Raw genomic sequence first — 57,076 nt, 5'->3', positions numbered from 1 at the left:
GAGGGTTCGTGCGCCCTGGGAACCTCGCACGGCACGAGGATCTCGTATACGTCACCGACGAACCGATCATCGGTGAGACTACGCCGAAGCCGCGCCCGTTGTCGCCGGGCCTGTGCGACTGCGTGCCGGTCCGATGAGTGCAGCTTCCGCCCTAGTCGGTAAAGCTTGTGAACGAACTCCCGGTGGGGGAACTCCGGTTTCTGGTTCTCCACGACTCCGTCTTTCACCCGATGTACTGGTCGATCTCGTGCTTGTACACGCCGGACGCCTTTTTGAGGTTCGAGCGCGCGATCATCTCTACCTTGGCCACGGTGCGGATCTGACGGGGAACGTCTCCCGGGTAGCGGTCGAGCCACGTGTGAAGAGCATCGTCGGCCGTGCGCCGCACATTCTCCCCCCACTCGACGAACAGTCGGCGGAGTTCGTCTTGGGCGCCGGGATCGTCCGGCTCTCGGTGCGCGACCAAATCCCCGACGTCATGCAGGAGGCGCGCGAACCCGGTCTCAAGGAACGGCCAGTACCGCTCCGCAAGGAAACTCCAGTGCTTGTGAGGCTCGAACTTGGCGCGAAATTCTTCCCGGTAGGTGCGCAGCATCTGCTGGAGCCCTGTACCCACCTCATCGGCGAGCTTCACCGCCTGGCCGAAGAGCGGTTTCACCCCCCAGCCGCGGTCCTGCGCCACCAGGAGGGCCAGCTTGATGGGAAGGGCCTCCTCCGACCAGTACTCGACCGCGCCGGGGTTGGACATGAGCTTCTGGCCGAACACTCGCAGGGTGACCTCTTTAGTCATGCTCAGCCTGTCGTGCTCGACATGCGTGGCCACGTCTTCCACGGTCACGGGCCTCCCGTGCTCGTTCTGGCCGGGGTTGAGGAGGTCGTCGGCATGGCGCCACGCTCCGCGCAGCATCTCCAGCTGCACCGGGACGGTGGTCGCCTGCCGCGCGCCGCTCTTGCGGAAGGCCGCCATGGCCTCCGAGGTCAGGTGCTCCTTGTCGAGCTGTTCGCCCGGAGATATCACGACGCCGTCCACATGCGGGACGCCGTCCTTTTCCACCCCGTGTAGAAGGACGTTGCGCGAAGGCAGGGTGAGCAACCGTGTCCATCCGCGCGGTCGCGCGTTCTCGTCGGGTTCGAGACCAGGAGGACCTTCCCGCTCCCAGACCGCGCAGTCACCGGGGTCGCCCAAGCCGAGCGGCAGTCCCTTGCCGGGATCATAGATGACCGCGTTCAGCATCAAGGTCTCCCACAGGGTCCCCCCCTCAAGGAGGACAGTGCCGAAGAAGTTGCCGTGGGCGGGTTTGGCGCTCTTGCGGCCCGGCGCCTTGTAGAAGGTCTTGATGCCCCCGGTGTCGAAGGCCTGGACCGCCACCAGCCAGCGTGCGGCGACATCCGCAGGCAGCACCGGCCGGTCGGTGTCCACAGTGTGGTCGAAGAGGGTGGTGTTGTTCCCCGTGGCCCGATGAAGGATCAGTTGGCTGGCCGGTTTGGGCTGCACCTCGGACAGACCGGGGCATTGGAAGAAGGGACGCTCCCCTCCGAGGAGCCAAAAAGCGTTCCGGTGCTTCACTTCGTACTGCGTCAGAGAGGTGATACACGGCCCTTTATTCCAGAGTGCGGCCCAATGTTCACCGTCGGCCGGGCCCCGGTGGACCCGGTGCAGGAACGCGAGCAGCAACCGGTGAAGGGCGGCCGTCACCACGGGCGACTCACCCCGGACGCACCGCAGTTCGCGCGCCTCACGGAACACATCACTGATACCGAGCCGTGCCGACTCGCCCGACTTCGTGACCACAGGGATCCAGGGCTCGTCGAGCAGGCTGTAATACCCAGGGGACACAGACCACTCCGAGAGGTAGGGAGACCCCGACCCTAGCCGTTCGAGGTGACAAGAAGTGGCGACAACGCAGAGGCGTTGTCGCCACTCTCCATCCCCGCCTGTGCGGGGCGTTCACTATCCGAGCGCAAGCGTACGGACCACCCCAGGACTGCCCGGGACAGACGCGAGCCTACCTCAGAGGTGAGGCCCGATGGGCAACTAACCGCGCGCATGCGTACTTGGTGATAGTGTCGCCCTCGACTCTGACGCCAAAGTGGAGAGGCCCCCCACGAGATGATCACGTTCTCTAGCAGCGTCCTGTTCCCTCCGTGGCTCACGCTGAGCCTCGCCGTCACTCTCTGCATCGCCATCGTGTGCGTCCTGGTCCTGGTCATCGTACTCCCGGTCTAGGCAGCCTCAGTCGTAGGTGGGTCTCCCCCGGAGACCCACCGTCACCGCCCTCTGCTCTCGGTGAAACGGTCCGGTCCGGACGACCGACGGGTCCGGCCCGCCGGGGCCCGCCGCATCGTCAGGCGGTCGATCATCGCCGCTTCGCCGAGCATCGGCACGAGGACTTCGCGGCCGTCGGCCTCCTCCCTCTCCAGTGCCTGCTCGTACCGCTGTTGCGCCACATGCCAGGCACACTCCCATCCCTCCTCGACGAGAGACTCCGAGCTCACATAGAGACGGTGGATCTGCTTACCGATCTCGGACATGGGGTCCCACTCGCCGACTCGAAGGACCTGCTGCAGAAGCATGCGCGTACGCCCGAGGATCCACGCTCCGTAGACCTTGGTGACGTGTGTCGTGAAGACCAGGCTCGTTCGTTTCGAAGGCGGCCTGGCCGCGCGCTCGGCGGGATCGACGTCGGCGACGTACAGGGTGGGCCTGGCCAGATGGGAGGGGCGACCACAACGGTCGTGACGGTGCAGCCGACCAGCCCGCTGGAACAGCAGGTCGATCGGACACAGGTCGGAGACCAGCACATCCGCATCAAGGTCTATTCCGTGCTCAAGCACAGGCGACCCCACCACCACCGCATGGCGGCTCTCGGGCGACGTCTTCCCGATGTGCACGTCGATGCGCCGCTTGATCTCCCTGCGCTCCGCCCCCTGGTGCTCACCGTCGAAGTGGACCACTGCAGGAGGATCCGCGGCGTCGGCGAGACGGGCCCTCAGCTCGTCGCGGACGCGTTTCGCCCGGTCCTTCGTGTTGAGCACGACCAGGGCCGTTCCGGCCTCCCCCACGAGGTCCGCCACCCGGGCCGCGATCTCCGAGGGAGCGTCCCCGAGGTGTTCGACCTGGACAGGGCCTCGGTCCCGAGCGAACGACGAAGGATCGACCTCGAAGGCGCCGGCCGAGTCCGGGCTCCATTGCACGTTCCACGTCCCCGGGGAGGTCACGGAAGCGGCCTCGGGGTCCACCGGACGCGAATCGGCACCCGCATGCCAATGCTCGATCAGCTCGGCTCGCTGGTCCGCGGGCAGAGTCGCCGACATCAGGACCACCGGGGCTCCCAACCGGCCGCAGAACCACAGGAGCTGCTTGATGATGCGGCCGGTGTAGGAGTCGTAGGCGTGCACCTCGTCGATCACCACGACCTTGTTGCTGAGCGCCGCCATACCGAGGAAGTTGTGGCCTCCCCGGATCACCGCCTTGACCGCCTGGTCGACGGTGCCCACACCGATGGGGAAGGCCAGCCCCTTCTTCCTGGTGAACCACTCCCAGGGGTCCTGAGCCCCTTCCTCCGTCCCCGCGTCGTCCTCGGCACCGACACCGCTCGGGGTGATCGTGCCGGCCGCCTCGTCCTTTCTGGCCTGCTTCTGCTCCTTCGCCGCGCCCGAGTAGACGAGGTTGACCTCGAGATCGGAGCCGGTCCCCTTGAGCAGGTCCTGTACATCGTCGTAGGCCTGCCTGCTGAGCTCTTTGGTCGGCGTCGAGTAGTAGAGTCCGCCCAGCCCCAGCCGGTGCACGAGTCGCGCCGCCGCCTGGAGTCCGGCCTTGGTCTTGCCCTCACCGGTGGGCGCCTCTATCACCAGCACGCCCGGCTCCTCGCAGGACTCGACCGCCTCCTCCACCCTCCGCTGCAGGGGGAAGGGCGGTGATCCGTCGCCGAAGATCTGCGTGAAACCGGTGCGTTCACCCGGGGTCCATGCCCGCCATCCGACCGAGCGCAGAGCCTCCTGTGCCCGCTCCGCGGCGCGGATGCGATAGGCCTCCAGCGACTCCGGTTCCTCCTCGTACGGGAAGAACCTCGTGTCGGAGGCCACCCAGTCGGAGATCGTCGTGAGGCCCGCCAGCCCGACCAGCCCCATCTGGGACGGCACTCGCACCTCGGGCCATCGGGCGTCTCCGAAGTCCAGCCCTCCGAGCGCAGCGACCCTGCGGACCATGGCGGACCGTCCCTGCCGCCACTGCCCGTCACCGATGTCCTTCTTGTGCCGGCCTCCCCTCGGCCGGCTCAGGTTCCTGATCTCGCCCGCCGAAGGGATGTACCCATGGTGTCCGGCCAGAACTTGACTGAGCACGATCCTGTCGGACGTGTGGACTCCGAGCTCGTGGAGCATTCCATCGAGGTGCACCCCCGTGGTCAGTCCATGCTTGGTGTCGAGGTTCGCCAGCTTTCGCGCGGGCGCACAGACCTCCAAGATCCGGTGCTCGCTCTCAGGAAAGCGCTTCTGAGCGACTTCCAGGACCAGGGACTGGAACGCAGGTGAATACTTTCCCAGGTCATGCAGGCCGCACAGCAGAGACACCCATTGCTCGGCGCTCCCGGCCAGCGGCGAGAACACGCGCTCCAGTTCCTCCCGCACCTTCGGACCGAGGAAGAGGCCGTAGAGGAGACGGGAGACCTCCATCGTGTCGATCAGATGGCAGATAAGCGGATGGACTCCCTCTTTGGAACTTTTCGCCCACGGCGTCAACAGCAGGTCGTCATCGGACGCGGCCACACACACTCACCTCTCCGCAATCGGTACAGAAGAGTGGCACGTATCAAAGCTCTCGGCACCGACAATCCCAGCACGGTTGCAGGCGGCCGGACCGGGCCTCGAACGAAAGCGCCGGTCTTCCTGAGGCGCGGATCGTCGCGCCCCTAGGGTCACCGCCAAGGGAGCGAGAGAGATGGAAGGTGGCAGGAGGCGCGGTGCTCTCCGGTCGGTCCTGCTTGACGGTGACCGCTCGGCGCAGGAGGGACGGACGTCGACCGCCGCGGAGCGCGCGGGGCCGCCGTCGGGCTTGACCGTTGCCTAGACTCGGTAGTGACGCGACATGTCGCGTCATGGAACGTGCCGACGAATGCTTGCATGTACGAGGTGAGCGCATTGGCCAACCTGCAGCGCCTGCTCCGCCAGGCCTTCAGCTTCATTCGGCGGAACCCCGACAAGGCGAACCGGCACCTGCGCACGGCCGGTGAGACCGTGAAGAAGCGCACCGGCGGCAAGTACGACCGGCACATCGACAAGGCCCTCGGCCAGGCGTCGAAGTTCCTCGGCAAGCAGGGCGGCCGTCCGGGAGGCGGCGCTCCGCAGGGCCGCGACCCGCGGTACGGGTCCGACGGCTCGGTGCCGAAGTACCGTCCCGACGACCCCGATCACCGGCGGGGCTACTGATCGCCTGACCGGCTCCTGAAGTCCGCTTCGTGAGTGCCGGGTCCACATCCCCCGGCACTCCAGCGCGCGGCCTCTCCCCTCGGGAGGGGCCGCTCGTCGCATGGCCGACGACGGTCGCCCGAACCTGGGCCGGATCTCCCGGTTCGGTGCAGCTTGGGCACAGCGTCTTACGGCAGCCCCGAGGGCAGCGCCCGTGACAAGCCCTTCGGGCCCTCGCGCGAGGGCCCGATGCGGCGGTGGTTGGTCCCGTCGAAACCGGATTCACCGGCCGCGACGCCGGAGAGGCGCCGGGGGCGGTCGGCCGGTCGCCCGTTGGGGCCCGGCTCCGAATCAGCGGGTGAGGGAGCGGAGTGAGTACTCCCGATGGCCCCCAGACTGGGTGGGGGCGATCCGATGCAGATGAGGTGACCATGGAACGCACTCCCTTCCGCGCTCTCGCCGCCGGGGCGGTGGCCGCCGTGGTCGCGCTGAGCGGGTGCGGGGCGCAGGGCGGGAACGGCGGTGGCGAGGGCCCGGACGGTTCCTCTCCTGCGGAGGAGTCCGGGGCCGGCGGCGGCGGTTCCGGCGAAGGCACCCCGGAAGCGCTGGACTTCACCGCGCCCACCGTCGACGGCGGCGAGATCGACGGCGCCGAACTGCACGGCAAGCCGGTCGTGCTGTGGTTCTGGGCGCCCTGGTGCACCATCTGCCGCGGCGAGGCCCCCTCGGTGATGGACGCCGCCGAGCGCTATGAGGGCGAGGTGGAGTTCATCGGCGTCGCGGGCAACGGCGCGACCGACGAGATGAAGGAGTTCGTGGACTCCACGGACACCGGCGGGATGCGGCACATCATCGACGAGGACGGTTCCATCTGGTCCGGCTTCGAGGTGACGATCCAGCCCTCCTTCTCCTTCCTGCGCGAGTCGGGCACCTTCCTGACCTACTCCGGGAAGATCAGCGAGGAGGACCTGGACCAGCGCATCTCCGAAGAGGTGCTCGGCTGAGCATGGACCAGGCCCCTTTCGCGATCGCGCTGGCCGCCGGAATGCTGGCGGTCCTCAACCCCTGCGGCTTCGCCCTGCTGCCCGGCTATGTGGCCATGCTGGTGGCCGAGGAGCCCGACGCGCCCGGTGGAACGGACGGGCCCGACTCTCCGGGCAGGAAGGCGCCCCTGAGCCGCGCCCTGGGGCGGGCGCTGGCCACCACAGTTGCCATGACCAGCGGCTTCATCGCGGTCTTCGGCCTGTTCGCCCTCATCGCCGTCCCGCTCGCGCTGTCACTGGAGCGCTACCTGCCCTGGGTGACCGTGGCCATCGGTCTGCTGCTGGCCGCCCTGGGGGTGTGGCTGCTGGCCGGGCGATCGCTGTCGGTGCCCGCCGTCCGGGCCCCCTCCCCCGGGCGCCCCGCCCGGTCGGTGCGCTGGGCCGCGGCCTACGGCACCGCCTACGCCACCGCATCCCTCTCCTGCACCGTGGCCCCCTTCCTCGCGGTCATGGCCAGCGCCACGACCACCGGGGGCGCAGCAGGGGCCGTCGGCGTCTTCGCCGCCTACGCCGCCGGCATGGCCCTGGTGGTCGCCGTGCTCACCATCGGCACCGCCCTGGCCAGACAGGGCATCGCCGCCCGAATGCGCCGCGCCCTGCCCTACATCAACCGCGCGAGCGGAGTCCTGCTGCTCCTGGCCGGCGCCTACGTCGCCTACTACGGCTGGTACGAGGTGCAGGTGCTCTCCGGCAAGGACGCCCAGAACCCGGTGATCGACGCCGCCACCACGGTGCAGGCCGAACTCGCCCGCGCCTTGCAAGCGCTCGGCCCCGGCCCCCTGCTCGCGGCCCTCGCGCTCCTCATCGCGGTCACCGGCGCCACCGCCCTCGTGCGTTCGCGGACCGAAGGGAAGGACGGGCGGTACCGGTAGAGGTTCTCCGAGGTCGACAAGGCCGCCGGGCCCCGTCGCCTGGCCGGGCTGACCGTCCCCGCACCGGATGCCGGCATGGCCTCCTCTTCCTTCGCTTCCTTGCGGAGGTCGCGCGCCGGACGAGGTGACGGACCGCCCCAGGCAGGACCGGGCAGGGCACCGTTCCTGCCACGATGGTCGGGTCGGCACGGGCCGACACAGACGACCGGCACGGGCCGCCACCGACCACGACAGGACCTCCATGAGTGCACGATTCCGAGTGCTGGACCTGATCCCGACGCCCATGGGCGACATCAGTCTGCGCCGCAGGCACGACCCGGCGCTCGGATACGAGGTGCACGAGATCAAGCTCGGTGACGAGTTCCTGATGTCCAGCGCCTTCACCGCGGCCGAAGAGGAGATGTCCCGCCTCGCACTGGCCGAACCCGCCCTGCCCGATGAGGGGGTCCGCGTCGCGGTCGGGGGGCTCGGGCTCGGGTTCACGGCGCAGACCGCCCTGGCCGACGAGCGCGTCGCCGAACTCGTGGTGGTCGAGACCCTCGGGCCGGTCATCGAGTGGCACCGCGAAGGGCTCATCCCCGCGGGCGCGACCTTGTCCGCCGATGACCGCTGCTCGTTCGCGCACGGCGACTTCTTCGCCATCGCGCGCGGAGACGAGGACCTGGCCGCGCTCAAACCGCCCGAAGGGGGCCCGTTCCACGCGGTCCTCCTGGACATCGACCACTCGCCGAGCCACGTGCTCAACCCGGCGCACGCCGCCTTCTACACGGCCGACGGCCTGCGCGCCTTCGCCGGGCGGATGCTCACCGGCGAAGGGGTGTTCGCCCTGTGGTCCAACGACGCCCCAGACGAAGAGTTCACCTCTCTGCTGTCCCAGGTCTTCGCCTCCGCGCGCGCTGAAGAGGTGCGCTTCCCCAACCCGCTCCAGGGTGGGGAGTCCTCCAACACCGTGTACGTGGCGACCGGGCCCATGAACACGGACGCATAGGCCGGGCGCCCCCGGGCGGCGGGCGGGTCCCCTGTCGCCCGTCGGCGTATTGGCACACAGGCCAAGTCACCCGAGCGGTCAACCCGCCGGCCGTGCAGGACGTCATCTGGATAAGAGCCAGCGGCTTCTCAGGAAGCCGCCGATCGGACCCCAGGAGACGCCATGCCGCTCCCGTCCTCGGCCCGGCCCCGCGCCGGGCGCGCCTTACTCACCGCCGCAGCCGTGCCGGCGCTGCTGCTCACCGCAACGGCCGCCGCAGGTGCGACGGCCGGATCGAATGAACAGGCCGGGCAGAGCGGGCCGGCCGCTCCGACCGCGGATTCCGCGTCCGGCCCCGCGACCCACCGCATCGCCACCACCACACTCGGCTCGGACCTGAAAATCGCCCTGACCGCGCACCGTTCCGGGGAGTACGAGGCGATCGTCGAACTCATCGCCTTCCGCCACGGGAAGGACGGTTGGAGGCCGGTCGACCGCTCCCCCGTCGGCGACACCTGGTTCTGGTACCCCCTCACCGGCAAGGGCGCCGTCTGCGAACTGACCGTCACCAACCGGCCGGAGGGCGACCCGAGCGCCACCGTCAGCCTCCTGCAGACTCCATCGCTGGGCTGCTCAGAGCCCTACACCGTCCCCATCGACGCTTAAGCCCCGGCGCCTCCGTGGCCGACGCGCACACTGCGGCCCCCTGCCGGGACCCGATGGTCCGGCAGGGGGCCGAATGGTCGCCGTCCCCGAGGGCGCCTCAGCGCCGGTCGGTGCTCACGGTCGTGCCCTCCTGATCGGCGGAGGGTTCCGCCTCTGGGGCGGAGCCGTCCCCGGCACCGCCCCCGGCATCACCGTCCGCGTGCCCGGCGGAGTGGCGCCGCTCCAGGGCGGACCCCTCCACGTCGATGTCGGGCAGCAGCCGTTCGAGCCACTTGGGCAGCCACCACGCCGCGTCCCCGGCCAGGTGCATGAGCGCGGGGATCAGCACCATCCGCACCACGAACGCGTCGAGCAGCACGCCGAACGCCAGGGCGAACCCGATCGAGCTGATCATCGCCGTCTCGGAGAAGATGAACCCGCCGAAGACCGAGATCATGATGATCGCCGCGGCGGTGACCACCGCGCGCCCGGCCCGCAGCCCCTGCACCACGGCGAACCGCGCCGGCGCCTTGTGCACGTAGGCCTCGCGCATGCCGGTGCCGATGAACAGCATGTAGTCCATGGCCAGGCCGAACAGGATGCCCACCAGCAGCGTCGGCAGGAAGTTCAGCACCGGCCCCTGGTTCTCCAGTCCGATCAGCCCGCCGAGCCATCCCCACTGGTAGGCCGCGACCACCCCGCCGAGCGCGGCGAAGAAGGAGAGGATGAAGCCCAGTGTCGCCACGACCGGCACGAACAGCGAGCGGAACACCAGCAGCAGGATGACCAGCGACAGGCCGATGACCACCGTGAGGTAGCCGGGCAGCGCCTCGCTCAGCGTCTCGGAGATGTCGATGTTCCCGCTGGCCATGCCCGCCACCCCGAGCGGCCCGGTGCCCCGGATCGGCTCCGTGTCGCGCAGCGTGTGCACCAGCTCCTCGGTGGAGGCGCTGCTGGGCCCCTCCTCCGGCACGACCTGGAAGATGGCCAGGGTGGAGTCGTCGTTGGTGTCGATGGGCGCGACCGCGGAGACGCCGTCGGTCGCGGAGATCTCCTCGGCGACCTGGAACTCGTAGTCGGAGGCCTTGTCCTCGGCGGCCTCGTCGTCCGGACCGCCCGGCAGGTCGGCCGCCACCAGGAGCGGGCCGTTCTGCCCCTCACCGAACTCCTCGGCGATGGCGGTGTAGGCGCGGTGCTGGGTCGACTCGGCCGGCTCGGAGGAGCCGTCCGGCATGCCCAGGCGCAGGTCGAGGGCGGGAAGGGCGATGACGCCGAGCACGGCCACGGCCGCCACGGCGCGCCCGGTGGCGCCCCAGGCCGACATCGGGCGCGGCGCGGCGGCGCGCTCGGCCCCCGCGGCACCGTCCCCGCTCTCGCCGGACGCCGCGCCGGCGCCGTCCGCACCGCCTCCGGCACGGGCGGCCCGCTCACGGCGGGACAGGACACGCTCGCCGATCAGCGACAGCAGCGCCGGGACCAGGGTGATCGCGACCAGCACCGCGACCACGATGGCGATGGCGCCCACGCTGCCCATGAGTCCGAGGAACCCGATGCCGGTCATGTTCAGGCCCAGCAGCGCGATCAGCACGGTGGCCCCGGCGAAGACCACCGCGTTGCCCGCGGTGCCGTTGGCCAGGCCGATGGACTCGGCGACGCCGACGCCCTGCTTGAGCTGGCGCCGGTGCCGGTTGACGATGAACAGCGCGTAGTCGATGCCCACGGCCAGGCCGAGCATCAGGCCCAGGATCGGGGTGATCGAGGCCATCTGGACCGCCCCGGACAGCGACATGGCGACCATGGTGGCGATGCCGACGCCGACCAGGGCGGTCAGGATCGGCAGCCCGGCGCCGACCAGGGTGCCCAGCATGACCACCAGCACGATCGCGGCGACGACCAGGCCGACGGCCTCGGCCGGGCCGAAGAGGTGGGGCAGGGTCATCGCGATGTCGTTGGCGAAGTCCACGGTGGCGCCGTCGACGGGGTCGTCCTCGAAGACCGCCATGACGGCGTCCTTGGTCTCCTGGGGCACCTCCTCCTGGGCCTGGGTGAAGGAGACGTTGACCAGAGCGGTGGCGCCGTCCTCGGAGACCGTGCGGATGCCGGAGGACATCTCCATCATGGCCTCGCCCTGTTCGAGGGTCTCGGCCTCCTCGTCCAGCCGCTCCCGGCCGGCGTCGATCTCGGCCTGCTGGGCGTCCAGCCCCTCTTCCAGCTGCCCGAGCATGCCGGAGGCCTCGGCCTCCTCACGCCCCTCGTCGAGCTGCTCCTGGCCGTCCTCGAGCTCGGCGCGGCCCTCCTCGAGCTGCTCGCGCCCCTCCTCCAGCTGGGCCTTCCGATCGGCCCGCTCCTCCTCGGTGGCGAAGGGGTCGATCGCGTCCTCGACACCGGAGACCTCGGAGGCCTCCTCGACGCGCTGGGAGATCGCCTCCTTCTGGTCCTCGGTGAAGGCCGAGCCGTCGTCGGTGCGGTAGACGACGGTGCCCGCGCCGCCGCCCATCCCGTCGAACTCCTCGGACAGCCGCTGGTTCACCTCGTCGGTGGGCGTGCCGGGGATGGAGAAACTCTCTTCGAGCTCGCCGGAGAACAGGGCGAACGCGGCCCCGGCGGCCATCATGACCGCGAGCCAGAGGGCGATCACGGTCTTGGGCAGGCGCGCCGCGGCGCGCCCGATTCTGTAGAGGAACTCAGCCATGGGTCACCTGCAGTCGGTGGGCGGTGGAAGGCGCGCGGTCAGGACGCGCCGGGGGCGGTGGCGCCGGGGGCGAACCCGGAGCGGACGGTGGAGGCCATGCGGACGAGCAGCCCGTCCCAGACGCGCCGGGACTCCTCGGTGTCGGCGCCTCCGGTGGCCGCCTCCCAGTGCTCGATGGCCACCAGGCAGCCGCCGACGAACGCGCCGCACGCCAGGTCCGCGGCGAAGGGGTCGGCGTCGGGCCGGTGGCGCCGCAGGGTCGCCGCCAGGCGCGTGTTCAAGTCGGTGAAGGCCCGCTCGAAGAGCATCGCCTGCCGGGGGCCGGGCTCGGGGTCGTCCCCGCCGAGGATGCGCTTGAGCCGGGTGACGACCTCGACCAGGTCGCCGCCGCGCACCGCGGCGACCAGCCGGTCGAACAGGCCCGCCTCCGCCGCGGCGCCCGCGTCCTCGGAGGCGAGCGCGGCGTCGATGCCGTCGACGATGGACTCCAGCTCCCGGCTGAGCACCTCCAGGACGACCTCGTCCAGGGAGCCGAAGTGGTTGAAGACCGTGCGCCGGGAGACGTCGGCACGCTCGGCCAGCCGGTCGACGCTGAAGTGCGCGCCGTCGGTCTCGTGCATCAGCGCCGAGGCCGCTCCGACGATCGCCCCCCGGTGCCGCGCCTTCAACGCCTCGCGCCGGTCCCCCCGCGCGGACCCCTGCTGCTCCTGCATACCCGCCAGATTAGGGCGCCGGATGCACTGGGTGCAACGACGCACTGAGTGCATCCGGTCACGCCCGCGGTGCCGGCCGGGGCGCGGTCGCCGGAGGCGGCCCCCTGCCCTGCGCCGACGAAGAATCTCCGATACCTCCCGTTGACGCGCGGAGCGGGAAGGCTTACGTTCATCGGAAAGCGCTTTCAATTCACTGACAGCGACCCCCTCCCCACCGGGCGGCCACTTCCCCACGGCACACGGCCCGCCCGGATCCGACGTCACCGATCACCGCGGCGCCCGTTCGGGCACCCCGCCGGGTGGGCACCCCCGTACTCGCACCCGCCGGAACGCGCGCCGCCGACCGTTTCCGCATGAAACGCAGTGACCAGGAGGCATCCTCCATGTCAGGAAACCGCATTCCCCGGCGTCCCTGGTACGCCGCCCTGGCCGTCCCGGTGGCCGGGGCGGTGGCCGCCGGGGTGCTCGCCGCCGCGAGCGCGGCGTCGGCCGACACGCTCCTCTCCGAGGACTTCGAGAGCGGCCCGCCGACCGGCTGGTCCAAGTCCGGCGGCCACTGGGACGTCGTCCCCGACGGCGACTCGCAGGTCTTCGAGCAGTCCAAGCTCGGAAGCGAGCTGGCGCGGCAGTTCGGCGGCGACTCCGCCTGGACCGACTACCGGACCCGGGTCCGGGTCCGGCCCCAGGAGTTCGAGGACTCCGGCTCCTTCGTCGGCCTGGGGGCGCGCTCCACCAGCGCCACCAAGATGTACCGGCTGGCCCTCTTCCCCGACCGGGCCGAGCTGCAGGCGGTCGACGGCAGCGAGGCCGACGTGATCGGCTCCCTCCCCCTGTCCGTCGCGACCGGCGCCTGGTACACCCTCGACATCACCGCCGAAGGCGACCGGATCAGCGCCTCGGTCGACGGGCGGAGCGTGGCCTCGGCGACCGACGGCACCTGGCGGCAGGGGCGGACGGCCCTGGTGACCTCCTACGCCACCGCCGCCTTCGACGACCTGTCCGTGGGCGACGGCGCCGGGTCCCCGCCGACCGAGCCGACGGACCCGCCGACCGAGCCCTCCGATCCGCCCACCGGCCCGAGCGATCCCCCGACCGACCCGGAGGACCCGCCCGGCGCGGACGCGCTGTACGTCGCCCCGGACGGCACCGAGGGCGCCTCCGGGACCGAGTCCGATCCCACCACGCTCGCCTCGGCGGTCTCCCGCGTCTCCTCCGGCGGGGAGATCTACCTGCGCGGCGGCACCTACCGCTACACCGAGACCGTCACCATCGAGCCCGGCAACGACGGCTCCGCGGGCGACCGTACCCTGCTGGCCGCCCTCCCGGGCGAGGAGCCGGTCCTGGACTTCTCCGCACAGAGCGAGGACTCGTCCAACCGCGGCCTGCGCGTCAACGGCGACCACTGGCACGTGCGCGGCATCACCGTGGAGCACGCGGGCGACAACGGGATCTTCGTCGGCGGCAGCCACAACGTCGTCGAGGGCACGGTGACGCGGTTCAACCGGGACACCGGGCTGCAGCTCTCGCGGATCTCCTCGGACACCCCGCGCGACGACTGGCCGAGCGACAACCTCATCATCAGTGCGGTCTCGCACGACAACGCCGACTCCGACGGCGAGGACGCGGACGGGTTCGCCCCCAAGCTCACCGTCGGGCCCGGCAACGTCTTCCGGCACACCGTGGCGCACAACAACATCGACGACGGCTACGACCTGTACACCAAGTCCGAGACCGGCGCCATCGGCGCGGTGACCATCGAGGACTCCCTGGCCCTGGAGAACGGGACGCTCAGCGACGGCTCCCAGGCCGGCGACGGCGACCGCAACGGATACAAGCTGGGCGGCGAGGACATCGGGGTCGACCACACGGTCACCGGCAACATCGCCTACGACAACGGCAAGCACGGGTTCACCTACAACCGGAACACCGGCTCGATGGCGGTGACGGACAACCTGTCCATCGGCAGCGGGGAGCGCAACTTCAACTTCGACGGGGGCTCCTCGGTCTTCCGGGGCAACACCTCGTGCGACAGCGGCTCCACCGACCGGGCCATCGGCGACGCCGACGGCTCCAACCAGTTCTGGTCCGGGTCCGACGGCTCCCGGTGCGCCGACTACGGCGGCGAGCTGGAGTGGTCCTTCGACGCCGACGGCGCCCTGGTGGTGACCCTCGGCGGTCGCCCGGTCGACCTGTAGACGCGGCGGCCGGGCGGCGGACCGCCTCCGCCCGGCCCCGGTGCCCGGCCGCGGGGAACGGCCGGACGCCGGGCACTCGAAAAGGAAAGCGCTTTCTCTCGTGCGGGCGGCCCCGGCGCCGCCCGCCGGCCCTGCAGTAGGAGACAAGGAGGCACCCCCATGTCACCCGCACGCACCCCGCAGAGCCCCCGCCGCCGGTCCGCCGCCCTGGCCGTACCGGCGGCCGGCGCCCTGGCCGCCGGCCTGCTCGGCGCGCCCCCGGCGGCCGCCGACCCGGCCGTGGCCGCGGACGCCCCGGTCGGGTACGCCTCGATGAACGGCGGCACCACGGGCGGCTTCGGCGCCGGCACCGTCCACGAGTACGTGCTCAGCGAGTACTGGCCCGGCAGCGGCCACGGCAGCCCCGGCGACGCCCTGTACGAGCTGCTCAAGGAGCACCGCGGCAAGAGCGGCGAGGGACTGGTCGTCTACATCGACGAGACGGTCTCGGCCGACGACTTCGACCAGAGCAAAATGGACGTCAAGGACCTGGAGAACGTCTCGCTCCTGGGCGTCGGCGGCCGAGGCGAGTTCGACGGCGTCGGCATCAACGTCCGCAACGCCCACAACGTCGTCGTGCGCAACCTGGAGATCCACCACATCGACCAGGGCGAGAAGGACGGCATCGGCGTCCAGGCGGACAGCTCCAACGTCTGGCTCGACCACAACGAGATCTACAACGAGTTCCAGGGCGCCGACAAGGACCACTACGACGGGCTGATCGACATCAAGAACGGCTCGGAGTACATCACCGTCTCCTGGAACCACCTGCACGACTCGTGGAAGACGATGCTGACCGCGAGCAGCGACAGCGAGGACGCGGCCTCGGACAAGATCACCTACATGAACAACCACTTCGAGAACGTCAATTCGCGCGTCCCCCTCATCCGCCGCTCCGACGTGCACATGCTCAACAACTACTTCGAGGACATCGCGTCCTCGGCGATCAACGCCCGCATGGGCGCGCACGTGCTCGTCGAGGGCAACTACTTCGAGAGCACCGGGTCGGGCACGGTCGACGGCCACGCCGGGCAGATCCAGGGCCCGGTCGGCTGGTGGTACGGAAGCGACGAGACCGGCTACTGGAACCTGGTGGACAACGCCTACGAGGACAGCCCGCACGAGCACCTGGAGTCGACCACCGGCTTCACCGTCCCCTACTCCTACAACGCCCTCGGCCCCGAAGAGGCCCGGGCCCAGGCCGAGCAGAACGCCGGGACCGGCGTCATCGACGTGACGCCCTGACCGCCGCGCCGACGGCACGGTGAGCGCGCGCGGGCCCTTCCCCCTCTCCGAAGGGCCCGCGCACCGAGGCGGCGGGGCGGTTCCGGCCGCCCCGCCGTCCGGCGGGCGCCGCGAGTTGACCGGCGCCCGCCGGCACGGAATCGTCGGGCCCGACCACCTTCCCCCCCTCACCGTGGAGCCCTGGATGAGCGATTCCGCTTCCCCGGCCGTCGACCCGCAGGTCCCGCACTCCGCCCGCGTGTGGAACTACTGGCTGGGCGGCAAGGACAACTACCCGGCCGACCGCGCCGCCGGCGACGAGGTCCTGGCCCGCATCCCCGACATCCCGGACGGCGCCCGCGCCGAGCGCGCCTTCCTGATCCGGGCCGTCCGCCACCTGGTCCGCGAGGCGGGCATCCGGCAGTTCCTGGACATCGGCACCGGCCTGCCGACGATGAACAACACGCACGAGGTGGCCCAGGGCCTCGCGCCCGAGTCGCGGATCGTCTACGTCGACAACGACCCGCTCGTGATGGCGCACGCCCGCGCGCTCCTGGACAGCTCTCCCGAGGGCGCGACGGACTACATCGAGGCCGATCTGCGCGACCCCGCGACGATCCTCGACGCGAGCGCCGCGACGCTGGACTTCGACCGGCCGATCGGGCTGATGCTGCTCGGCGTGGTCAACCACATCATGGACACCGAGGAGTCGTACCGGCTCGTCTCCCGGCTCGTCGGCGCCCTCCCGCCCGGGAGCCACCTGGTGCTGACCCACTCCACCGCCGAGATCCACGGCGAGCCGATGCTCCAGGTGATGCGCGAGATGAACGAGCGCGGGGGCACCCCCATCACGGCCCGCGGGCGCGCGGAGATCGAGGGCTACTTCAGCGGGACCGAGCTGCTGGAGCCGGGCGTGGTCTCCTGCTCCCTCTGGCGGCCCGAGGAGGCCGAGGTCGGGGCGGTGTCCGAGGTGTACCTGTTCGGCGGCGTGGGCCGGGTGGGCTGAGCGCCCGGCGCCGCGGACGAGGGCCCCGGCTCAGAGCGTGCAGGTGCAGGGCGGGGAGGTCGCGGCGGTCACGGCGGCCGCCCCGAAGGTCAGCGCGGGCGGGGTGAAGAGCAGCACGGCGGCGGCCGCGGCGGCCAGGACGCGCCGCGCGGCACCGCCGCCCCGGGAGGGGCCGAGCAGCCGCCGCGCCCGCTGCACCGGGCAGGCGCCGTCGGCGGCCAGCGCCTGCGGGGCGCGCCCTGCCGGCGCCGCGGGGACCGCCATCGCCCCCAGGGCGTGCAGCAGCGGGGCCGCGCCCTCCGCCCGGGCGGCGCGGTCGTCGGCGGCCCACTCCACCAGCACCGGGACCTCGCGGGCGGCCGCGCGCAGCAGCGGGACGCCGGGGAAGGCGGCGTCGAGCAGCCGCGCCCAGGCCACCAGCAGGTGGTGGCGGCCGCGCAGGTGCGCCTGCTCGTGGGCGAGGACGGCGCGCATCTGCCGGGCGGACAGGGCCTCCAGCGTGCCCCGGGTGACCACCACGCCGGAGCCGGGGACGCAGTAGGCGTCCGGCCGCTCGGCCTCGACCAGCCACACCCGCAGCCCGCCGACGGTGCGGCGCCGGGCCCCGGAGACCAGGCCGCGCCGGTGTTCGCGGCGCCGGCGGGTAGCGTCCCGGCCGCGGTGCAGCGTCACCCACCAGAACCGGGCGCCGGCCAGCGCCGCGGCGGCCGCGAGCACGCCGAACCAGGTGGCGGCGCCGTTGGCGCGCACCGCCTGCAGCAGGGTGACGCAGGCGGTGACGAAGCCCTTCAGGCCGGGGCCCATCACCTCGGCGGCCAGCATGGCCACCAGGGCGCCGCAGGTGAGCAGCCATGCGGTGGTGGCCAGGGTCCACTGGGCCAGCATCGCGCCGGGGCCCAGGCCGCCCGCGCGCCCGACCCGGTCGAGCAGGGCCGGCCCGGCGCAGGCGAGCAGCAGCGCGGCGGCCAGGGCGGCCGCGGCGGCGGTCACGCGTCCTCCTCGCGGGGCACGTCGGCCAGCAGGGAGCGCAGCACGTCGACGTCCTCGGGGGACATCTCGTCGACGAACCGGAGCAGGGTGGTGCGCGGGTCGCCGCTGTCGGTGAGCGCGCCGTGCATGCGCCGGGCGGCGTAGACGGAGCGGTCGCGGAGCGGCCGGTAGAACCAGACCCGGCCGGTGCGCCGCCGGTCCACCCAGCCCTTGCGACGCAGGTTCTCCAGCACGGTGGAGATGGTGGTGTAGGCGGGCGTGCGCCCGGGCAGCGCCTCGACGGCCTGGCGGACGCTCATCTCCTCGTCCGTGTCCCAGAGCAGGTCGAGAACGGCCGCCTCCAAGGGGCCCAGCCCGGAGTCCTCCATCGGTCGCCGCCTCCTTTCCTCTCCTGCAATACCTAACAGACCCCGCGCCGGAGCGCGCTACCGCCGGCCCGGCCTCCCGGCCGAGCGGCGCCGAGGCCTTCGGGACCGTGCGGCCTCCGGGACCGGGGGCTTCGCGGCTCAGGACGGCGCCACGAGGAGGGCGCCTGCGAGGGGACGGGGGCCCTCCCCCGCCGGACACGTCGACCAGGGATCGGGCGTCCGGATCTGCATACTCTATGGACCCGCAGCGGGTCGGGCTCAGAAGGCGAAGCGAGAGAGGCGGGTTCGCCCGTTCGGGGACGACCACGGGCGCCGAGGACCCGACCTGCCCTGCGGGTACTGCCCGATCTCACTGTGAGGACGCCCTCCTTCGTCATGTGCTCGGCAGAGCGGCGAAGGCGTCGCCCGGGCCGTCGGAGGCGACCGGGAGGAGTGCGGTCCCGTCGGACGCCGCCGCCGCGGGGACCGACCAGTTCCCTTCTCCCAGGGATGCGCCGTCGCGCATTCTCACGGCTCGGATCCCGTCCTCGCCCTCGGCGCCGGAACCGTCGGCGTCCTCAGCGGTCGGGTTCCCCGTCGACACGTACAGCACCCCTCCCACGATCGCCTCCGGCCTCTCACCGGGCTCGCGGTCCCGGCTCCATAGCCGACGGGGGTCGTCGGCGACCGCGATCAGGACCCCGCCGCCGTCCGGGGCCGCCCCGGCGACCACCGCCCCGCCCTCCTGTGTGCCGAGGAGGCGCGGTTCCTCGTCCGTGCCGAGCTCGGCCAGCCGTCGCCCGGTGCGCAGGTCGTGCACGGTGGTCCCGACGGTCTCGCCGTCCTGGCGCCACTCCAGCAGGACCGCCCCGCTCGCGTCGGTCTCCGGGCGCGGCCCGGGAGCGGGTACGGCGGCCGGTGCATGGGACGGCGGGGCGAGGCCTGCCCCGCTCCAGAGCCGCCGCCCGGTGGCGGTGTCCACCGCGTGCAGCCTCCCGTCCCGCTCGGTGAGCAGGGTGCCCTGGTATTCGTGCAGGACGGTGCCGCCCTCGCTCTCGTCGGCGGCCACCGCTCCGGTGGAGGGGTCCAGGGCCGCCTTCGGCCCGTCTGCGGCGCCCATGACCGACCCGGCCGAGGCGCCGAACACCAGGCCGGGCCCGACGAGCGTGCCGGGGACCTCGACCGGCCCCCAGACCAGCGTCCCCGCACCGGGCCGGTAGGCCGCCGCCGTGGTCCGGGCGGCGAACCCGCCGCCGTCCGGGTCGGCGTCGCTGTCGAGCACCACGACCAGGTCGCCCCCGTCGGCGTCCCGGGTGGCCGCGAACGCGGTGCAGCTGGGGTTGCGGTCGAGCGACCACCGCGTGGTCCCGTCCGGCCCGACCCCGAGGAAGACGAGGTCGCCGCCGCTCTCCTCGGGCATGACCGGCCCGACGAACCCGTCGCCGGCGGCCTTGGGCGGCGCGGAGAACGGCGCCGCCCACGCGGGCCGGGGGTCCAGCGGAGGCGGGACGTCCGCGGCCGGGACCGACGGCGCCGGGCCCGGCGGATCGTCCCGCGCCTCGGCGTCGGCCGCATCCCGCGGGCCCGGTCCCGCGCAGGCGGAGAGCAGCAGCAGCGCGGCCGCCCCGGCGGCGGCCGGCCGTCCCGGGCGGCGCCCCGGCCGTCCGTCCGAGCGCCGGGTCACGGCTCCGGCTCCCCGGTGGGCGCCCCGGCCCGGGCCGGCTCGTCCCCGTCAGCGTCGGCGTCGGCGCTCCGGGCGCGGCGGATGCGCCGGGCCCGGGCGGCGGCCACCCCCAGCAGCGCGAGGGCGAGGACCCCCAGGGCGATCAGGTCGGCCGTCCCGTCCAGGCCCGCGAGCGGCTTCTGGATCCGGTAGGCGGCGTCCTCCAGCGCGCCGACCCCGGGCAGCCCGGTCATCGACGCCGTCCCGTCGTATACGAGGAACAGCACTCCGATGGCGATGAACAGGAGCCCGGAGGCAAGGCCGGTGGTGTGCAGCCGGACCCGGCCCAGGGTCAGCGGACGCCCGCGCAGCCACCGCTTCGACCCCAGGTCGAAGCGGTCCCACAGCAGCGCGAGGAGGAACAGCGGCAGCGCCATGCCCAGCGCGTAGCAGGCCAGCAGGACCCCTCCGCGCAGGGGGCCGCCGGTGGCGGCGACGGTGAGCACCGCCCCCAGGATCGGGCCGGAGCAGAACCCCGCCAGTCCGTAGACCGCCCCCAGTCCGAACACCGGCAGCGCGCCGCTGCGCCCGGAGAAGCGGCCCTGGAGGCGGGCCAGCGGGCCGATGGAGACGCCCAGGCCGAGGATCTGGGCGGCGCCCAAGGCGATGATCGCCCACCCCGCCACGGCGACCAGCATCTCCCGGTTGCCGTAGAAGAACCCGGAGACGTAGGCCGAGCCGGCCCCCAGCGGGACCAGGGTGGTGCACAGGCCGGCGTAGAACACCGCGGTGCGGGCCAGCAGGCCGACGGGGTCGCGGAAGGCGTAGGCGAAGAACGAGGGCAGGAGCAGCGCGCTGCACGGGCTGAGCAGCGCCAGCAGCCCTCCGAGCAGCGCCGCGAGGTAACCGACGTCCACCGGTCAGCCCTCCTCGGACCGCGCGTCGTCCAGGGCCCGGTCGATGGTGTCGGTGAAGACCTCCAGCGGCTGGGCCCCCATGACGGGGTTGCCGTCGACCAGGAACGCGGGCGTGCCGGTGACCCCGACGCCCCGTCCCTCGGCGAAGTCCTCCTCGACCTCGGCGGCCAGGTCCTCGCGCTCCAGGTCCTCGGCGAACCGGCCGCTGTCCAGGCCCAGGTCGGCCGCGACGGCGGTGAGCTCGCCGCCGATGTCCTCGGGGGCGGTGCCCTCCAGCTCGTCCTGGGCGGCGTAGACGGCCTCGTGGTACTCCCAGAAGGCGTCCTGCTCGGCGGCGGCGCGGGCGCCCACGGCCATGATGCGCGAGGTCTCGCCCTTGTAGGGGAACTCGCGCCACTCGATGCGCAGGTCGCCCTCCTCGACGTAGCGCTCCACCAGCTCGGGCTGGGTCTCCTGCACCCAGGCGGCGCAGAACGGGCACTGGAAGTCGGAGTAGGCGATCAGGACGACGGGGGCGTCGGGGTCGCCGAGCGCGGTCGGGTCGTCGGCGTCCCGGCGGGCCAGGGACTCGCCCAGCTCCTTCAGCCCTTCGGCGTTCCCGGAGGCGGCGGAGGGGGCCGACCCGTCGGCGGCACCGGTGCCCGACTCCTCCCCGCCCACCAGGCGGACGGCGACGCCGACCGCGATCACCAGCACCACGGCGGCGCTGAGCAGCAGCGGCCAGAGCACTCCGGGTTCCTGTCGGGCGGGCTTCTGAGGCGGCATGGGTCTCCTCGGTCTCCTCGCGGGGGCGCGCCGGACTTTCTTCTATGCACCATAGAAGATCCTCTATGCTACATAGAAGTTCCGTGCCGGCCGTCGCCCAGCAGGGTGGGGCGCCGCACACCGACCTGCACACCGACCCCCCGGACCCGAGGAGCGACCGTCCCCATGCAGATCCGCCCCAGGCAGGACGGCCCGATGCGGCACTGGACGAGGAGGCAGTGGCTCACGGCCGCCGGCGGCACCGCGGTCGCGCTGGTCGTGCTGGGGGTTCCGGCCGTGCTGATCCCGAACGGCCTGTTCACGCGGGAGATCGAGCCGACGTGGTGGTCCTATCCGGTGTGGGTGGCGACCGCCGTCCTCTCCGGGCTGCTGCTGGCCACCTACGTACGGACCGGGACACAGGAGGCCCCCTCCCCCTCCCCAGGGCGCAAGGGCCTGGGCGGAACCGTGCTCGCCTGGTTCGCCATCGGGTGCCCGGTCTGCAACAAGCTCGTGCTGCTGGCCGTGGGGGCGTCCGGGGCGATGAACTGGTTCGCCCCGTTGCAGCCGGTCCTGGCGGTCGCGGGACTGGGCCTGCTGGCCGCCGCCCTGCGCACCCGGCTGCGGACCCTGAAGGCGTGCAGGGTCGACACGCCGGTCTGAACACCGGTCCGACAGGCGGGGCCCGCACCGGTCGCCTGCACAGGGGCGCCTGGCACGCCGAACTCTCCCGGACTTACGCTTGCCCCCACTCGCGGCATCCGCGCCGTCCAGGCTCAGAGGAGGCAAGGTGAGTGCAGACCCCGGCGAACACGCCACGGCCGTCCCGTTCCAGGAGCGGTACCTGGAGGACTACACCGTCGGCGAGACCGGCGAGTTCGGCGAGGCGGCCGTGACCGAGGAGGAGATCGTCGCGTTCGCCGAGCGCTTCGACCCGCAGTCCTTCCATGTGGACCCGGTATCCGCCGCCGAGGGACCTTTCGGCGGGCTGATCGCCAGCGGCTGGCACACCGCCGCGCTGATGATGCGGCTCTACACCGACCACTACCTGTCCCCCAGGGCCAGCCTCGGCGGGCCGGGCGTGGACGAGCTGCGCTGGACCGAGCCGGTGCGGCCGGGCGACAGGCTCACCCTGCACACCGAGGTCCTGGAGAGCCGCCGCTCCTCCTCCAAGCCCGACCGTGGCCTGCTCCGTACCCGGGTGGAGTTGCACGACCAGGACGGACGACGGGTGTTCCACGCCATCGTGCTGAACATCCTGCGCACCCGCCCGGAATGACCATGCCCCTCCGGGTGGACCGGATGCTCCTATGGATGTCAGTCCAGGACCGCCCGGGCGTCGGCGTGGCGGTCCTCGCGTGCGGTGCGGATGTGCAGGTCCACGCCCTCAGGTGTCGGATCGCCGCAGGCCATCACCTGTTCGCCGGCGTAGACCGGCCTGTGCAGGCGGTAGGAGTAGGAGCGCACCCGGCGGTCCGGGGCGTTGTCCCGGACGAGGTCCAGCATGAGCAGCGCCAGAAGCGGCCCGTGCACGAGCAGGCCCGGGTGGTTCGCCTCGTCGACGGTGTAGGGCAGGTCGTAGTGGATCCGGTGGGGGTTGGCCGTCAGAGCGCTCACCTGGAACAGCAGGACCGGACCGGTGGGCAGGGTCAGGGACCACGGGGCGTCCGCGGCCGGGGCCTCCTCCGGGCCGCAGGGCCGCACGCCGGGCGCCGGCACGCGGCCCGACCGGTAGACGATCTCCTGCTCCTCGACGGCGCACAGCCGCCCGCCTTGGCGCAGCTCGCGGCGCTCGGTCACGAAGAGAAGGTCTCCGCTGCGGCCCTGCTTCGGTGTCACGGCGGCCAGGCCGCTGGTGCACTGCGCCGGTTCGCCGACGACCAGCGGCGCCTCCACGGTGAGCCGGCCGCCGGCGAACATGCGGTGCCGGTCGGGGATGGGGGGCAGCAGGCGGCCGTTCTCAAGGTGCCCGTCCTCCCCCAGCTCCGAACGGCGCGGCCAGTGCAGGAAGTAGAGCCAGTGCCACAGCGGAGGGAGCGGGTCCCCCGCCCGGGCCACGGGTGCGGGCCGGTCCAGCGCGGCGGCCATGGCCGCCGCGGGCGCGGGCGGCATGGGGTCCTCGGCGGTGACGGGCTCAGGGGCCCACGACTCCACGAAGCGCTCAAGTCCGGGGTTCATGGTGTCCTCGCTCGATCGGGGCCGCAGGGTCGCCACCGATCATGTCGGGGGCTGGAGGCCGATGGGAAATAGAAGCCTGTGATGCAGGCATACCGCGTGCGCATGGCGCCCGGCGGGTCGTGTCCGCCGGCGTGGTGGAACCCTCCGGGCCCCGGCCGCCCACACCGAAACCCCCGTTGATCTCGGGAAAGTCGGGGTAATACTCGCCGGTATTACCCCGACTTTCCCGAGATCAACGGCAAGAAGGAGGGGGCGCGCGCCCCGGGGCGGGGGCGCCGATCGCGCCGCAGCGGCCGCACCGCTCACAAGGACGCGACCGAGGGTTCCACCACGCCGGCGGACACGACCCCGGCGGAGGCCTCCGAGGGCCATGGGCGCCCCCGCCGGGCATCGGGGCGGGGCATGGCCCCATCAGGGATCGGTATTTCACCGGACGCGCCATCGGTGCCCATGATGGGCCGGTACCGCCGCCGCCCCTGGAGGTCCGCATGCCCAGCGCGTCCCGTCCCCTTCCGCTCGCCGGGGTCACCGTCGTCAGCGTCGAGCAGGCGGTCGCCGCGCCGTTCGCCACCCGGCAGCTGGCCGACCTGGGGGCGCGCGTGATCAAGGTCGAGCGCCCGGACGGGGGCGACTTCGCCCGCCGCTACGACACCGCGGTGGAGGGGGAGTCCAGCTACTTCGTCTGGCTCAACCGCTCCAAGGAGTCCCTGGCGCTGGATCTGAAGTCCGAGCACGGGGGCGAGGTGCTGGAGCGGCTGCTGGGAACGGCCGACGTGTTCGTGCAGAACCTCGCCCCGGGGGCCGCGGCCCGGCTCGGCCTGGACCCCGCCTCCCTCGGGGAGCGGTTCCCCTCGCTCATCGCCTGTGCGATCTCCGGTTACGGGTCGACCGGCCCGTGGGCCGACCGCAAGGCCTACGACATGCTCGTCCAGTGCCAGACCGGCCTGGTCTCGCTGACCGGCACCCCCGAGGGGCCGGCCCGGGTGGGGGTGTCCGTCGCCGACATCGCCGCGGGGATGTACGCCTACTCGGGGATCCTGGGCGCACTCTTCGCCCGGGCGACCACAGGCGACGTGCGGACGGTCGAGGTGTCCCTCTTCGAGGCCCTGGCGGAGTGGATGGGCCAGCCCGCGCACTACACCCGCCACACCGGAGCACAGCCGCCCCGGATCGGCACGCACCACGCGACGATCGCCCCCTATGGGGCCTACACCGCCGCCGACGGCAAGGCCGTGCTGTTCTCCATCCAGAACGAACGCGAGTGGGCCTCGCTGTGCGAACGCTTCCTGCACAGGCCCGACCTGGTCGCCGATCCCCGCTTCGCCACAGGGGCCGACCGGGTGGCCAACCGCGACGCCCTCGACGCGGTCATCTCCGCCCGCTTCGCGGAGAGCCCGGGTGCGGCGGTCATGGAGGACCTGGACGCCATCGGGATCGCCAATGCGGGAGTGAACGACGTGCGGGAGTTCCTCGACCACCCGGTGCTCGCCGGGCGCGAGCGCTGGCGGCAGGTCCGGACCCCGGGCGGCGCCACTGTGCCGGCCCTGATCCCCCCGGCCGACCTGTCGGGGGCCGTCCCCCGTATGGATCCCGTCCCCGCCCTCGGTGAGCACACCGGCGCCATCCTCGCCGAGCTCGGCTTCGGCGGAGACCGAGAGGGCTGACGGGGACCGAGGCGGCCTCAGAGGTCGAGCCCGCCGCGTTCGACGAGCTGGCGCACGATCACGTCCTTCTGGATCTCGTTGGTCCCCTCCCCCACGATCATCAGGGGCGCGTCACGGAAGTAGCGCTCCACGTCGAACTCCGTGGAGTAGCCGTAGCCGCCGTGGATGCGCACCGCGTTCAAGGCGATCTGCATCGCCGTCTCCGAGGCGAAGAGCTTGGCCATACCCGCCTCCATGTCCACGCGCCGCCCGGCGTCGGCCTCGCGCGCGGCGTGCAGGGTGAGCTGGCGTGCGGCGCTGAGCGAGGTCGCCATGTCGGCCAGGTGGTTCCCGACGGCCTGGTGCCGCCAGATCGGCTTCCCGAACGTCTCCCGCTGCTGGGCGTAGGACAGTGCGTCGTCCAAGGCCGCCCGCCCCACGCCCAGAGCGCGCGCGGCGACTTGGAGCCGCCCCGTCTCCAGGCCCTTCATCATCTGGGCGAAGCCCTCGCCTTCCGCGCCTCCGAGAACGGCGTCGGCGGGCGCCCGGTGGCCGTCGAAGGACAGCTCGCAGCTCTCCACGCCCTTGTAGCCCAGCTTGGGCAGGTCGCGGGAGACCGTCAGGCCGGGCCCGTGCTCGACGAGCAGGACCGAGACGCCCCGGTGCGGCGGGTCGGCCTGCGGGTCGGTCTTGCACAGCAGCGCGATCAGGCCGGAGCGGCGGGCATTGGTGATCCACGTCTTGGCGCCGTCGATCCGGTAGCCGTCGCCGTCCCGCCGGGCACGGGTGGTCATGGCCTGCAGGTCCGAGCCCCCGCCCGGCTCGGTCAGCGCCATGGTGGCGCGCAGCTCCCCGGTGGCCATGCGCGGCAGGTACCGCCGCTTCTGCTCATCGGTCCCGAACAGGGTCAGCAGCCTGGCGACGACGGTGTGGCCGCCCATCGCGCCCGCCAGGCTCATCCACCCGCGGGCCAGCTCCTCGGTGATCAGGACGTAGCAGGGCATGGACACCGGTGTACCGCCGTGCTCCTCGGGCACCGCCAGCCCGTAGACGCCCAGGTCCTTCATGGTCGCGATGAGGTCGCCGGGGTAGGCGTCGGCGTGTTCGAGCCCGCGTGCGGCCGGCCGCACGTCCCGGTCGACGAAGTCGCGCACGGCGGCGACGGCGGCGCGCTCGTCCTCGGGGAGGGCGTCGAGGGTGCTCATGGGCGGGTGCTCCCAACTGTGCTCAGGGACGGGGGCGCGGAGGGGGCCGGCCGGGCGCGGGGCCGGTCCTCCGCTGCGGAGTACCATCATGGGAGGTCATGAGCGGGCGCGGGAAATAGCGATACGTGATGCCCCCATTCCGCCGGAGGATGCGCCCCGCGGCGGGCGGGGGCACGGCGGTACCGGGGAGGCCGGGTGGAGGTCAAACAGCTCAGGGCGCTCGTGACGGTGGCCGAGGCGGGCAGCGTGACGCGCGCCGCGGACCTGCTGCACCTGGTCCAGCCGGCGGTCACCCGGCAGATCCGCACGCTGGAGCACGAGCTGGGGGTGGAGCTGTTCGAGCGCACCCGCCAGGGCATGCGGCCCACGGCGGCAGGGCGGACGGTGGTCGAGCGGGCGCGGCGCGCCCTCGCCGAGCTGGACCGGGCCCGGGCCGAGGTGCGGCCCGCGCCGGGAGAGGTGGCCGGCATCGTCACCCTGGGCCTGCTGGAGAGCACCCTGGACCTGCTGGCCGAGCCGCTGGTGGCGGCGCTGGCCCGGGACCGGCCGGGCATCGAGCTGCGGCTGCTGACCGGGTACTCCGGGTACCTGCGGCAGTGGCTCGACGACGGGGACCTGGACCTGACGCTGGCCTACAACCTGGAGAGCACCCCCTCGCTGAACGCCCGCCCGGTCCTGGAGGACGGGCTGTGGGCGGCGGCCCCCGCTCCGGTGGGGCTGTCCCCCGGCCGGCCGGTGCCGTTCGCCGAGGTGTGCGCGCACCCGCTGGTGATGCCGGCGCCGGGGCACTCCCTGCGCGTGCTGATCGACGCCGCGGCCCGCCACGCGGGCGTACAGACCGAGATCGCCGCACAGACGAACTCGATGGACCTGCAGAAGCGCCTGGTGGTCGCCGGGCACGGGTGGACGATCCTTCCCGCCCCGGGGTTCTCGGCCGACGTGGAGGCGGGGGCGCTGAGCGCCGCACCGCTGTGCGACCCGGCGATCGACCGGTCGCTGGTCCTGGCCGCGCCCCGCGCACGCCGCACCCCGCCCGCCGTGGACGCCGTCGCCCGCGCCCTGCTCGCCCAGGTGGAGACCGCCGTAAAGGAGAACCGCTGGCCCGCGGCACGGCTGCGCGGCACGCCCGCGGCCTGAGCGCCGTCCCCGCAGGGCGGGGGCCGGGGGCACCGCGGGCGCCCTGGTCAGTCCGCCCGGTCCGGAAAGGCCGACGAGAAGGCCGAGGGGAACAGCGAACGGTAGGAGCGCGCGTGCGGGCCGTCCCCGGCGGCCACGACCGCGTGCGCCGCGGCACGGGCGAACACCTCCGCCACCGCGCCCAGGACCCGTTGGAAGGGCTCCAGGGCGGCCGGGCCCTCGCCGGTGGACAGCGCGAACACGGTGTCGCCGTCGACCATGGTGTGCGCCGGGCGCACCGCCCGGGCCAGGCCGTCGTGGGCCGTCGCGGCCAGCTTTCCGGCCTGGGCCTTGGTGAGGCCGAGGTCGGTGGCGACCACGCCGATCGTGGTGTTCTGGGCCGCCAGCCCCCCTTCGGCGGGGCCGCCCCAGGCGGCGACCTCCCCGGCGTCGGGCGCGCGCAGCCCCCCGAACTCGCCGCCGACGGCCTCCCATGACCCGTAGACCTCCCCGGTGCGGGGGTCGACGGCGCTCCCGGCCCCGTTGACCGCCGCCAGGGCGCCCACCACGGTGCCGTCCGCCAGGACCTCGCTCGCCGAGCCGACGCCCCCGGCGATCCCGCCGACCAGCGCGCCCGTGCCGGCCCCCACCGCGCCCGCCGGCGGGGCGGCCCCCGCAGGGGCGGCCGCGGCGGCGTCGTAGGCGGCGGCCCCCAGCTCCGCGTCGGGGACGGCGCGGAAGTCGCCGCCCCGCTTGAGGTCGAACAGCACCGCCGCGGGCACGATGGGCACGCACTCGCCGGGCCCGCCCACGGGCAGGCCCACCCCGGCGTCGGCGAGCCGGTGCACCACCCCGCCCGCCGCGTCCAGGCCGAACGCCGAACCGCCGCTGAGCACCACGGCGTGCACCCGCTCCACGAGGTTGCGCGGGTCGAGCAGGTCGGTCTCGCGGGTGCCCGGGGCCGCCCCGCGGACGTCCACCCCGCCGACCGCGCCCTCCGGCGGGGCAAGGACGACCGTGGTCCCGGTCCGCCACCCGTCGGCGGTGCGCTGCGCATGGCCGACCCGCAGGCCGCGCACGTCGGTGATCGCATTGGCGGGCCCGGTACGCCGGTCCTCGACCATCGGCTCTCCCTCTTCCCATCCCGGCGTCCGGACGGTAGAGGCGTCACAGGGCCGCCCCGTCCGCACGCTTCTCCGGTGGACCGCTGGGGCTTCCCCGCCGGCGCACGACGCCGGTGCCGCGGAGGAAGCCGTCACAAGGGCAGTATGCGCCCTCCGGGCTCACCTGCCACCGTCGTCCCCTGAGCTTCCGGAAGGGTCTTCGCCTCCGCGCAGGTCCCTCTTCATGCCGCCGGAACCGGAAAGGGAATCGGGCCTGTGTCCGCGGGACCTGCGGAACTCGTCGGCCAGGTCCAGCACACCGAGGAGGATGAGCAGCACGCCGAGCGGTCCGCCCTGGAACCAGAGGAATTCGAGATCCCAGAAGAACAGGGCCGACACCGCACCGGCGGCTACGAGGACGAGACCGATCAACGCTTTGAGACTCATGGTCCTCTTCCTCCAGCCTCTTCGACCGCCACTGCTTCGCGGACGGTAACGCGGGCCTGCCGCCCCCGGCCTCCTCCCTTCCGGGGAGATCGCCTGTGTTCGGCGTACTCCCTTGTGCGTATCGATATGCGGACCGCCCTGCGCACGGGCGCCACCGGGCGCTCGCCGCGTCCGCTTCACTCTCCTGGCGCTTGCGGTTACCGTGAGCCGCATGGGCCAGGGGTTGTTCGCGGACGATGCGGTGATCAGGCGTGTGAACCGGGAGGGGGCCACGCTCCTCGCGGCGGCGTACGCGATCCTTCTCCAAGTCGCCCACCCGGCCGTCGGCCAAGGGGTCAGCGATCACAGCGACTTCGCCTCCCGGCCACTGGACCGGTTGCGGGGCACGCTCACCTTCGTCTACGGGACGGCCTTCGGGACACGCGACGAAGCGGAGCGCGTCGCACGCATCGTCAGGGCCGTCCACCGGCACGTCGTCGGCCCCGGCTACGACGCGCGCGACCCGGAACTCCAGGTGTGGGTGGCGGCCACCCTCTACGAGGGCGCCGTCCGCATCCACGGCCTGGTCTTCGGCGAGCTCTCTCCGGACGAGAAGGAGGAGCTGCTCGGCCAGTGCTCCGTGTTCGCCACCTCCCTCGGCTGCCCCGAGGAGCACTGGCCCGCCGACCTTCCCTCCTTCGAGCGCTACTGGAAGGAGATGGTCGAGGGCATGGAGGTGAGCGGTCCGGCCCGGCGGATCGCCGAGGACCTGTTCGCCCCGCGCAACCGGGCGCTCCGCCCCCTCACCGCCGTCCAGCGCTTCGTCGCCTCGGGCATGCTTCCGCCGAACATCCGGGAGGGCTTCGGGCTGGCGTGGGACGAGCGCCGACGCCGACGGTTCGACCGGTTCTTCGCCGTGGTGAGGACCGTGTATCCACACCTCCCCCTGCGCGTCCGCACCCTGCCCAGGGACCTGTACCTGCGCGACATGCGCAAGAAGGCCGTCCAGAGGACGGCCGCGGCACGCGGCCGGTCGCCCCGGGGCTGAGGGCCGGCCGCGGCCGAGCCGCAGTGGGCGGCGGAACCGTCGGCGCCTCAGAGCGAGCGGATCGCTCCCCCGTCCACGGCCACGCAGCTTCCGGTCACGTACGACGCGGCAGGCGAGAGCAGGAACGCCGCCACCTTCCCGAACTCCTCGGGGCGCCCGGCCCGGCCGAGCGGGACCGCCGCGTCGCGCCTGCGCGACTCCTCCGGCGAGGCGGCCTCCAGCTCCTGGATGCGCGGGGTGGAGATGCGCCCCGGCAGCAGGCTGTTCACCCGGATCCCGCGCGGGCCCAGCTCGTCGGCGAGGGTCTTGGCCGCCATCGCCAGCCCGGGCCGGAGTCCGTTGGAGACGGCCAGGTTCGCGATGGGCTGGCGCACCGAGCTGGACAGCACGAACCCGATCGCGCCGCCCTCGCCCATCCGCCCGGCGGCGGCGCGGGCCAGCCGCAGCGCGCCGAGGAAGACGGTGTCGAACGCGCCGGCCCACTGCTCGTCCGTGGCGTCCAGCACACCGCCCGGGGGCGGGCCGCCCACGCTCACCAGGAGCCCGTGCACCGCTCCCCACTCTTCCACGGCCGCCTCCACCAGCCGGTCGGCCGCCCGGGGGTCGCCGTTGTCGGCGGCCTGTCCGCGCACCCGCCCCGGGTGGTCGGCCCCCAGCTCGGAGGCGACGGCCTCCACCCGGCCGGGGTCGCGCGAGGAGAGCAGCACGCGCCCGCCGTCCTCAAGCAGCGCGCGGGCCGTGGCCAGCCCGAGCCCGCTCGTCCCCCCGGTCACGATGTGGGTCCGCCCCTCGATGCCCAGGTCCACAGGGCGCCTCCTCGTCCGTGTCGTCCGCGATCGTCCGCGCGCCGCGCGACCCCCGCGCGCGGGGCCATCCTGCCAGCGGGCGGCCGCCCGGCGCCCCTCCGGGGCGCCGTCCCCCCGGTGCGGTGCTCCCCACGGCGGTGTCCCCGCCCGGACCTACGATGGGGGCGTTCGCCCCGTAACGGAAGGAGGCCGGTGCCGATGCCGGTCGCAGACGTGCAGGAGCCCGTCGAGCGCGCCCTGGTGGTGATGGCCCACCCCGACGACGCCGACTTCGGGTGCGCGGGCACCGTGGCCCTGTGGACCCGGGCCGGGACCGAGGTCGTCTACCTGATGGTCACCGACGGCGACGCCGGGGGCGACGAGCGCACCGTGGACGGTCGGGGCATGGCCGAGCTGCGCCGCGCCGAACAGGGCAAGGCCGCGGCCGCGGTCGGCGTCCAGGACGTGCGGTTCCTGGGCTACGCGGACGGGCGGGTGCTGCCCACCCTGGAGCTGCGGCGCGACATCGCCCGCGTCATCCGCCAGGTGCGGCCGCAGCGGCTGGTGATGCCCAGCCCCGACCGGGACTGGCGGCGGATCGCGGTGAGCCACCCCGACCACCTGGCCACCGGGGAGGCGGCGATCAACGCCGTCTACCCCGACGCGCGCAACCCGCACGCCCACCCCGAGCTGCTCGCCGAAGAGGGGCTGGAGCCGTGGACGGTGCCGCAGGTGTGGATCCCGCACGGCAAGGAGGCCGAGCACCTGTCCGACATCACCGAGGTGTTCGACCGCAAGCTCGCGGCCCTGGCCTGCCATGAGAGCCAGATCCCCGACATCTCCGTGCTGGAGCCCCGGCTCCGCGAGTGGCTGGCGGCCGAGGCCGCCCGGGGCGGCCTTCCCGAGGGGCACCTGGCCGAGACCTTCCAGATCGTCGACACGTCCTGACCCCCGGGACCGGGAACGCATCGCGCCTGCCGGGACGGCGATCGCGGTCGCCGTCGCGGTCGGTGGCACACGGGCGCACGGCATACGGCGGCGCCCCGTCGGCCGCCTGGAGTTCCCGGCCTGTGAGCGGGTGCCCCTCCCCCTCCCGTCAGAGTCGGCGGCGAAGGCCTCCAGACGGCGCCGCCCGGCGCTCCGTCGGCGCTCCCACGCGGGGAATGCGGCCCCTGCGGGCCGCCGCACGGCGGCGTACCGGGCGGGACCGGATGCGCGGACGGCGGCGACACGGTAGACGTGTGGGGAGAGCATGTATCCGACGAGACCGAGGAGGCCCGCCGTGGCCCAGCCGCCTTCCCCCTACGAGTTCCTGCCGCAGGTTCCCTCCTTCACCGTGACCAGCCAGGACGTCGCCGACGGGGTGACGCTGCCGACGGCCCAGGTCAGCGGGATCATGGGGGCCGGCGGCGAGGACGTCTCCCCGCACCTGTCCTGGGAGGGCTTCCCCGAGGGGACCCAGAGCTTCGCCGTGACCTGCTTCGACCCCGACGCCCCCACCGCCAGCGGGTTCTGGCACTGGGCGGTGTGCAACATCCCCGCCTCGGTCACCTCGCTCCCGGCCGGCGCCGGCGGCGAGGGCGGCGCCGGGCTGCCGGAGGGGGCGGTCACGCTGCGCAACGACGCCGGGGCCAACCGCTACATCGGCGCGGCCCCGCCTGCCGGGCACGGCCCGCACCGGTACATGTTCGCGGTGCACGCGGTGGAGGTGCCGCGCCTGGACGTGGACGCCTCGGCCACCCCGGCCTTCCTGGGCTTCAACCTGTTCTTCAACGCCATCGCCCGGGCCGTCATCACCCCGGTCTACGAGCAGAAGTAGCACCCGGAGCGGCGGGGGCGGCGCACCGTCCGCCCCCGCCCCTCCCGTCGGCAGCACCGCCGCACCGGCTCCCCCGGCGACCTCGAACGCACATACACTCTGATTCTCAGGCGTTCATATGAACCCGAATGGAGTGTGCGCGAACATGAATTCTGTTCGATCCGGGTACGCCGCCGTGGTCTTCGACTACGGCGAGGTCATCTCCCGCCCGCAAGAAGAGACCCAGCGGGCCGCCATGGAGCGTTTGGCCGGGGTCCCCGCGGACCTGTTCTGGAGCGCCTACTGGAACGAGCGCCGCGCCTACGACGCCGGGCTGCCCGCCTCCGAGTACTGGGGGCGCATCGCCCGGCGCACCGGCGCCTCGTGGGACACCGCCCGGATCCAGTCGCTGTGGGCGAGCGACATCGCCTCCTGGCTGTCCACCGACCCCGAGGTGACCGCGCTCGCCGGCGCGCTCGCCGCACGCGGCGTGCGCCTGGCCCTGCTGTCCAACGCCCCCTCCGACATCGCCGGGGCGCTCCGCCACTCCCCCGTCCTCGCCCCCTTCGAGTCCGCCTTCTTCAGCTGCGACCTGGAGATCTGCAAGCCCGACCCGGCGATCTACCGGCACGTCCTGCGGGAGCTGGGCACCGAGGCCGGGCGGACCGCCTTCATCGACGACCGCGAGGAGAACGTGCTGGCCGCCAAGCGCGAGGGCATCGACGCCCACCAGTACGAAGGCTCCGCGGGCCTGCGCACCTTCCTGGAAGAACGCTTCGGCCCGCTCTAGGGAAGCGGCGCCGCCCGGCCCGCTCCGGCGCCGGGCGGCTGACCGCAACCGGACACCTGTCGGGCCCGGTCACAGGTGCACCGGCCCCGCTTCCGCGCGTCGGGCCCGGAAGCCGCCGCACGGGCGCCGGTCACCGCCCTGGGCACGGGCCGCTCCCCGCGGACCGCCCCCGGCGCACGATGAAACCCGTGGTAGCACGCTCAACCAGGCCTTTCGGTTGTCCTGTGAACCGGAACCGGCCAACACCCGGCGCCCCGATGAACACCGGCCTACGCTCGTTGTGTACGGATCGACACCCCCCGCCGGGCACGGCGCCGCCCCGCCGTCAAGGGACCGCCGCATCAGCGCCCGGACGCTCAGCCGTCCCGTGCCGACCCTGCACATCACTCATATCGAGCGGAGAGGTTCATCGGTGTCCGCTACACAGCAATCCGAGCGCCCGACCGTCGTGGTCACGACGGCGGGCTCGGCATCGACGTCCGGAACCATCCTTCACCTGCGGCGCCTGGGATACCGGGTCGTCGCCACCGACATCGACTCCAGTGCACCCGGGCTCTACCTCGCCGACGACTGCCACCTGGTTCCCCCCGGCTCCAGCCCCGACTTCCTCCCGGAGCTGCGCGGGGTGTGCGCCAAGGAGAACGCGGCCGCGCTCATCCCGCTGGTCGACGAGGAGCTGCTGCCCGCCGGCGGGCTGGCCGACGAAGGGCTGCAGGTGCTGCTGCCCCGGCGCGAGTTCATCGCCACCTGCCTGGACAAGTACGCACTGATGCGCCGCCTGGCCGCCGCCGGGCTGCCCGTCCCGGCGACCGCCCTGGCCTCGGAGTGGGCGGGCGCACCGCGCACCCCCGCGGTGGTCAAGCCCCGCTCCGGGCGGGGCAGCCGCGGCGTCGTGGTCTGCCACACCCCCGACGAGGTGTCCGCCGTGCTGGCCTCCGGCGGGTCCCCCTTGGAGGACCTGCTGGTGCAGGAGCGGGTGTCGGGCCCGGAGTTCACCGTCTCGGTCGTGGTCTGGCGGGACGGGCGGGTCCAGGCGGTCGTGCCCAAGGAGGTGGTGCTCAAGCGCGGCGTCACCAAGTTCGCGGTCACCCGCCGCGCCGAACGGGTCGCCGAGGTGTGCCGGGCCGTCCAGCGCGAACTGCGCGCCGACGGCCCGTTCAACGTGCAGTTGGCGTTGGACGCCTCGGGCGAGCCGCGCATCTTCGAGATCAACCCGCGCTTCTCCTCCACCGCGCCGCTGACCACGGCGGCCGGCGTGGACGAGGTCGGCGGGCTGCTGGCCCAGGCGCTGGGCCGCGGACCCCGCCTGGCCGACGAATGGCAGGAGGGCGTGGTCATGGTGCGCCGCTGGACCGACGAGTTCATCGGCGAGGAGGCGTTCGCCTCCGCGGGCATCCGGCCCGCGGCCTCGGAGCCGATGCGCGAGTACGAACCGGCTTCGGCCGTGCAGGCGGCCCGGTGAGGAGAACCGGGGCCGCGCCCGGGGAGCTGCTGGCCCCCCTGACCGCGGCGGTGCTGGAGGTCGGCGTGCTGCTCCGGGAGTGGCGCGCCGACGCCGCCGCGGTGCGAGGGGTCTGGGAGGGCTCCCAGTTCAAGGCGGAGGCCGACGCGCGGGCGCACCGGGAGCTGAGCGGCCGGCTGGCCGCGCTGGCCCCCGGGGCGCCGGTGCTCAGCGAGGAGGACGCCTCCTCGCAGGTCTCCGCCCGGCCGGGGCGCCACTGGCTGATCGACCCGATCGACGGGACCGCGAGCTACGCCCACGGCTTCCCCGGCTACGTCACCCAGGCGGCGCTCATGGAGGGCCCGAGGCCGGTGCTCTCGGCGGTCTACGCGCCGGAGAACGACGTGATGTACACGGCCGTGCGCGGCCTGGGCGCCACCCGCAACGGGGTGCTGATGCCGCGCCTCGACCCGGCCCCGGTGGGCACCGGGGCCCTCGTGGACAACACCCCGGAGCCGCGGGGGATCGCCGCTCGGGCCCACGCCCGCTTCGGGTTCCGCGAGTACATGGAGTGCGGGAGCATCGCGCTGAAGCTGTGCAGGGTGGCGGAGGGGTCGGCCCGGCTGTTCGTCAAGGACGTGCCGGTGCGCGACTGGGACGTCGCCGCCCCGCTGCTGGTGCTGGAGGAGGCCGGGGCGGGCCTGGTGCGGCTCGACGGGACCGGGTTCGACTTCCAGGGCCCCTACGAGAGCACGGGCCTGATCGGCGCGTCGTCCCCGGAGGCGTGCGCGGAGGTGGCCCGCTGGTGGCGTGACGAGGGGGCAGTCGGGTAGCCGGTGCCGGGCGGGGTTCGCCCGGTCGGTGGAGGTGCTCCCCGCCCGGCCCCGCCCGGCGCCCCGGGTCGGCCGCGGGGTCGGCCCGGGCCTGCCTCCTCGCCCCCTTGGGGCGATGGACGGCGGAGGGGGTGATCAGGCGGCGCGGTCGACGGACGCCTCCCCGCTGGCCTACTCGCCGCGCCGCCCTCAGGGACCAGAACGGCACGGTCCCGGCCTCGCCGCCAGGCGGTGCGACGGTTCGGCCACATCCGGACGGACGCATCCTTGAAGGCCGACCGGCCCGCTCCCGTCCTCCCGCCCCATCGGCTCGAACACAACGTCCTCTCCGGGGGACGCGTCCTCTCCGGGCCCGGGGCGGCGACCATGCGGCCCGTGGGGACCGGGACAGCACGCTCCGAACATCCCCCACAGGGGCACTCGGGACACCTGGGACGCGCCCGACGCGGGGCGTCCTCCCTTCGGAGGACGCCGGACCCGCCGATCTGCCGATGCTGTGGCCCGGTCCGGGGCACTACGCTCGAAAAGGAGGGCCGCCTCGGCGGCCCGGACGCGCGCACGGGAAGAGGGAGGCCGGCTATGGAGGGGTCCGCAGCGCGCCCGGGGGAGTACCGGGCCGCCGACGCCGACCGCGATGCCGTGGCCGAGCGCCTGGCCGCCGCGCTGGCGGAGGGCAGGCTCAAGGAGGACGAGTACCGCGAGCGCCTCGACGCCGCGCTCGCCGCCGTCACCCTGGGCGACCTCGAACCGCTCACCGCCGACCTGCCGGCGTCCGGCGAGCCCGCCCCGGTTCCTCGAGCCGACGGCCCGGTGGATCTGGCGAGCACCGGGGCCGCCGCCGCGCCCGGGTTCTGGCAGGAGCAGGCCGAGGCCTGGCGGCCGTGGGCCGGGGGCGCCGTCGTCATGATCGGCATCTGGGGCCTGACCAGCGCCCTGTCCGGCGGTCTGACCACGTTCTGGCCGGCCATCCCGCTCGGCATCTGGGCACTGGTGATCGTCGCCGGGGCCATCGGCGGCGGGTCGCACGGCCGCGGCCGCTGACCGCCTCCCGCCCCGGTGCAGACGCCCGCGGCGGCACCGCTTCCCTGCCCGTACGGAGCCTTTCCTCCCGCGATGGCGGCGCGTATCGTGAAATCTCCCATCATCATGCGGCAGGGGGTGGGCGTTGGTGGACGACGAACGCGTTCCCGAGGCCCGTATGCGCGCCTCGGACGCCGACCGGGACGCCACCGCCGAACGCCTCGCCACCGCCCTGGCGGAGGGCCGTCTGGACCTGCCCGAGTACGAGCGCAGGCTGGACGCGGCGATGGCGGCGGTGCACATCGGTGATCTGCGCCGCCTCACCGCCGACCTGCCCGAACCGCCCCCCGCTCCGGTGCCCGCCGAAGAGCGGCCGGTGGCCGTGGCCGCCGGCGCCGGCGAGGCGGCCTCCCCGTGGAAGGAGTGGGTGGACGAGTGGCGCTGGTGGATGGGCGGTGCCGTGATCATGACGGGCATCTGGGGCGTGACCAGCATCATGGGCGGCACGCTGCTGCCGTTCTGGCCGCTGGTCCCGCTGGGAATCTGGGCCGCGATCCTGGTCGCGGCCGCGATCTGGCCGGACGAGAGCTCGGGACACCGCCGATGAGCGGGCCAGGCCCGGGTAGGGGCGGTCTCCCGGCGCACCGGAGGGAGTGAGGAGGATGGACGACGAACGGCTGCCGCCGGAGCGGATGCGCGCCTCGGACGCCGACCGGGACGCCGTCGCGCGGCATCTGGGCCACGCCCTCCAAGAGGGCCGGCTCACGCTGGCCGAGTACCACGAGCGGCTGGAACTGGCCATGGGGGCGGTCACACTGGGCGACCTGTCCCCCGTCACCCGCGACCTCCCCGCCGCCCCGCCGGAGGTGCTGCGCCCGCCCGAGCGGCGCTCCGAGGTGGCGCGCGCCGGCGCCGAGCGGTCCCAGGAGTGGGTCCGGCGCCTGGAGCCCTGGCGGGGCCTGGCAGCGGTGTCGGTGGTACTGATCGGGATCTGGGGCGTCACCAGCGTGATCGCCGGCGGGCTGCTGCCGTTCTGGCCGCTGATCCCCATCGGGTTCATGTTCGTCTTCACCTTCGCCGGGGCGCTCAGCGGGGCGCACCACCACCGGCCGCAGGAGCGCGGCCACGGACGCGCCGACCGCCCCTGGCCTCCTCCCGACGGGCGCTGAGGGCGTTCTGCACCGCCCCCGGGGCCCGGACCGGTAGGTCGGCCGGGCCGCCCGGCCGGGGCCCACGGCCCCGCGACGGGGCCGCTCAGCCGGCGGCGTGCAGCCAGCGGACGGGGGCGCCGTCCCCGGCGTAGCGGAAGGGCTCCAGCTCCTCGTCCCACACCCTGCCGGTGAGCCGGTCCAGCTCCTCGGCCAGCTCGACCTCGCCCGCGGCGGCGCGCTCCATGGCGGTGCGCAGCCGCGCCTCGGAGACCAGCACCTCGCCGGCGGCGCTGGTGACCGCGGTGAAGACGCCCAGGGTCGGGGTGTAGCTGTAGCGGACGCCGTCGCAGCCCGGAGTGGGCTCCTCGGTCACCTCGAAGCGCAGGCGCTGCCAGTTGTTCAGCGCGGAGGCGAGCGCGCCGGACATGCCGGGCGCGCCCTGCCAGTTCAACTCCGCGCGGTGCGATCCGGGCGCCGCCGGCTGGTCGTCCCAGTCGAGTTTCACGGGCACACCGACGACGCCCGCGACCGCCCACTCGACGTGTGGGCACAGCGCCGCGGGCGCGGAGTGGACATACAAGACGCCACGTGCGGACACCGAACCTCCTGATACGAACGAGTGCGCTTCCCCGTCGCCCTCGTTCTCCCGCAGAGGAGCCGTCCGTTCGGGAGTTCTCCTCGGGCCATTGTGCCCCATGGGCACCAAAGGCACCAGGGCGGTGATGGCCGGATGCGGCATTCCCGCCCGCGGAGGGTTGCGCGGCGGTTAGCGTGACCCCAGGTGTGGCAGGTTCGGCGAGTCTACTTGGGGCGCCGTTGAGTGACCAGACCCGTGACGTCCCCTCCTCCGTCGACCTGGTCGGCCGGGCGGCCGCCGGGGAGCACGCGGCCTGGTGCGCCCTGATCGGCCGGTACGAGCTCATGGTCGACGCCGTCGTGCGCTGCCACGGACTGTCCGGGCAGGACGCCGAGGACGCCCGCCAGACCGTGTGGTGCAGGCTCGCCGAGCACCTGGACGGCATCCGCTCGCCGGAGCGGATCGGCTCGTGGATCGCGCGCACGGCCCACCGGGAGGCGTCCCGCCAGATTCGGCTGGCGCGGCGCGCGCGGGCGCTGGAGAGCGGCGGGGGCCTGAGAGCGCTGGAGCCGGTGGACCACCGGACCCCCGAGTCGGAGTACCTGCGCGCCGAGGAGGTCCGCGGGGTGCGGGAGGCCATCGCGTCGGTCGGGGAGCCCGATCGGACGGTGCTCGCCTTGGACCTGCACCGGCCGGGGGCGTCGGCCGCCGAGGTGGCGGACTGCACCGGGCTGCCTGTTGAGGAGGTGCCGACGGTGCGCCGGCGTGCGCGGCGGCGGCTCCTCCGTCTGCTCAGGCGGGCACAGGGGACGTACGAGGCGGGCGTGTGAGCGGGAAGGGCGGGGAGCGCCGTGTGGCCGGAGGATGAGGACGAGCGGGCCGACCGTCTGATCGCCCGGCTGCGCGAGGGCGCCTCGGAGGCGGAACCGATGTCGGAGCGGGTGCGGCGGGCGGCGGACGGCGCTTTCGCAGCGCGGGGCGTGGAGGCTCCGGTGGCCGAGGTGGTGGGCGACTCCCTGGAACCGGACGGCGGGGTGCGCACCAGCGCGTTGCGGGGCCCGCGCTATGTGCTGCTGCGGGGTGTGGGGGTGCAGGTGGAGGTGCACCTGGAGATCACCGGGCATGCCGGGCACCGGAGGATCGCGGGCCGCGTGGTGCCCCCGGGCGCCGGAACGGTCGAGGTGCGCAGTCCGGTCGGCGCCCGGGAGTTCCCGGTGGACGAGGGGGGCGGTTTCACCGCGGGATCGGTACCGCGGGGGCCGGTGCGTCTGCTGGTCAGCGATGACGAGGGGCCGAGGGTGGTGTCGTCCTGGCTCCCGCTGTGACGGCCGGTGGGGGACTGCGGGCGCGTGTCGGCAAGGGGACGGCCGCGCAGGCGGGTCGACGGGCGTGTGGCAGGGCCCTGCCACCCCCCGGCTCCGCGAATCCGGGTGGTGGCAGACCCCTCCGGCTCGTAGGATCATCGGCGTAATCCCCCCGTCTCCCGTTCCGACGCGCACCGCCGACACGCGCACTGGTCCGCCCCGAGGAGGAACCGCCCGTGCCCGAGAACAGCGCCCTTGAGACCCCGCTGGAGGAACTGCCCGAGCGCAGCAGGCAGGTGGCCGAGGCCCTGCAGGCCGCGGGGGTGCGGCCGCTGGTCCGGCGGCTGGACGACTCGGCCCGCACCGCCGCCCTGGCGGCGGAGGCCCTGGGGTGCGGGGTCGGCGCGATCGCCAACAGCCTGGTGTTCATGGCCGGGGAGACCCCGGTGCTGGTCCTGACGAGCGGACGGCACCGGGTGGCGACCAAGGCGCTGGCGTCCCGCCTCGGCCTGCCCCGCCTGGACCGGGCCGACCCCGACCAGGTGCGCGCCGCCACGGGTCAGGCCATCGGAGGCGTGGCCCCGCTCGGCCACCCGTCGCCCCTGACGACGGTGGTGGACGAGGCCCTGGCCGACTACGACCGCATCTGGGCGGCCGCGGGGACCCCGGACACGATCTTCCCGACCACCCACGAAGAACTCGTCCGCGTCACCAAGGGCACCTCACTCCCGGTCGCACGCTGAGGCCGGCAGGCGGCGGCAGGTGGCGGCAGGCGGTGGAGACCGGATCCGCTCCCCCGACCGCCGGGCGTGCCCATCGCCACCCGCTCGCCCCCCCGTCGAGCGCCCCGAAGCCGGTGATGGAGCGGCAGGTACCCCGATCGCGCCTGCCGGCGGGGCGTAGGGCCGCGAGGATGCCAGGTGAGGGGCGACGTCGGAGCAGCCGGACCGGCGGCGGCCCGGTAGCCGGACGCCAAGCGCGGGCGGGGCACCGGCTGACCCGTCGTCGCCGCCCCCGGTGACCGCCCGCACGCCGCGCACCCCACAGCACTACCGCAAGAGGCACCGGCCTTCGTCGTCGCCGCCCGTTCCAGCACCATTGTCACCGTCAGCGTCCCAGCGCCCGATGCCCGACGGGAAGGAAACGCCTCCGCCGATTCGACACACCGCCAAGGGCTCACGAGGCGGCCCGCGGATGCCCTCTTCATCTTTCGGAGGCCGACTCCTCTCGCCAGTGAATGCGGAACCTGGCCACCAGGTTCGGGGGGTGCGTACGCGGATTCGCGGAGGCCTTCGGTCGATTCCTCGGGGCCGTTGTTCCGTGTCCGCTTTTCGGGCGTGTCGTACCGGGGCTTGTGGCCTCGGCTCCCGGAAATGGATATGCGGACGTTCGCCACCGTTCGCCACCACTGTTTTCCACAAGCGCCGGAATCTGGCCCCCGACGCGCCTTTCGGGTTGCTAACAAGGCACTGGAGCGCATTGCACCGCCCTCCGGTGCCGCGCGCGCCGTCACCCGTGTCTTCCGGACCGACCGGTCCATCCCCCGGTGAGAGGTGCCGCCCTTGCAGAGCCCGCGCCCCCGACGACCGTTCGACACGACCGATGACCCCGCCACACTCGTCGCCCGCGACCCCGAATCCGCCCGCGCCTGGGCCGAAGGCGCGCTGGCCTCGGGCCCCGACCCCCGCGTTCGGGCGCACGCCCTGTGCACGCTCGGCATATGCCTGCACGAGGAGGGCGACCCCGCCGCCGCCCACCGCCTGCTGGGACGCGCCGCGGCCGTCGCCTCCTCGGCCGGCCTCGACGGTGCGGCCGCCCGGGCCCGCCAGGCGCGCCTGGCCATCCGCGCCCTGCACGGCGGCCCGGGGCTGTCGGGTCCCGCGCTCGGCCGCCGCACCGACGCCGCCACGGCCCTGCTCCGGTGCGGCGTCGCCGAGGCCCAGCGGGGCCGCTTCCCCCGGGCCCTGGCCGCGCTCGACGCCGCCCTCGAACGGGTCGGCCCCCATGCGCCCGCGCGGCTGCTCCCCGCCCTGCTGGCCAACCGCGGGCTGGCCCTGGTCTATGCCGACCGGACCGCCGAGGCCGCCGACGACCTCGCCCAGGCCCTGGCGCTGGCCGACGAGCGCCGGCTGGACTACCTGCGCGCCGCGGTCCTGCAGAACCTCGGCTGCCTGGCCGTCCGCCACGGCGAGACCGCCGAGGCCATGCGGCTGTTCGACGAGGCCGCCGCCCGCTCCACCCGCTCCCGCCGCATCGCCCTGCGGATCGACGGCGCGGACGCCCTCCTCGCCGCCGGGCTGCCCGACCAGGCGCGGATCCGCCTGGAGTCGTTCGGCGGCCCCGCCGCTGCCGGCCCGCTGCTGGGCGAGGCGGCGGCCCGGCTCGTGGACGCCAAGCACCGGCTCGCCCGCGGGGACCGGGGCGCCGCCATCGCCCAGGTCCGCCGGGTACGGGCCCGGTTCGCCCCCGACTCGCTGTGGGCCGCACTGGCCGCGTCGGTGGAGTGGTCGGCGCGGTGCCTGTCGGCGCCCGAACAGGCGACGGGGGTCCGCCGGCGCACCGCGGCCCGGTGCGCCGTCTACTCCCCCACCGGTGCCGCCGGCGCGGTCCGCCCCTCCCGCGACCAGGCGGCCGCGGCCGCGCTCCTGGACTCCGGCCGGCACGCGGCCGCGCTGCGCCGGCTGGCGGGGGTCGAGCGTCCCGGGCATGCCGAGGCGGCCGGGCACGCACGTCCCCGGGAGCGGGGCATCGCCGCCGAAGGGGCGCGCCGGGCTCTGGCGGAGGGCCGCGGAGAGGACCTGCTGGCCTGGCTGGAGTACGGCCGCTCCGGCCGGGGTGCCGCGGTCTGCAGGGACGGCTCGTGGGCGGAGCTGCTGGAGCGGCTGCGCGACGCCTACCGGCGGGCCGACGACGGGGAGGAGGCGGCGTTCACCGAGATCGGGCACTGGTCGGCGCGCCTGGCCGCCGCCCAGTGGCACCGCTGCCGGACCGCTCCCCCGCCGGGCGGGGGCGTCCTGGAGGGGCTGCGCGACCGGCTCGGCGACCGGGTCCTGGTCTCCTACGCCGTGCTCGGCGGCGAATGCGTCGCCGTGGCCGTGGCCGAGGACCGGGTGGCGGTGCACCGCCTGGGGCCCGTGGGCCGGATCGAGGCCGAGTCCGCCAAATTCGCGTTCGACCTGCGTCTGGCCGCGCTCCGAGGGGAGGGAGGCGGACACGGTGCGGCGGTCTCCGCCGCCCTTCTGGACCGGATGCTGCTGGGCCCGGCGTCGGGGCTGCTGGGCGACCGCCCGGTGGTGGTGTGCCCGGCGCCGGTGACACAGGAGCTGCCGTGGGGGCGGCTGCCGTCACTGCGCGGCCGTGAGGTGTGCGTGGCGCCGTCGGCGCGGGCCTGGCTGGACGCCGACGCGGTGCGGGCGGCGGGGACGGCGGGAACGGCGGCCGGGGCCGGTCCCGCCGTGGTGGCCTGCGGGCCGCGGGTCCCCGGGGCCTCCGCCGAGGCCGCGCGGGTGCGGGACGTACTGAGCGGGGCCGGGTACCGGACGCGGCTGCTGTCCGGGGCGGAGGCCACCGTTCCCGAGCTCCGGCGCCGCCTGCCGGAGGCGCCCGTGGCCCACCTGATCGGCCACGGCGGCATGGCGCCCGAGGCCCCGATGCTGGCCGCCCTGCTGTTCGCCGACGGCCCCTTGTTCGCCTACGACGCCGAGATGCTCTCTGCGGTCCCGCCCACGGTGGTGCTCTCCGCGTGCTGGTTGGGGGTGTCGACCCCGGCCCCGTCGGGCGCTCCGCTGGGGATGGGCTCCGCCCTGTTGTCCCGGGGCGCCCGGACCGTGGTGGCCTCGGCGGTACCGGTGCGCGACCTGGAGATCGCGGGGCCGATGACGGCGTTCCACTCCGCGGTGGCCTCGGGCACCGACCCGGCCCGGGCGGTGGCGGACCACCTGGCGGAACACGGCTTCCTGTGCATGGGAGCAGGCTGATCCCGCTGAAGCCGTGAGAGGTGGGGGCGGGGAGGCCGCCCCCACCTCCGACCGCCGGTCCCACGCCCCGGTCGGGACCGGTGCCGTCCGCGCCCGGCACGGATTCGTGCGCCGGTCCGGAGGGCGCGACGGGGGCGCCACGGCAGAACCGGGGAACACTGTGCGAGGGTGGGCCGGAAGCGCCGGAACGGTGGCGGATGGGGCACTATCGCGCCCGGGGACGATGTACAAGCGCTACCATTCACCCGACGCGCGTCCGGCGGTTCGCGCATTCCGGCGGACGGCGGTCCACCATGGAGGCGAGTCGCCGAGTTCCGCCCTGGCCCGCCGGGGGCCACCCCCTCCGGGCCGGTCGTCCAGGGCCTTCTTGGAGGTACGCGATGAGCCACGACAGCGATGACGAAGACCCCTCGGGGCTCCGGCTGTTCACCCTCGACGAGGCACACGCACTGATGCCGGAGATCCGGCAGCGCGCCGAGGACCTCGTCTCTCTCCGTGCGGACATGGCCGAACTCGCGGCCGACCTGCGGATCGCCGGGGACTCTGCGTTCGGTGGCCGGGCCGAGCTGAAGGGCATGGAGGCGCGCTTCAGCGAGCTCCAGGCCTGGTTCCCCGACAACGGCATCGAAGTGAAAGGGTTGGCGCCGATCCTGCTCGACCTGCCCGCCTTCCTGGACGGGGCGTCGGTCCGTCTGTGCTGGCTCGAAGGCGAGCCCGGGCTCGGCTGGTACCACAGGAGCGAGCTCGGCTTCTTCGGCCGCCGCCCCCTCCCCGAGCACTGACGCTGCCTTTTCCAGAAGCATCGCGCCGCCCTACCCGGACGCCGTGTGCATCCTCCTGCGCCGAAGTCGGTGGCACACCCCGGATCGACGACTCGGCCGCGGCCCGGACCGGACCGCGGCCACCTGGTCGGGCGCACAGTGGGCACGTCGGCGGAGAAAGCGACATACGCCCTCCCGCCGCCGAGTACCCGGTGACGTGAGGGACGTCCGGGCCCGAACCGGGGACGGCGGAACGGTGGAAGGGCCCACGGGCCGCCGCCGGGGAGGCGTGGCGGAGCCGGGACCGCCTGCCGTCCTCCACGGGTGAGTGCAGGACCGCCTTCGGCGCATCGGGGCCTTCCGAGGGTGCCCCGGGAGGCCCCTTGCCGCCGGTCCGGAGGTCAGGGCCTCACCAGCCCCGTTCTCTCCACTCGTCCAAGTGGGGCCGCTCGGCGCCCAGGGTGGTGTCCTTGCCGTGCCCCGGATAGACCCAGGTCTCGTCGCCCATGTCCGCGAAGACGCGCTCCCCGACGTCGGCCAGCAGCGACCGGAAGTCGGCGTCCGACCAGGTCTTGCCCACACCGCCCGGGAACAGGCTGTCGCCGGTGAACAGGTGCGTCACGCCCTCCGGGTCGTCGTAGCGCAGCGCGATCGACCCCGGTGTGTGCCCCCGGAGGTGCACCACCTCCAGCGAGCACTCCCCCACCGGCACGCGGTCACCGTGCTCCACCGGGTCGTCGACCGACACCGGGAGCTCCTCGGCGTCGTCGGGGTGGGCCACGGTGCGCGCCCCCGTGACCCCCACCACCTCGGCCAGGGCCTGCCAGTGGTCGGGGTGCCGGTGGGTGGTGATCACCCGTGCCAGGCCGCCGTCTCCGATCAGGTCCACGATCCGGTCCGCCTCGTCGGCGGCGTCGATGAGCACCGCCTCCCCGGTCCGCTTGCAGCGCAGCAGGTAGGCGTTGTTGTCCATCCGCCCCACGGCGAGCTTGCTGATGGTCAGTTCTGGCAGGTCGCGTACGTCGGCCGGTCCGCCGACCCTGGTATCTCCCGAGTAGCTCACGTCTCCCATTACAACACCCACCGGGGCCGCCGCTTCTCGAAGAAGGCGCTGCGTCCCTCGGCCGCTTCCTCCCCTGCGAAATAGTGCTCCGACAGTTCGGTCATGCGGGCGAACTCCGCCGCCCGCTCCTTCGCGCCGTGCTCCGACAGCAGCGCCTTGGCCCCCGCCAGCGCCCCGGGGGCGGCGGCGCGCAGCCCGTCGGCGACCCGCTGGACCGCCGCGTCCAGCTCGGCGCGCGGGACGGCCTCGGTGAGCAGCCCCGCCGCCACCGCGTCCCGTGCGCCGAACACCTCGCCGGTGAGCAGGTACCGGCTCAGCGCCCGGTCCTGCAGCCGCGCACGGACCGGGACCGAGATCACCGCCGGCACCACGCCGATGCGCACCTCGGTGAAGGAGAACTCGGTGTCATCCGGCGCGATCGCCACGTCCGCCGCGGCCACCAGCCCCAGCCCTCCGGCCCGGGCCGTGCCGTTCAGGCGGGCGACCACCGGTTTGGGGGCGTCCATGATCGCCGCGAAGATCTCGCCCATCCCCGGCGCCTCCGGTGCGGGCTCCCGGCCGGCCAGCCGCTCGGCGACCTCCTTCAGGTCCGCGCCCGCGCAGAACACCGTCCCCGCCCCGGTCAGCACGACCGCGCGCACGGCGTCGTCGTCCATGGCCGCCCGCACCTCGGCCAGAAGGCCGGTGCGCAGCGGCGCGGAGAGGGCGTTGCGGTTGCGCTCGGAGTCCAGGGTGATCGTCGCGATCCCCCGGTCGGTGGTGCGCCGTACAGGCGGCCGCCCGCCCTCGGCCTCCGCCATGGGGTCTCCTTCCGTTCGGCTCATCGGCCCGCCGGGCCCCCGCCGTCCGCCGACCGCAGCGCGGCCAGCGCCCCGTCGGCGTGGGCGTTCATCCGGATCTCGCTCCTGACCACGTGCAGCACCCGGCCGTCGGTCCCGATCACGAAGGTGCACCGGCGGGTCGGCGCCAGCGCCGACAGCCCGGGAGCGGTGCGCCGCACCCCGTAGGCGCGCGCCACCCGCCCGTCCTCGTCGGAGAGCAGGGGGAAGCCGAGGCCGTGCATGTCCGCGAACGCGTGCTGGCGCTCGACCGCGTCCGCGCTGACGCCCGCACACCCGGCCCCCAGCTCGGCGAACTCCGCCGCCAGGTCCCGGAAGTGGCAGCTCTCCGCCGTGCACCCGGGCGTCATCGCCGCCGGATAGAAGAACAGTACGAGGGGCCCCTCCGCCAGCAGCCCCTCCAGATCGCGCACGCGCCCGTCCTGGTCCGGCAACGAGAACCCGGGCGCCGCATCGCCGATATCCACCACGGGGCGCAATCTAGCCCACCCGTCGGCCCACCACCACCCTCAACCGACGCCAAAGGCGCAGCCCCACCACCCGTCGGCCCACCACCACCCTCAACCGACGCCAAAGGCGCAGCCCCACCACCCGTCGGCCCACCACCACCCTCAACCGACGCCAAAGGCGCAGCCCCACCACCCGTCGGCCCACCACCACCCTCAACCCCACACCAAAAGCGCAGCCCCACCACGTGCCACTCCGCCCGCCCGAGCGCACGCAGCCCCGCCCATCAGGCCGCGCCCTCGCCCGGATCCCGAGGGCCGACAGGCGCATCCGTCGCCCGAAAGCCGCAGCCGACGCCCTCCGCCCGGCCGCTCCTTCCCGGGGGTCCCGAGGGGCCCGACGGTCCTGGTGGTCCGCTGCTCCCAGCGATGCGCTGCTCCCGGTGGCCCGCCGGTCCCGGTGGACCCGGCGGCCCCGGCTAATCGATGGTGGTGTAGCTCAGCAGCGGCACCCGCAGCTCTTCCGGCGTCAGGGCCCCGTGCTGGCCCACGAGCGCGCTCTCGACCGGTTCCGCGCGCGGTGCCACCAGCGCGCACGCACCGGTCGCGACGGCCAGCACGTCCCCGATGCGCTCCCAGACCCCGTCGTCCACCTGCCCGAACAGGCCCGCCTCGACCGCCTCCTCGCGGGTCACCACCCGGGCGCGCCCCTCCAGGCGCTCCGCCCAGGCCTCCCGCACGTCCGCGGTGGCCCCGGGCCGGGTGTACACCTGCCGCACCCGCGCCTCGCCCGCGAGCACGCGCACCCCCCGCGTCAGGTCCGGGTCGGCCTCCACGTCGATGCGGCCCGCCGCACCGGTGTCGACCATGCCGTGGTCGGCCGTCACGTACAGCGCCGCGTCCGGCGGCAGCGCGTCGGCGATCTGCTCGGCCAGCCGGTCCACGTGCCCCAGGTGCAGCCGCCAGTAGTCGGAGTCCATGCCGAACATGTGCCCGTAGGCGTCCAGGTCCGCGTGGTAGACGAAGACCAGCGACCGCTCCCCGGTGGACATCGCCGCGGCCGCGCGCACCGCCAGCTCGGTGATGTCGTTGGCCGGCAGGTACCGGCTGCCGCGGGCCGAGGCGCGGCTGAGGCCGCTGCCCTCGTAGGCGCCCGCCGCGACGTACCCGGTGGCCACCCCCGCGCGCTCGGCGCGCTGGTACACGGTGGCGCGGGGCTGCCACGCCTCCGGGTCGACGTCGGCGTCCCAGCGCAGCTGATTGAAGACGGTGTCCCCGCCCGGCATGGCGACCTTGAGGCCGACCACCCCGTGGTGGCCCGGCGCCAGCCCCGTGCCGAAGGTGGTCAGGCTGGTCGCGGTGGTGGTGGGAAAGCCCGCCGTGATCGGCCCCGCCTCCCCGATCAGCGACGACAGGAAGGGGGCGCGCTCGCGGTGGGCGAGCAGCGCTTCCCATCCCAGGCCGTCCACGAGCAGCACGCAGGCGCGGCGCGCCGGAGGGAGCCCGAGCACCGACGGCTCGCCCTGCACCCCCAGCGACGCCAGGACGGAGGGGGCGAGGTCGGCCAGGGACGTGCTTCCGTACCCGGGGACATCGAAGGGGGTGGTCACGGGCTTCCTCCTGGCTCTACGCGCCGGGCCGGTTCAGCGGGAGGCCGCCTCGGCGAGGACCGAGGCGAAGTTGAGCATGTTCGCCACCGCCTCCGGGCCGTCGGCGGCCTGGCTGACCCTCAGGGTCAGGGGTTCGGCGGTGATGGCGCCGGTGTAGCCGTGGTCGGCCTCACAGGTCTCGTCGGCGCAGGCGGCCGGCTCCAGGTCCACGTGGGCGACGGCGCCCCAGTTCACGCTCAGGCTGATGTTGAGGACCAGCTCGGCGGGGAGCGTCCCGGAGACGTGGTTGGCGGGGTCGGCCACCACCCGGGTCAGGGCGACGGACTGGATGTTGCCGATGCGGATCGCGTCGGTGGTGGTGGAGGCCTGGGGCCGGTCGGCGCCCTCCGTCGCCGGATGCTCGTCGGTGTGGCAGACGACCAGCCGCGTCGGGGTGAGCAGCAGAACGGTGATGTGCCGCCGCATCTCCATCGCGGGGTCGAAGGTGGCCTCGTGGTGGACGACGAAGGCGTCGGCGCTCTCGCTTCCGAGAGCGGCGGCGACGGCGTCGGTCACCAGGCCGGGGTAGTACCCGCTGCGCTCGATCTCCGAGCGCCAGTCGGTGGACACGGCACGCGTTTTCCTCATACCTCCATCCTGCCCTCTCCCGGCGACAGATCGCACCCTGGTCTGCGCGGTCGCGCCCGTCGGACCCGCCGGGCCCGCCATGGGTAACGCTCGAGCGGGGCGGGTACGGGGCGGGGCATGAAGGCGATTGCGCGCACCCGAATCCCGCCGCCCCGTGCCAGGGCGCCCCGCGGAACGGTCCCGCCGATGCCGAAACCGCCGCCGCCCGGCCCGGGGCCGACCCCGCCGGGCCCCGACCCGGTGCCGCCGGAGCCGCCGGTGCCCGACCCCGAACCCGGCCCCGGGCCGGGACCTCGCCCGGGCCCAGGGCCCATGCCGCCCGACCCCGAACCGCAGCCCGAACCGGCCTGAGGGGGCAGGCTCCCGAAGAGCCGCCGGCCCCGGATAGGCGGAGACCGGACCCGCCCGCCCCGCTCCGGCCCGGAAGGCGGCGGAGCGGTCGGGGACGCCCGCCCTCTGGCCGGGGCTTCCGACCGGTCGGGGCGTGCGCCGGTCCCGGGCTCGGGGTGGGCGCGGTTCGCGCCGCCCTCGCGGGCGCCGCCGTCCGCGCACCGGCGCCCGCCGACGACGAGGGGCACGTGCATGAGCGCACGGCCGCCGGAGGACCTGCCGGCGGCGGACCTGCCGCCGGGCACCCGCGCTGCCGCGCGCCGCTGCACGGCCCCGCCTGCGGGGCACACCGAGCGCCCGTCCGCACCGAACGGCGGCGGCAGGGCGGTGGCGGGGCGGTGGCGCGGAACGTGCGCGGCAGGAGCGCACCGGGGCAGGCGCCCGGCCCGGCCGAGGACGTCTAGAACGCCACGCCGCGCAGGCGCCTGGGCCCCGAGTCGGGGCGGATGTCGGGGGCCTCCCGCAGCCACACGCGGGCCCCGAGGACGTGCGCCCCCTCCGCGTTGACCGTGACCGGGTCCAGGTCCATGTGACCGATCTCCGGAAAGGCGTCGGCCAGGCGCGACACCCGCACCAGCAGCTCCTCCAGCGCCTCCACGTTCGGCTGCTCGGCGAGCGAGGTCGCCCCCGCCGGCAGCCCGAACAGCAGCGGGGCCGCGCGCACCGCGTGCACCAGGTCGCTGGCGTCGGCGTGGGTCAGCGGCGCGAGCCGGAACGCGCGGTCGTCCAGCAGCTCGGCGGTGACGTCGGCCAGGCCGAACCCCACCACCGCGCCGAACGAGGGGTTGTCCCCCGCCCGGACCACCGTGGGCACGCCGGGCACCACCATCCGCTGCACGACCAGCATCGCCTCGTCGCCGAGGCGCCCGTGCAGCGCGGTGAAGGCGCCCCGCACGTCGTCCGGGCCGCGCAGGTCGGCGCGGATGCCGGTGCCGCCCGCGCGCAACCGCAGGTCCGGGGCGTTGGCCTTGACCACGACCGGGTACCCCAGCCGCTCGGCCGCCGCCACCGCGCCCTCGGCGTCGAAGACCGGGACGTCGGTCCAGACGTCGATGCCGTAGCACCCCAGCAGCTCCCGGGCGGTCTGAGCCGGCATCGCCGACTCCTCGCCGTGCACCGGCTCGCTGGTGAACCACACCGGCCGGTGCGCCCCGCCCCCGTCCGTGCGCTCCGCGCGCTCCTCCAGCGCCCGGTCGATGACCGCGCGCGCCCGTGCGCCGTCCACGTCGGCCAGCTCGGGATGGCGCCCGGGGTCCCGCTCGCGCCAGAGCGCGTACCGGGTGGCGTGCGCCAGCGCCCGCACCGCGTCCTCCGGGGCGAGGTAGGAGGGCACCGACCCGCGGGCGGTCTCGCCCTGGTCGTTGACGTGCCGCAGCTCCTCAGGAAGTCCCTGGTGGCCCAGGTAGGTGGTGAGGATGGGCTTGTCGGAGGTGGCCGCCTTGGACCGCATCACCGCCGCCACATCGTCGGAGATGGGGGTCAGCGCCGGGATGAACACCACGACGACCGCGTGCACCGCCTCGTCGGCCAGGGCCTGGGACAGGGCCTGGTCGAAGTCCTCGGCGGTCGCCTTGGGTCCCAGGTCGACCGGTTCGTGCGGCTTGAGCCCCTCGCGCACGCAGGCGTCCTTGACGAGCAGCCCCAGCGAGTCGGAGTTGCCGAGGATGGCCACCCGCGGGCCGACCGGCAGCGGCTGGTAGGCCAGCAGCTGGGCGACGTCGAACATCTGGGTGATGTCGTCCACGCGGATCACCCCGGCCTGCTCGAACAGGGAGGTCACCGCGTAGTCGGGCAGGGAGAGCGCCCCCGCGGCGTGCCCGGTGGGCACCCCGGAGGAGCCGCCGCTGCGCACCGCCACGACCGGCTTGTGCTGGGCGAGCCGGCGCGCCAGGCGGGTGAACTTGCGCGGGTTGCCCAGCGACTCCAGGTACTGCAGCACGACCTCGGTCGCCGGGTCCTCCTGCCAGTACTGGATGAGGTCGTTGCCGGACACGTCGGCCCGGTTGCCCGCCGAGACGAACGTCGACAGCCCGATGCCGCGCTCGGACACCCGCTGGAGGATGGCCCGGCCCAGCGCGCCGGACTGGGAGAAGAAGCCGATGGGCCCGCGCGGCGGCACGTACGGCGACAGCGTCGCGTTGAGCGACACGGCCGGGTCGGTGTTGGCCACGCCCAGGCCGTTGGGGCCCACCACCCGCATGCCCTCCGCGCGCGCGGTGGTGACCAGGTCGTCCTGGCGCTCCTTGCCCTCGGGGCCGACCTCGCCGAACCCCGAGGTGACCACCACCAGCCCGTGCACGCCCTTGCGGGCGCACTCGCGGACCACGTCGGCCACCATGTCCGCGCGCACCGCCACCACGGCCAGGTCGACCGGGTCGGGGATGTCGAGGACGCTCGGGTAGGCGCGCACGCCGGCGACGGCGCGCGCTTCGGGGTGCACCGGGTAGACCGGCCCCTGGAAGTCCCCGGCCAGGAGGTTGCGCAGCGCCGTCTGGCCGACGGTGTGCGCGGTCCGGCTGGCGCCGATGACCGCGACCGACTCGGGGAAGAGGAGCCGGGCGATGGAGCGCGACTCGGCGCGCTGCTCGCGGGCCCGCATGACCTCCTCGGAGTGGTCGGTGGGCTCCAGGTCCAGGGTGAGGCGGATGACGCCCTCGTCGAAGGTCTGCTGGGCGGTGTAGCCCGCCTCCCGGAAGACGTTGATCATGCGCCGGTTCTCCGGCAGAACGTCGGCGATGAAGCGGCGCACCCCGCGCTCGCGCGCGGCCGCGCCGATGTGCTCCAGCAGCACCGAGGCCAGGCCGCGCCCCTGGTGGGCGTCCTCGACGAGGAAGGCCACCTCGGCCTCGTCCTCGCCGATCTTGTCGTAGCGCACGACGGCGACCATCACCCCGGAGATGGTCGCGATCAGGCCCACCCGTTCGTCGTAGTCCACGTGGGTGAAGCGCTTGACGTCGCGGTCGGACAGTCGGGGGTAGGGCGCGAAGAAGCGGTAGTAGATCGTCTCGGGCGACAGGCGCGCGTGGAACGCGCGCAACAGGTCGGCGTCCTCCGGCGTGATCGGGCGGATGTGGGCCGTCCCGCCGTCGGTGAGAACTACGTCGGCTTCCCAGTGGTTCGGGTATGGCTGCACGGTTTTGAGCCTAAAGGAGATCGGCCCCGGTGTGGGGAACGCCGCACACGTTTCGGAGCGCCGCACGGCGCTGCCGCTTCGTTACCTCGCCGCACCGGAGAACCTGTTAACGTCTCTGTGCATAATGCTCAGAGCCCGCGCGCACGGTTGAGTTCTCCCCCGCTCGCCCGGCGGGGACGCAAGGTGGTGGTGGACCCAATGGCACGAGTCGTCGTGATCGGTGACCTCATGACCGATTCCGTTGCGCGGGCGTTCTATCCGCTCGCGCGCGGCAGCGACACCCCCGCCTCCGTGCTGACCTACGGCGGCGGCTCGGGCGCCAACGTCGCGGCCTGGCTGGCGCTGGAGGGCGCCGAGGCCACGTTCGTGGGGCGCCGCGGCTCCGACATCACCGGCCGCACCCGCGAGATGGAGCTGATGGGCTACGGGGTGGACTCGCGCCTGGTCATGGACCCCGAGCGGGCCACCGGCACCTGTGTCGTGATGATCACCCACCGCGGCGACCGGACCATGCTCAGCGACCCCGGCGCCAACGCCCGCCTGCAGCCCGAGGACCTGCCGCGCGACGTGTTCGCCCCCGACGGGCACCTGCACGTGTCCGGGTACACCCTGATCAACGAGGACTCGCGGCGCGCGGCGCGGATGGCGCTGCGCGCGGCCCGCGAGGCCGGCATGTCGATCTCGGTCGACGGCGGCTCGCACGCCCCGCTCAAGCGCGCGGGGGCGGAGAACTTCCTGGACTGGACCAACGGCGCCCGCCTTCTGTTCGCCAACACCGACCAGGCCGGGGTGCTGACCGGCCGGGACGACCCGGAGGCGGCGGCCAAGGTGCTGACCGCGTGGTTCCCGGCGGTGGTGATCAAGCTCGGCGACGAGGGCGCCCTGTGGGCCGCCAAGGGGCGCGACGACATCGTCCAGGTGCCGGCCGAGCCGGTGGACCCCTCGCCCGGCTCGATCGGGGCGGGCGACGCGTTCATCGCCGGGTTCCTGCCGCTGTGGCTGTCCGGGAAGCACCCCAAGGACGCCCTGGCCCGGGGCCAGCACCTGGCCGCCCGCGCACTCCACATGCCCGGCGCCCGCCCCGACCTGGGCGACGTCTAGCAGAGCGGCGGGCGGCCGGCGGCCCGCGGGTCAGCCGCCGGGCAGCGCCGCGACGGCGTTGTTCTGTCCGACGACGATCCTCCAGGCACCCTGTTCGCGCGCGACCACGTAGGTCGCCACACCGTGGTGGCCGTCGACCGTCCGGTCGGCCTCGTCCGTGGGGACCTGCCGGACGTTCACCCCGACCGCGCCCGGCACGATCGCAAGGAGCTTGACGACCTCGTAGCGCGCGTAGGCGTCCCGCAGCGGCCCCTGGAAGGCGCGCGCCCCGAACCCGGCGATGGCCTCGCGCCCGTCCAGGCGCATCCCCGCAGCGTTGGTCCAGGACGCCTCCGCGGCGAAGCACGCGCTCAGGGCCGCGGCGTCATGGGCGTTGAAGGCCTCCTCAAGATCCTTCACCACGGCCGTCGCCGCCTGCCGTTCCTCCGCCGCGACCTCTCCCGCCACCAGCATCCCCTCGGCCATGACGGCCTCCCTTCCATGACTGCACCGGTGGTCGGGGCCGGCGTCGCGCCGTTCCGTCCTGACGGCCGCCGACCCCAGGGGCCCTCCGGCCCCCGGGAACGACCCAACAGCCTCAAGTCGGGTTGAGGTCAAGCTCAGGGCGCGGCCGTCCGCGCCCCTCGGGGTGCTTGGATCGGGTCCGTGGCGAACGGCGTCCGGGTGCGTTCGTCAGCAGGTCCCCGGAGGCGGGAGCAGCCGGCCCGGGTGCACCGTGGACCGATGGGAACGCGGCAAGGGCCGTGCCGGGGCACCGCGCGGTAGGACCGGCTCCGAGGAACGCCCCTCGATCCCCGACGTGCGCCGACGCGGCTCCTGGACGGTGGAGGCCGGCGGCCGCTGAGCCAGCCGCTCAGGATTCCGGCGTTCGCGTGCATGCGGACGGCCGAGCCCGTGCGCACACCGAGGTCGGACCATGCCCCGTCCGGACGGTCACGGGGCGCACCCGGAGGGGGCCGCCCCTGGTGCGACCAGCGCCCACGCAGGGATCGGCGGCCGCGCACCGGCGGAGCGCGCTCCCGCCCCCGCCGGCCACCGCTCCTAGGACGTCGACGCCAGGGCCAGCGGAAGGACCTCCTGGGCCCCCGCCTCCCTCAGCAGGCGGGCGGCGACGGCGAAGGTCCAGCCCGTGTCGGTGTAGTCGTCCACCAGGAGCACCGGGCCGTCCAGCGACGACAGCGCGCCCCGCACCTCGTCCGGGACCTCCAGGGCCTTCCACACCGACGCCAGCCGCTGGGCGCTGTTGTGCCGGCGCGGCCCGGGCCCCTCCGGGTCCGTGTAGGACAGCGTCCCCACCGGGGCCAGCCGCCCGACCCGGGACAGCCGGGACGCCAGGTCGGCGACCATCGCCGGGCGGGTGCGCGAGGGCATCGCCGCCACCCCGACCGGGCGCCGCTCCCACGGCCAGGCCGCCAGCACCTCCACCACAGCCGTGAACGCCTTCTCGTCCACGGGCGCGTCCGGGGCGTCGTCGGCGAGCAGGCGGCGCAGCGCCGTCCCCCACCCGATGTCGGTCAGGCGCGCCAGCGCCCGCCCCTCGTCGGCCCGCAGCCCTTCGGGGATCTTGCCCGAGGCCTGCACGCCCAGCGCCGCCATCCCGGCCGGCCACTGGCGGCGCGGCGCCACCGGGATCCCCGGGCGCTCCAGGTGGGCGGCGGCCGCCCGGCGGCGCCCGGCGTCCACCTCGGCGGGCCAGTGGCGCCCGGTGCACCCGTCGCAGCGCCCGCAGGGCGCCGCCTCCGGGTCGTCGAGCTGGCGGCGCAGGAACTCCATCCGGCAGCCGGGGTGGGCGATGTAGTCGAGCATGGCCTGCTGCTCGCGCTCGCGCGCGGCCGCGACCGCCCGGTACCGCTCGGCGTCGTAGGTCCACTCCTGGCCGGTGGCCTCCCAGCCGCCGCGCACCCGGCGCACCGCCCCGTCCACGTCCAGCACCTTGAGCATCTGCTCCAGCCGGGACCGGCCCAGGTCCACCTCGGTCTCCAGGCGGGGCAGCGAGACCGGCCCGCCGGCCTCGTGCAGGGCCGACAGCGCCCGGCGCACGGTCTCCTCCGGCGGGAAGGACAGCCCGGCGAAGTAGGCCCAGATCTCCCGGTCCTCCCGGCCGGGCATCAGGATCGCCTCGGCCGACTCCACACCGCGCCCGGCGCGCCCCACCTGCTGGTAGTAGGCGATGGGCGACTGCGGGGCGCCCAGGTGCACCACGAACCCCAGGTCGGGCTTGTCGAAGCCCATGCCCAGCGCGCTGGTGGCCACCAGTGCCTTGACCTTGTTGCCGAGCAGCTCCTCCTCGGCGCGGCGGCGCTCCTCGGGCTCGGTGCGCCCGGTGTAGGAGCGCACCTCGTAGCCGCTCTCGGCCAGGAAGGCGGCGGTCTCCTCGGCGGCGGCGACGGTGAGCGTGTAGATGATGCCCGACCCGGGCAGCTCCGGCAGGTACTGCGCCAGCCAGCTCCAGCGGGAGGCGCCGTCGGGCAGCTCCACCACGGCCAGGCGCAGGCTCTCCCGGTCCAGCGGGCCGCGCAGCACCAGCGGCTCCTCGCCGTCGCCCGCGCCGAGCTGCTCGGCCACGTCCCGGGTGACGCGCTCGTTGGCGGTGGCGGTGGTGGCCAGCACCGGGATCCCGGCGGGCAGCTCGCGCAGCAGGGTGCGGATGCGCCGGTAGTCGGGGCGGAAGTCGTGCCCCCAGTCCGAGACGCAGTGCGCCTCGTCGACCACCACGAGCCCGGCGCCGGCGGCCAGCCGGGGCAGCGCCCGGTCGCGGAAGTCGGGGCTGTTCAGCCGCTCGGGGCTGACCAGGATCACGTCGACCTCGCCGGCCTCGATGGCGGCGTAGGCCTCGTCCCACTCGGCGGTGTTGGAGCTGTTGACGGTGCGGGCGCGGATCCCCGCCCGCTCGGCGGCCGCGATCTGGTTGCGCATCAGGGCCAGCAGCGGGGAGATGATCACCGTGGGCCCGGCCCCCTGGGCGCGGCGCAGGGCGGTGGCCACGAAGTAGACCGCGGACTTGCCCCAGCCGGTGCGCTGCACCACCAGGGCGCGGCGGCCCCCGGCGACCAGGGCGGCGATCGCCGTCCACTGGTCCTCGCGCAGCCGCGCGTGCTCCCCGGCCAGCGCGCGCAGGTGGGATTCGGCGGCCTCGCGCAGGGCGGGGCCGTCGTGCGGGGCGTCGGGGGCCGGTGAGGCGTCGGAGGGCACCATGTCCTCCTTGGTACCAGAGCCCGGGAGGGGCCCGGGGCGTCTTCACTGGGGCT

General features: G+C 74.1%; 51 protein-coding genes (1 of these 51 cut by a window edge). 27 read left to right on the top strand and 24 right to left on the bottom strand.

Going from position 1 to position 57,076, the window contains the following annotated elements; genetic code table 11:
* The 3 genes from casB to C892_RS0119815 all read right to left on the bottom strand — a co-directional run.
* Positions 1–212: the start of a type I-E CRISPR-associated protein Cse2/CasB gene (casB, locus tag C892_RS0119830; RefSeq protein ID WP_017558590.1), read on the bottom strand. It extends 364 nt beyond the left edge of the window; only the first 212 of its 576 coding nucleotides appear in the window; it begins with the start codon at positions 210–212; its stop codon lies off the left edge, out of view.
* An 11-nt stretch (positions 213–223) separates the two neighbouring features.
* Positions 224–1,837, bottom strand: a complete 1,614-nt coding sequence (gene casA / locus C892_RS0119825; protein ID WP_017558589.1) for a type I-E CRISPR-associated protein Cse1/CasA — start codon at positions 1,835–1,837, stop codon at positions 224–226.
* A gap of 431 nt (positions 1,838–2,268) precedes the next feature.
* Positions 2,269–4,767: a CRISPR-associated helicase/endonuclease Cas3 gene (locus C892_RS0119815; RefSeq protein ID WP_017558587.1), complete on the bottom strand. Its 2,499-nt coding sequence runs from the start codon at positions 4,765–4,767 to the stop codon at positions 2,269–2,271.
* Positions 4,768–5,121: 354 nt separating this feature from the next.
* Here C892_RS0119815 and C892_RS0119810 point away from each other — a divergent pair, with 354 nt between their 5' ends.
* The 5 genes from C892_RS0119810 to C892_RS0119790 all read left to right on the top strand — a co-directional run bounded on the left by C892_RS0119810 (position 5,122) and on the right by C892_RS0119790 (position 8,954).
* Positions 5,122–5,427 carry an antitoxin gene (locus C892_RS0119810; RefSeq protein ID WP_017558586.1) on the top strand — a complete coding sequence of 102 codons (306 nt, stop codon included), beginning with the start codon at positions 5,122–5,124 and terminating at the stop codon, positions 5,425–5,427.
* A 410-nt stretch (positions 5,428–5,837) separates the two neighbouring features.
* Positions 5,838–6,410, top strand: a complete 573-nt coding sequence (locus C892_RS0119805; RefSeq protein ID WP_017558585.1) for a redoxin domain-containing protein — start codon at positions 5,838–5,840, stop codon at positions 6,408–6,410.
* 2 nt (positions 6,411–6,412) lie between these two features.
* On the top strand, positions 6,413–7,321 hold the full coding sequence (locus tag C892_RS0119800; RefSeq protein WP_017558584.1) for a cytochrome c biogenesis CcdA family protein: 909 nt from the start codon (positions 6,413–6,415) through the stop codon (positions 7,319–7,321).
* A gap of 241 nt (positions 7,322–7,562) precedes the next feature.
* Entirely contained in the window at positions 7,563–8,309 is a 747-nt protein-coding gene (locus C892_RS0119795; protein WP_026124502.1) for a hypothetical protein, read from the top strand.
* Between the two features lie 162 nt (positions 8,310–8,471).
* Complete coding sequence (locus tag C892_RS0119790) at positions 8,472–8,954, top strand: hypothetical protein (protein WP_017558582.1); 483 nt, start codon at positions 8,472–8,474, stop codon at positions 8,952–8,954.
* Between the two features lie 97 nt (positions 8,955–9,051).
* On the opposite strand, the gene C892_RS0119785 is transcribed toward C892_RS0119790, so the two are convergent.
* Complete coding sequence (locus C892_RS0119785) at positions 9,052–11,625, bottom strand: MMPL family transporter (RefSeq protein WP_017558581.1); 2,574 nt, start codon at positions 11,623–11,625, stop codon at positions 9,052–9,054.
* A 38-nt stretch (positions 11,626–11,663) separates the two neighbouring features.
* Entirely contained in the window at positions 11,664–12,338 is a 675-nt protein-coding gene (locus C892_RS0119780; RefSeq protein ID WP_026124501.1) for a TetR/AcrR family transcriptional regulator, read from the bottom strand.
* Between the two features lie 383 nt (positions 12,339–12,721).
* On the opposite strand from C892_RS0119780, the gene C892_RS32645 reads away from it, so the two are divergent.
* The 3 genes from C892_RS32645 (at position 12,722) to C892_RS0119765 (ending at position 16,802) form a co-directional block, all read left to right on the top strand.
* The gene (locus C892_RS32645; protein ID WP_017558579.1) at positions 12,722–14,533 is read left to right on the top strand and encodes a right-handed parallel beta-helix repeat-containing protein; all 1,812 of its coding nucleotides are present in this window, start codon (positions 12,722–12,724) and stop codon (positions 14,531–14,533) included.
* A gap of 159 nt (positions 14,534–14,692) precedes the next feature.
* Complete coding sequence (locus C892_RS0119770; protein WP_017558578.1) at positions 14,693–15,817, top strand: pectate lyase family protein; 1,125 nt, start codon at positions 14,693–14,695, stop codon at positions 15,815–15,817.
* Between the two features lie 184 nt (positions 15,818–16,001).
* Complete coding sequence (locus tag C892_RS0119765) at positions 16,002–16,802, top strand: SAM-dependent methyltransferase (protein ID WP_026124500.1); 801 nt, start codon at positions 16,002–16,004, stop codon at positions 16,800–16,802.
* 30 nt (positions 16,803–16,832) lie between these two features.
* Here C892_RS0119765 and C892_RS0119760 read toward each other — a convergent pair whose 3' ends face one another.
* From C892_RS0119760 to C892_RS0119740, 5 genes are all read right to left on the bottom strand, one after another.
* Entirely contained in the window at positions 16,833–17,792 is a 960-nt protein-coding gene (locus C892_RS0119760; protein ID WP_017558576.1) for a M56 family metallopeptidase, read from the bottom strand.
* Positions 17,789–18,160: a BlaI/MecI/CopY family transcriptional regulator gene (locus tag C892_RS0119755; protein ID WP_017558575.1), complete on the bottom strand. Its 372-nt coding sequence runs from the start codon at positions 18,158–18,160 to the stop codon at positions 17,789–17,791. Before C892_RS0119755 ends, C892_RS0119760 begins: the two co-directional genes overlap by 4 nt.
* Positions 18,161–18,533: 373 nt before the next feature.
* Positions 18,534–19,823 (bottom strand): PQQ-binding-like beta-propeller repeat protein, encoded by a 1,290-nt coding sequence (locus C892_RS29240; RefSeq protein ID WP_040685510.1) that lies wholly within the window; start codon positions 19,821–19,823, stop codon positions 18,534–18,536.
* Positions 19,820–20,719, bottom strand: a complete 900-nt coding sequence (locus tag C892_RS0119745; RefSeq protein WP_017558574.1) for a cytochrome c biogenesis CcdA family protein — start codon at positions 20,717–20,719, stop codon at positions 19,820–19,822. The genes C892_RS29240 and C892_RS0119745 overlap by 4 nt, the downstream gene beginning before the upstream one ends.
* A 3-nt stretch (positions 20,720–20,722) precedes the next feature.
* Positions 20,723–21,484 (bottom strand): DsbA family protein, encoded by a 762-nt coding sequence (locus C892_RS0119740; protein ID WP_026124499.1) that lies wholly within the window; start codon positions 21,482–21,484, stop codon positions 20,723–20,725.
* A gap of 195 nt (positions 21,485–21,679) precedes the next feature.
* On the opposite strand from C892_RS0119740, the gene C892_RS0119735 reads away from it, so the two are divergent.
* Both C892_RS0119735 and C892_RS0119730 read left to right on the top strand, forming a co-directional pair.
* Positions 21,680–22,126, top strand: coding sequence for a hypothetical protein (locus C892_RS0119735; RefSeq protein WP_026124498.1), 447 nt, complete (start codon positions 21,680–21,682; stop codon positions 22,124–22,126).
* Positions 22,127–22,253: 127 nt separating this feature from the next.
* The gene (locus C892_RS0119730) at positions 22,254–22,742 is read left to right on the top strand and encodes a MaoC family dehydratase (protein WP_017558571.1); all 489 of its coding nucleotides are present in this window, start codon (positions 22,254–22,256) and stop codon (positions 22,740–22,742) included.
* A 38-nt stretch (positions 22,743–22,780) separates the two neighbouring features.
* On the opposite strand, the gene C892_RS0119725 is transcribed toward C892_RS0119730, so the two are convergent.
* Complete coding sequence (locus C892_RS0119725; RefSeq protein ID WP_017558570.1) at positions 22,781–23,641, bottom strand: HTD2 family dehydratase; 861 nt, start codon at positions 23,639–23,641, stop codon at positions 22,781–22,783.
* A gap of 488 nt (positions 23,642–24,129) precedes the next feature.
* Between C892_RS0119725 and C892_RS0119720 the strand changes: the two genes are divergently transcribed.
* Positions 24,130–25,305, top strand: a complete 1,176-nt coding sequence (locus C892_RS0119720; protein ID WP_017558569.1) for a CaiB/BaiF CoA transferase family protein — start codon at positions 24,130–24,132, stop codon at positions 25,303–25,305.
* A 17-nt stretch (positions 25,306–25,322) separates the two neighbouring features.
* On the opposite strand, the gene C892_RS0119715 is transcribed toward C892_RS0119720, so the two are convergent.
* The gene (locus tag C892_RS0119715; RefSeq protein ID WP_017558568.1) at positions 25,323–26,489 is read right to left on the bottom strand and encodes an acyl-CoA dehydrogenase family protein; all 1,167 of its coding nucleotides are present in this window, start codon (positions 26,487–26,489) and stop codon (positions 25,323–25,325) included.
* A 195-nt stretch (positions 26,490–26,684) separates the two neighbouring features.
* Between C892_RS0119715 and C892_RS0119710 the strand changes: the two genes are divergently transcribed.
* Positions 26,685–27,626, top strand: coding sequence for a LysR family transcriptional regulator (locus C892_RS0119710; protein ID WP_017558567.1), 942 nt, complete (start codon positions 26,685–26,687; stop codon positions 27,624–27,626).
* Positions 27,627–27,673: 47 nt separating this feature from the next.
* On the opposite strand, the gene C892_RS0119705 is transcribed toward C892_RS0119710, so the two are convergent.
* Together C892_RS0119705 and C892_RS0119700 are read right to left on the bottom strand one after the other, a co-directional pair.
* Positions 27,674–28,729 (bottom strand): P1 family peptidase, encoded by a 1,056-nt coding sequence (locus C892_RS0119705; RefSeq protein WP_017558566.1) that lies wholly within the window; start codon positions 28,727–28,729, stop codon positions 27,674–27,676.
* A gap of 159 nt (positions 28,730–28,888) precedes the next feature.
* On the bottom strand, positions 28,889–29,155 hold the full coding sequence (locus C892_RS0119700; protein ID WP_017558565.1) for a hypothetical protein: 267 nt from the start codon (positions 29,153–29,155) through the stop codon (positions 28,889–28,891).
* 211 nt (positions 29,156–29,366) lie between these two features.
* Here C892_RS0119700 and C892_RS0119695 point away from each other — a divergent pair, with 211 nt between their 5' ends.
* On the top strand, positions 29,367–30,182 hold the full coding sequence (locus C892_RS0119695) for an oxygenase MpaB family protein (protein ID WP_017558564.1): 816 nt from the start codon (positions 29,367–29,369) through the stop codon (positions 30,180–30,182).
* A 47-nt stretch (positions 30,183–30,229) separates the two neighbouring features.
* Here the strand turns inward: C892_RS0119695 and C892_RS0119690 are convergent, their stop codons facing one another.
* The gene (locus tag C892_RS0119690; protein WP_017558563.1) at positions 30,230–30,988 is read right to left on the bottom strand and encodes an SDR family oxidoreductase; all 759 of its coding nucleotides are present in this window, start codon (positions 30,986–30,988) and stop codon (positions 30,230–30,232) included.
* 198 nt (positions 30,989–31,186) lie between these two features.
* On the opposite strand from C892_RS0119690, the gene C892_RS0119685 reads away from it, so the two are divergent.
* The 8 genes from C892_RS0119685 (at position 31,187) to C892_RS0119650 (ending at position 38,018) form a co-directional block, all read left to right on the top strand.
* Positions 31,187–31,915, top strand: coding sequence for a PIG-L deacetylase family protein (locus C892_RS0119685; RefSeq protein ID WP_017539357.1), 729 nt, complete (start codon positions 31,187–31,189; stop codon positions 31,913–31,915).
* 334 nt (positions 31,916–32,249) lie between these two features.
* On the top strand, positions 32,250–32,786 hold the full coding sequence (locus tag C892_RS0119680) for a YbhB/YbcL family Raf kinase inhibitor-like protein (protein ID WP_017539356.1): 537 nt from the start codon (positions 32,250–32,252) through the stop codon (positions 32,784–32,786).
* Between the two features lie 145 nt (positions 32,787–32,931).
* Positions 32,932–33,555: an HAD-IA family hydrolase gene (locus C892_RS0119675; protein ID WP_026124497.1), complete on the top strand. Its 624-nt coding sequence runs from the start codon at positions 32,932–32,934 to the stop codon at positions 33,553–33,555.
* 448 nt (positions 33,556–34,003) lie between these two features.
* Positions 34,004–35,017 (top strand): ATP-grasp domain-containing protein, encoded by a 1,014-nt coding sequence (locus C892_RS0119670; RefSeq protein WP_017558561.1) that lies wholly within the window; start codon positions 34,004–34,006, stop codon positions 35,015–35,017.
* The gene (locus C892_RS0119665) at positions 35,014–35,829 is read left to right on the top strand and encodes an inositol monophosphatase family protein (protein ID WP_017558560.1); all 816 of its coding nucleotides are present in this window, start codon (positions 35,014–35,016) and stop codon (positions 35,827–35,829) included. Before C892_RS0119670 ends, C892_RS0119665 begins: the two co-directional genes overlap by 4 nt.
* 579 nt (positions 35,830–36,408) lie before the next feature.
* Positions 36,409–36,870, top strand: a complete 462-nt coding sequence (locus C892_RS0119660; protein ID WP_017558559.1) for a DUF1707 SHOCT-like domain-containing protein — start codon at positions 36,409–36,411, stop codon at positions 36,868–36,870.
* A gap of 157 nt (positions 36,871–37,027) precedes the next feature.
* Complete coding sequence (locus C892_RS0119655) at positions 37,028–37,456, top strand: DUF1707 SHOCT-like domain-containing protein (RefSeq protein WP_017558558.1); 429 nt, start codon at positions 37,028–37,030, stop codon at positions 37,454–37,456.
* Between the two features lie 55 nt (positions 37,457–37,511).
* Positions 37,512–38,018: a DUF1707 SHOCT-like domain-containing protein gene (locus C892_RS0119650; RefSeq protein WP_017558557.1), complete on the top strand. Its 507-nt coding sequence runs from the start codon at positions 37,512–37,514 to the stop codon at positions 38,016–38,018.
* 85 nt (positions 38,019–38,103) lie between these two features.
* Here the strand turns inward: C892_RS0119650 and C892_RS0119645 are convergent, their stop codons facing one another.
* Positions 38,104–38,598, bottom strand: a complete 495-nt coding sequence (locus C892_RS0119645; protein ID WP_039820508.1) for a DUF3145 domain-containing protein — start codon at positions 38,596–38,598, stop codon at positions 38,104–38,106.
* A 218-nt stretch (positions 38,599–38,816) separates the two neighbouring features.
* Between C892_RS0119645 and C892_RS0119640 the strand changes: the two genes are divergently transcribed.
* The 5 genes from C892_RS0119640 (at position 38,817) to C892_RS0119620 (ending at position 44,640) form a co-directional block, all read left to right on the top strand.
* Positions 38,817–39,407 carry an RNA polymerase sigma factor gene (locus C892_RS0119640; protein WP_017558556.1) on the top strand — a complete coding sequence of 197 codons (591 nt, stop codon included), beginning with the start codon at positions 38,817–38,819 and terminating at the stop codon, positions 39,405–39,407.
* 21 nt (positions 39,408–39,428) lie between these two features.
* A complete protein-coding gene (locus tag C892_RS32640; RefSeq protein ID WP_017558555.1) occupies positions 39,429–39,902 on the top strand; it encodes a hypothetical protein in 474 nt (157 codons plus the stop codon).
* Between the two features lie 215 nt (positions 39,903–40,117).
* Entirely contained in the window at positions 40,118–40,624 is a 507-nt protein-coding gene (locus C892_RS0119630; protein WP_017558554.1) for a YbaK/EbsC family protein, read from the top strand.
* 819 nt (positions 40,625–41,443) lie between these two features.
* On the top strand, positions 41,444–43,858 hold the full coding sequence (locus tag C892_RS0119625; protein WP_017558553.1) for a CHAT domain-containing protein: 2,415 nt from the start codon (positions 41,444–41,446) through the stop codon (positions 43,856–43,858).
* Positions 43,859–44,238: 380 nt separating this feature from the next.
* Complete coding sequence (locus C892_RS0119620) at positions 44,239–44,640, top strand: DUF2203 domain-containing protein (protein ID WP_017539344.1); 402 nt, start codon at positions 44,239–44,241, stop codon at positions 44,638–44,640.
* Positions 44,641–45,028: 388 nt separating this feature from the next.
* Here C892_RS0119620 and C892_RS0119615 read toward each other — a convergent pair whose 3' ends face one another.
* From C892_RS0119615 to C892_RS0119590, 6 genes are all read right to left on the bottom strand, one after another.
* Positions 45,029–45,682 carry an MBL fold metallo-hydrolase gene (locus tag C892_RS0119615; protein ID WP_026124496.1) on the bottom strand — a complete coding sequence of 218 codons (654 nt, stop codon included), beginning with the start codon at positions 45,680–45,682 and terminating at the stop codon, positions 45,029–45,031.
* 8 nt (positions 45,683–45,690) lie between these two features.
* Positions 45,691–46,482 carry an enoyl-CoA hydratase-related protein gene (locus tag C892_RS0119610; protein ID WP_017558551.1) on the bottom strand — a complete coding sequence of 264 codons (792 nt, stop codon included), beginning with the start codon at positions 46,480–46,482 and terminating at the stop codon, positions 45,691–45,693.
* 20 nt (positions 46,483–46,502) lie between these two features.
* Positions 46,503–46,988 (bottom strand): peroxiredoxin, encoded by a 486-nt coding sequence (locus C892_RS0119605; RefSeq protein WP_026124495.1) that lies wholly within the window; start codon positions 46,986–46,988, stop codon positions 46,503–46,505.
* A gap of 458 nt (positions 46,989–47,446) precedes the next feature.
* Positions 47,447–48,577 (bottom strand): alkaline phosphatase family protein, encoded by a 1,131-nt coding sequence (locus C892_RS0119600; RefSeq protein ID WP_017558549.1) that lies wholly within the window; start codon positions 48,575–48,577, stop codon positions 47,447–47,449.
* A gap of 33 nt (positions 48,578–48,610) precedes the next feature.
* The gene (locus C892_RS0119595; RefSeq protein WP_083932634.1) at positions 48,611–49,204 is read right to left on the bottom strand and encodes a DUF5998 family protein; all 594 of its coding nucleotides are present in this window, start codon (positions 49,202–49,204) and stop codon (positions 48,611–48,613) included.
* A gap of 790 nt (positions 49,205–49,994) precedes the next feature.
* On the bottom strand, positions 49,995–52,727 hold the full coding sequence (locus tag C892_RS0119590; protein WP_026124494.1) for a bifunctional acetate--CoA ligase family protein/GNAT family N-acetyltransferase: 2,733 nt from the start codon (positions 52,725–52,727) through the stop codon (positions 49,995–49,997).
* Positions 52,728–52,925: 198 nt separating this feature from the next.
* Here C892_RS0119590 and C892_RS0119585 point away from each other — a divergent pair, with 198 nt between their 5' ends.
* Positions 52,926–53,828: a carbohydrate kinase family protein gene (locus C892_RS0119585; RefSeq protein WP_040685509.1), complete on the top strand. Its 903-nt coding sequence runs from the start codon at positions 52,926–52,928 to the stop codon at positions 53,826–53,828.
* Positions 53,829–53,858: 30 nt separating this feature from the next.
* On the opposite strand, the gene C892_RS0119580 is transcribed toward C892_RS0119585, so the two are convergent.
* Both C892_RS0119580 and C892_RS0119575 read right to left on the bottom strand, forming a co-directional pair.
* Positions 53,859–54,293 (bottom strand): SgcJ/EcaC family oxidoreductase, encoded by a 435-nt coding sequence (locus C892_RS0119580; RefSeq protein ID WP_017558546.1) that lies wholly within the window; start codon positions 54,291–54,293, stop codon positions 53,859–53,861.
* Between the two features lie 576 nt (positions 54,294–54,869).
* Positions 54,870–57,023, bottom strand: coding sequence for a RecQ family ATP-dependent DNA helicase (locus tag C892_RS0119575; RefSeq protein ID WP_017558545.1), 2,154 nt, complete (start codon positions 57,021–57,023; stop codon positions 54,870–54,872).
* Positions 57,024–57,076: the final 53 nt, after the last annotated feature.

It is taken from the genome of Nocardiopsis baichengensis YIM 90130 (assembly GCF_000341205.1).
In the GTDB taxonomy this organism is placed as follows: Bacteria; Actinomycetota; Actinomycetes; order Streptosporangiales; family Streptosporangiaceae; genus Nocardiopsis_A; species Nocardiopsis_A halophila.
This window is presented reverse-complemented; position numbering and strand designations above follow the sequence as displayed.

Excerpts from the sequence above, each read along its gene's own strand:
- C892_RS0119715 (WP_017558568.1), bottom strand. The coding sequence starts at position 26,489 with ATGAGCACCCTCGACGCCCTCCCCGAGGACGAGCGCGCCGCCGTCGCC.
- C892_RS0119580 (WP_017558546.1), bottom strand. The coding sequence starts at position 54,293 with ATGGCCGAGGGGATGCTGGTGGCGGGAGAGGTCGCGGCGGAGGAACGG.
- C892_RS0119620 (WP_017539344.1), top strand. The coding sequence starts at position 44,239 with ATGAGCCACGACAGCGATGACGAAGACCCCTCGGGGCTCCGGCTGTTC.
- C892_RS0119650 (WP_017558557.1), top strand. The coding sequence starts at position 37,512 with ATGGACGACGAACGGCTGCCGCCGGAGCGGATGCGCGCCTCGGACGCC.
- C892_RS0119695 (WP_017558564.1), top strand. The coding sequence starts at position 29,367 with ATGGGCCAGGGGTTGTTCGCGGACGATGCGGTGATCAGGCGTGTGAAC.
- C892_RS0119660 (WP_017558559.1), top strand. The coding sequence starts at position 36,409 with ATGGAGGGGTCCGCAGCGCGCCCGGGGGAGTACCGGGCCGCCGACGCC.
- C892_RS0119735 (WP_026124498.1), top strand. The coding sequence starts at position 21,680 with ATGCGGCACTGGACGAGGAGGCAGTGGCTCACGGCCGCCGGCGGCACC.
- C892_RS0119785 (WP_017558581.1), bottom strand. The coding sequence starts at position 11,625 with ATGGCTGAGTTCCTCTACAGAATCGGGCGCGCCGCGGCGCGCCTGCCC.
- C892_RS0119790 (WP_017558582.1), top strand. The coding sequence starts at position 8,472 with ATGCCGCTCCCGTCCTCGGCCCGGCCCCGCGCCGGGCGCGCCTTACTC.
- C892_RS0119810 (WP_017558586.1), top strand. The coding sequence starts at position 5,122 with ATGTACGAGGTGAGCGCATTGGCCAACCTGCAGCGCCTGCTCCGCCAG.
- C892_RS0119805 (WP_017558585.1), top strand. The coding sequence starts at position 5,838 with ATGGAACGCACTCCCTTCCGCGCTCTCGCCGCCGGGGCGGTGGCCGCC.
- C892_RS0119595 (WP_083932634.1), bottom strand. The coding sequence starts at position 49,204 with ATGAGGAAAACGCGTGCCGTGTCCACCGACTGGCGCTCGGAGATCGAG.
- C892_RS0119755 (WP_017558575.1), bottom strand. The coding sequence starts at position 18,160 with ATGGAGGACTCCGGGCTGGGCCCCTTGGAGGCGGCCGTTCTCGACCTG.
- C892_RS0119780 (WP_026124501.1), bottom strand. The coding sequence starts at position 12,338 with ATGCAGGAGCAGCAGGGGTCCGCGCGGGGGGACCGGCGCGAGGCGTTG.
- C892_RS32645 (WP_017558579.1), top strand. The coding sequence starts at position 12,722 with ATGTCAGGAAACCGCATTCCCCGGCGTCCCTGGTACGCCGCCCTGGCC.
- C892_RS0119610 (WP_017558551.1), bottom strand. The coding sequence starts at position 46,482 with ATGGCGGAGGCCGAGGGCGGGCGGCCGCCTGTACGGCGCACCACCGAC.
- C892_RS0119795 (WP_026124502.1), top strand. The coding sequence starts at position 7,563 with ATGAGTGCACGATTCCGAGTGCTGGACCTGATCCCGACGCCCATGGGC.
- C892_RS0119765 (WP_026124500.1), top strand. The coding sequence starts at position 16,002 with ATGAGCGATTCCGCTTCCCCGGCCGTCGACCCGCAGGTCCCGCACTCC.
- C892_RS0119675 (WP_026124497.1), top strand. The coding sequence starts at position 32,932 with ATGAATTCTGTTCGATCCGGGTACGCCGCCGTGGTCTTCGACTACGGC.
- C892_RS0119770 (WP_017558578.1), top strand. The coding sequence starts at position 14,693 with ATGTCACCCGCACGCACCCCGCAGAGCCCCCGCCGCCGGTCCGCCGCC.
- C892_RS0119575 (WP_017558545.1), bottom strand. The coding sequence starts at position 57,023 with ATGGTGCCCTCCGACGCCTCACCGGCCCCCGACGCCCCGCACGACGGC.
- C892_RS0119655 (WP_017558558.1), top strand. The coding sequence starts at position 37,028 with ATGCGCGCCTCGGACGCCGACCGGGACGCCACCGCCGAACGCCTCGCC.
- C892_RS0119700 (WP_017558565.1), bottom strand. The coding sequence starts at position 29,155 with ATGAGTCTCAAAGCGTTGATCGGTCTCGTCCTCGTAGCCGCCGGTGCG.
- C892_RS0119585 (WP_040685509.1), top strand. The coding sequence starts at position 52,926 with ATGGCACGAGTCGTCGTGATCGGTGACCTCATGACCGATTCCGTTGCG.
- C892_RS0119740 (WP_026124499.1), bottom strand. The coding sequence starts at position 21,484 with ATGCCGCCTCAGAAGCCCGCCCGACAGGAACCCGGAGTGCTCTGGCCG.
- C892_RS0119705 (WP_017558566.1), bottom strand. The coding sequence starts at position 28,729 with ATGGTCGAGGACCGGCGTACCGGGCCCGCCAATGCGATCACCGACGTG.
- C892_RS0119800 (WP_017558584.1), top strand. The coding sequence starts at position 6,413 with ATGGACCAGGCCCCTTTCGCGATCGCGCTGGCCGCCGGAATGCTGGCG.
- C892_RS0119685 (WP_017539357.1), top strand. The coding sequence starts at position 31,187 with ATGCCGGTCGCAGACGTGCAGGAGCCCGTCGAGCGCGCCCTGGTGGTG.
- C892_RS0119725 (WP_017558570.1), bottom strand. The coding sequence starts at position 23,641 with ATGAACCCCGGACTTGAGCGCTTCGTGGAGTCGTGGGCCCCTGAGCCC.
- C892_RS0119720 (WP_017558569.1), top strand. The coding sequence starts at position 24,130 with ATGCCCAGCGCGTCCCGTCCCCTTCCGCTCGCCGGGGTCACCGTCGTC.